The sequence below is a fragment of the Arthrobacter sp. Ld5 genome (assembly GCF_051172775.1).
In the GTDB taxonomy this organism is placed as follows: domain Bacteria; phylum Actinomycetota; class Actinomycetes; order Actinomycetales; family Micrococcaceae; genus Arthrobacter_D.
The window spans coordinates 111,835-167,129 of sequence record NZ_JBPKBO010000005.1 but is presented as its reverse complement, the minus strand read 5'-3'; the positions used below and the strand labels follow the sequence as shown (position 1 = coordinate 167,129).

Here is a 55,295-nt window from a genome sequence, read left to right as displayed (position 1 = left end):
GCCGTTCAAGCGCGGGCTCCTGCGGGTCCGGTCTTCCCGAGCGGCACCGGCGGGAGCCGGACAGGCGGAGCCCCTGATCAGAGGGAGCGCCATGTCCAACGATTGGTCCTTCGAGACACGCCAGATCCACGCCGGCCAGGTGCCGGACCCGACCACGGGGGCGCGCGCGCTCCCCATCTACCAGACGTCGTCGTTCGTCTTCCCGAGCGCGGAGAGCGCCGCGAACCGGTTCTCCCTGACGGAACTCGCGCCCATCTACACCCGGATCGGCAACCCGACCCAGGAGGTCGTCGAGACCCGCATCGCGAGCCTCGAGGGCGGCGTCGGTGCCCTGCTGCTGGCCTCCGGACAGGCCGCGAGCACCTTCGCGGTGCTGAACATCGCGGAGGCCGGGGACCACATCGTGGCCAGCCCCAGTCTCTACGGCGGCACCTACAACCTGTTCAGGCACACGCTGAAGAAGTACGGGATCGAGACCACGTTCGTCGAGGACCCCGACGACCTCGACCAGTGGCGCGCGGCGCTCCGGCCGAACACCAAGCTCTTCTTCGGTGAGGTGGTCTCCAACCCGCGGCAGGACGTCCTCGACATCGAGGGGGTCAGCGCGGTCGCCCACGAGTACGGCATCCCCCTGATCGTCGACAACACGCTGGCCTCGCCGTATCTCATCCGGCCCATCGAATGGGGTGCGGACATCGTGGTGCACTCGGCCACCAAGTACCTCGGCGGGCACGGCAACGCCATCGCCGGGGTGATCGTGGACTCCGGGACCTTCGACTTCGCGCAGCACCCCGAACGGTTCCCGGGCTTCAACACGCCGGACGAGAGCTACCAGGGGCTCGTGTACGCCCGCGACCTCGGGGTGGGCAGCGCGCTCGGCGCCAACCTCGCGTACATCCTCAAGGCCCGCGTCCAGCTGCTCCGCGACCTCGGCTCGGCCGTCTCCCCGTTCAACGCCTTCCTGATCGCCCAGGGACTGGAGACCCTGAGCCTGCGCATGGAGCGCCACGTGCAGAACGCGCAGGCGGTCGCCGAGTGGCTGGAGGGGCACGACGACGTCGAGCGTGTCACCTACGCCGGCCTCCCCTCGAGCCCCTGGTACAACCGCGGGCGGAAGTACGGACCGGACGGCACCGGAGCGATCGTGAGCTTCGACATCGTCGGGGGACTGGAGGCGGGGAAACGCTTCGTCGACGGGCTCGAGCTGCACTCGCACGTCGCGAACGTGGGCGACGTCCGTTCGCTCGTCATCCACCCGGCGTCGACGACGCACAGCCAGCTGGGAGCGGAGGCGCAGCTCGCCGCCGGTGTGCGGCCAGGCCTGGTGCGGCTGTCCGTCGGGCTCGAGAACATCGCCGACATCCTGGCGGACCTCGATGCCGGCTTCCGCGCCGCCAAGGAGGCCTGAGGGTTGGTGACCACGTACCCTCCTGCTCCGCTGCCCGCCCCGACCCACGACGCACTCGCGGACGGGGACGGGCTGCTCCGCACCGCCTCCATCGGGCCGCTGGTCCTCGAGACCGGGGGTGAGCTGCCCGACGTCCAGCTGGCGTTCGAGACGTGGGGCCGGCTCGACCGGGACGGCTCCAACGCGGTCCTGGTGCAGCATGCCCTGACCGGCAGCTCGCACGTCGCCCGGGGCGCGTCGGAGGAGGACGGCTGGTGGGACTCCCTCGTGGGTCCCGGCCGCACGGTGGACACGGACCGCTACTTCGTGGTGTCCGTCAACATGCTGGGCGGCTGCTACGGCTCCACGGGCCCGGCCAGTCCCGCCCCCGACGGGGCGCCCTGGGGTGCACGGTTCCCCTTCGTCACCATCCGGGACGCCGTCCGCGCGGAGAGCCTGCTCGCCGATCAGCTCGGCATCCGGCGCTGGCACTCCGTGCTGGGAGGGTCGATGGGCGGCGCCCGGGCCCTCGAATGGGCCCTGATGTTCCCGCGCCGCGTGGAGCGGTGCGCCGTCATCGCCTGCACCGCCGCCAGTTCGGCCGAACAGATAGCGTTCGCCCAGGCACAGCTGCAGGCCATCCGGCTCGACCCCGCCTACCGCGGCGGCGACTACTACGACGGCCCCCCGCCGGAGGCGGGCCTCGGCGTGGCACGGCGGATCGCGCACATCACCTACCGTGCGGAGCAGGAGCTCGAGGGACGCTTCGGGCGGGCGGAGCAGGACGCGGAGCAGCCCCTCGGGGCCGTCCTGCCCGCCGATCGCGGGCGCTACCGGGTGGAGAGCTACCTCGACCACCAGGCCGACAAACTCGTGGACCGGTTCGACGCGAACAGCTACGTGATCCTCACCGAGGCGCTCATGAGCCACGACGCGGCGCGCGGCCGCGGGAGTCTGGAGGACGTCCTGGGGGAGGCGACGTCCGAATTCTTCATCGCCGCGGTGGACAGCGACCGCCTGTACTTCCCGTGGCAGTCGCACCGGCTGGCAGCCTGCCTGCCCGGCGACGTCCCCGTCCACCTGATCTCCTCGCCGATGGGACACGACGCCTTCCTCACCCAGATCCACCAGCTCGACGACCGGCTCCGGTCGTCCTTCTACGGCCGGTAGCCGGTTCGCCCGCCGAGCGCCTAGGGTGGAAGTAAGCCTGCTTAGGACGTGGTGGCGGGCCCGTCCGGGAGAGCCGGGCGGATCGACGTGGAATGAAGAGGAGCTGTTCATGGAACTGAGCACCATCGGCTGGAACCAGGAAGCCCGCGACAAGATCCTGCTCGACGCGGACCGCGCGTTGCAGGGCGCCGTGAAGGAGGCCGCCGAGACGATGGACGGGAAGTCCCGCGACGAGGTCTACGAGTTCCTGTTCCAGAAGCTGCAGCCGCAGTTCGTCGACTTCAAGCCAGGGCCGGATCTCAGCGCCTGCGCCGACGCCGTGGCCAACGGCGAGATCTCGCTCGACGGCTGAGCCGGGGCGGCGACGCCCGCGCTCGATACGACAGGAATGACCGGTCGGAGACCTTCCGGCCGGTCATTGCCGTCCCTTCACCGGGACTCCCGCTCGACGGGGGGAGCTACTCCGCGGCGCCCGGCGGCATGCCCGGGCCGAAGATGGGACCGGGCTCGAGGCGCTTCGCGGTCACGCCGTCGCCGGAGGACTGGTGCCGGAGGCGCCGCAGGACCCAGGGGACGAGGTGCTGGCGCGCCCACACGAGGTCCTCGGCCCGCGCCGTCCGCCAGCGCCGCACCGGCAGGTCCTTGGGCTGGAGGGGCTGCAGGGTGTGCCGGACGGCGAGGGTGTCGAGCACCATCATCGCGATGGTGTGGTGCCCGAGGGGCGAGAAGTGCAGCCGGTCGGCGTCCCACATCTGCGGATTGGTGAGCTGGCGGAGCGCCCACATGTCGCCGATGACCGCCTCGTGCCGGGCGGCGATGGTGCGGAGGTTCTCGTTGTAGATGGCCGTCCGCGCCCGGACGCCACCGAGGACCGTCTCGCGGACGTCGGGACCCGTGAGCAGGACGACCGTCGCGCCCGACCCGGCGAGCGTGCCGACCACCGGGTCGAGCTTCTCGGCGAGCAGGTCCGGGTCGCCGCCGCGGCGCAGGAGGTCGTTGCCCCCGGCCGAGATGGTCACGAGGTCCGGATGGAGGGCCAGGCAGGCGTCCACCTGCTGGTCGATGATCTGCTGCAGCAGCCGACCGCGCACCGCGAGGTTCGCGTAGGCGAAGTCAGTCTGGCCCCGGGCCAGTTCCTCCGCGGTCCGATCCGCCCAGCCCCGATTGCCCCCGATGCTCTCCGGATTGGGGTCGCCGATGCCTTCCGTGAACGAGTCGCCCAGCGCCACGTAGCGGTGCCAGGGGTGCGGTTCCGGGTTCAGGGTGGGATCCGGTGCGGGAGCGGCCGGAGCGGAACTGTCCGGTTCGGGGGCGGCGGGCAGCGAGGTCTCTGCGTCGGAAGAGGTCACCCGGCCAGCGTACGGCCCCTCGGCGGAGAGATGAAAGGATGGTGGCCATGACTGAACCTGCCGCCGGCACCGCTGCGCCCTCCACCCACCCCCGGACCCCCGAGGTCCTGTGGTCGAAGCCGGAATCCGAGCGCGGGGGCACACCCCTGCTCGTCCTGTTCCACGGCTACATGGCCGACGAGCAGGATCTGATGGGTCTCGCCGACCATCTGCCTGCCGACTTCACCGTCGCCTCCGTCCGGGCACCGCTGGCGGCGGGACCCGGCTACTCCTGGTTCCCGCTGGCCCGGGAGGGCGACTACTCCGTGGAGCGCGTCGTCGAGGGCGTCTCCGCCGTCTCCGACTGGCTCGACACGGTCCGCGGGAGCCACTCCAGCGTCAGCCTGCTCGGCTTCTCCCAGGGCATGGCGGTCGCGACATCGCTCCTGCGCCACCGGCCCACGGACTTCGCGTGCGTCGTCGGGCTCTCCGGGTTCACCGTGCCGTCGGAGGGCCACGCGTTCTTCCGTGACGACGAGGCCGCGGCGGCGCCCGTGCAGTTCTTCTGGGGACGCGACCAGGAGGATCAGGTCATCACGCCCGAGATGATCGAACCCACCCACGCCTGGCTGGTGAAGCACACGAAGCTGACGAAGATCCTCTACCCGAACATGTTCCACAGCATCAACCAGCAGGAACTGGCCCACGTCCGGGAGTTCCTCACCATGACGGTCCTCGGCCGCCGCTGAGCCGGCCGGGCGGCGGGTCACGCCCCGGCGCGGCTGATCCGGATCGTCTCCCCGTTGACGCTGACGGTGTCCCCGGCGTGCAGCTGACGGCCGCGGCGCTCCTCGATCTCGCCGTTCACCTGCACGAGGCCGTTGTCGATCAGCGCCTTGGCCTCGACGCCGTCCTCGGCGAGCGAGGCGAGCTTCAGGGCCTGCCCGAGCCGGATCATGTCGTCGCGGATGGGCAGTTCGGCGGGGCCTGCGTTCTCGGTCATGCATCCCATCATGCCGGATGCGCCGCACTAGGCTGGACGGGTGTCTGACGCCCCCCTGCTGCCCGCAGCCCTCGGCTTCCCGCTCGCCCTCGCCGCCGGGCTCGCGATCCCCGTCCAGGGCAGGATCAACGGCGCGCTCGGCGCGGTGCTCGACGACGGCATCGCCGCCGCGCTGATCAGCTTCGGGACGGGGCTCGTCGTCATGATCGCACTGACGCTGGCGCTGCCCGGCGCGCGGGCGGGCGCCCGGCAGATCATCCCGTCCGTGCGGGAACGGCGGTTCCCGCCCTTCTACATCGGCGCCGGGGCCATCGGGGCGTTCTTCGTGTTCTCCCAGTCGCTGACCATCGGGATCATCGGCGTGGCCCTGTTCACGGTGGCCACCGTCATGGGCCAGTCGCTCAGCGGGCTCCTCGTGGACCGGGCCGGGATCGGTCCCGGCGGCAGGCGCGCCGCGACGCCCATGCGGGTGATCGGCGTGGTCCTGACGGTCCTGTCCGTGATCTGGGCGGTGTCCCCGCGGTTCGGCGCCGCCGGGGACGGCCCGTCCTGGCTGCTCCCGGTCCTGCTGCCCGTCCTGGCCGGTGTGCTCATGAGCTTCCAGCAGGCCATGAACGGGACGGCGGCACTCCACTACGGCACGCCGCTCGCCGCCACGCTCATGAATTTCATCGCCGGCACGGCGGTCCTGCTCTCGGCCTGGCTGATCAAGGTCGCCGTCGCCGGGCCCGGCAACCCGCTGCCGACCGAGTGGTGGTACTACCTCGGCGGGCCGATGGGATGCCTCTTCATCGCGCTCGGGGCGCTGCTGGTGCGCAGCCTCGGCGTCCTGCTGACGGGACTGTGCATGATCGGCGGCCAACTCGTGGGGTCGCTCCTCCTGGACCTCGTGGTCCCCGCACCCGGCACCATCGTGGTGTTCGCCACGGTCGCCGGCACGCTCCTGACCCTGGCGGCGATCGTCCTCACCACCCTGCCCTGGCCGGGCCGCGCCGGGCTCCGACGGGCGCACGGCAGGGGCTGATCCCCGCGGGACCAGCCCCTGCCGTGGTGCACGTCCTCCCTAGCGGTCCGCGACCTCGTGATCATGGTCGTGCTCCGGGTGGAGACCGCCGCCGCTCTCGGTACCGCCGCCGAGGGGGTTGCCCTCGAAGCGGTCCTTCGGGCCCTTGCCCTTCACGGGGGCGCCGGCGCCGTTCACGTCGGCCGTGCTCATCGCGTAGGTCACCGTGAGGTGGGCGATGGCGTCGCTCAGCTGGTCCAGGGCCTGGATGCTGAGGTTGTTGGTGTCGTCGCACGCCGCGTGGTAGCACGCATCGTAGGGCGCGCCCGCGACACCGCCGAAGAGGACCGCCTGCTCGGGGGTCTTGATGCCCTCGGCGCCGGTGAAGAGACCGCCGGCCGGGATCCCCTCGGCGATGAAGGGCCCGTAGTCGCTGCGGCCGCTGAAGGCCGTCTCACCGGAGGCCAGGCCCACCGAGGCGAAGTAGTCGTGGAAGTCCTGTTCGATCTGTCCGGACCCGGCAGGCCCTTCCGCGGCGCCCGGGCCGACGGGGAAGGCCGAGTTGTCGCCGTCGTACACGAACCGGCCGAAGTTCGGCGAACCGATCATGTCGAAGTTGAGGTACAGGCCCACCGAGTCCAGTTCGCCCTTGGCGACGAGATCGCCCACGTAGTGCTCGGCACCGAGCAGGCCTTCCTCCTCCGCCCCCCACCACGCGAAGCGGACCTTGTTCGCGGTCTTGACCTTGCTCATGCCCTCGGCCACGGCGAGGATGCCCGCACTGCCCGTCCCGTTGTCGTTGATGCCAGGACCGGCGAGGACGCTGTCCAGGTGCGCGCCGACCATGACGACGTTGTCGGGATCACCGCCGGCCGTCTCGGCGATCACGTTGTACGTCTCGCGGTTCTCCGAGATGGTGTCCACCACGACCCTGCCGGTCACGTCGTCGCCGATCAGGCCGGTGCCGGCGGCGAAGCTCGCCCCCACCACGGGGATGCCCACCAGGTCCGGGGCTCCGAGCGTGCCCGCGACGGCGCCCGTGTTCGCCCCCACCCCGGTGTTGAAGATGATGACGGCGGACGCGCCGGCTGCCTCGGCGTTGGCGGCCTTGACCGCGAAGGTGCAGCTGCCGCGCTGCACGAGCGCGATCGAGCCGGCGGTGAAGCCGGCGAAGTCGGCCGCCTCGCAGCCGCTGGTGCCGGTGGCACTCGCCGTGCCGGTCGTGTCGACGGCCTCGATGGACCCCACTGCGGTGCCGGCGCCGGAGTAGGTCATCGTGGCCACGTCGTCGGGGCCGTAGGTGACGTCGTCGGGCGTGGTCTGCTCCAGCACGGCTGGGCTGAGTTCCGCGAAGAACGGGAAGGTGAAGGGCTGCACCGTGGGGGAGTAGCCCGCCGCGGTCAGCTTGCCCACGACGTAGTCGACGGAGGCGGAGTAGCCCTCGGTGCCGGAGGCCCGGGTGTTCCCGTTCGCCTCGGCGATGGCGTCCAGGGCGGTGAGGTGGCCCACCACCTTCTCCACCGTGACGGCGGTCCGGAGCTTCTTCGAGGAGTTGTTGGTGCTGCTGTCATAGGTCGGGGCTGCGTTCGCCGCGAAGCTTCCGCTGGCCACGAGGGCAACACTGCCGGCGAGGACCAGCGCCGAGCGACCCAGATGGGCGCGCGGCGGTAGGGATAGGGTCATGGGATTCCTCAGGGTGCGAGCGCCCGGTCGGTCCGGGCTGTAGTGACGTGGATCACGCCGCAATGGGTTCAACCTAGGAACACTTCGGGTCCGCGTCAAGTGGTCGGCGGGGTCCGGGTGCGGGCCGTCGCGACGGGACGGCCGCGGGCACGCGGGGCGGACCCGGTAGGCTGGCGGGTAGCTTCCGCGCCCGTCCATCCGGGCCGGATCGCCCGGATCACGCGACCCCCACCAGCGGACCGCACCCAGCGGCCTGCCCAGAACTGGAGACCCACCATGGCAGCAGCCAAGTCAGCACTCGACCCCATCATCTCGCTCGCCAAGCGGCGCGGATTCGTGTTCCAGTCGGGGGAGATCTACGGCGGGTCACGCTCTGCCTGGGACTACGGGCCCCTCGGCGCCGAGCTGAAGGAGAACATCAAGCGGCAGTGGTGGCAGGCCATGGTGCGCGGCCGCGAGGACGTGGTCGGCCTCGACTCCGCCGTCATCCTCCCCCGCCAGGTCTGGGAGGCCTCCGGGCACGTCGAGGTCTTCAGCGATCCGCTGGTCGAGTGCCTGTCCTGCCACAAGCGGTACCGGGCCGACCACCTCGAGGAGGAGTACGAGGAGAAGAAGGGCCGGGCCGCGGAGAACGGGCTGAAGGACATCTCCTGCGCCAACTGCGGCACCCGGGGCCAGTGGACCGAGCCGCAGGAGTTCTCCGGACTCCTGAAGACCTTCCTCGGGCCGGTGGCGTCCGAGGAGGGCATGCACTACCTCCGCCCGGAGACCGCGCAGGGCATCTTCGTGAACTTCAACAACGTCCTCACCACGGCGCGGAAGAAGCCGCCGTTCGGCATCGGCCAGATCGGCAAGAGCTTCCGGAACGAGATCACCCCCGGCAACTTCATCTTCCGCACCCGGGAGTTCGAGCAGATGGAGATGGAGTTCTTCGTCGAGCCGGGCACCGACGAGGAATGGCACCGGTACTGGATCGACGAGCGGTTGTCCTGGTACACCGACCTCGGCATCGACCCGGACAACCTGCGCCTCTTCGAGCACCCGCTGGAGAAGCTCAGCCACTACTCCAAGGGCACCACGGACATCGAGTACCGCTTCGGGTTCTCCGGCTCCGAGTGGGGTGAGCTCGAGGGCATCGCGAACCGCACCGACTTCGACCTGTCCACGCACTCGAAGCACTCCGGCACCGATCTGGGCTACTTCAACCAGGCCACCAACGAGCGCTACACGCCGTACGTGATCGAGCCCGCCGCCGGCCTCACCCGGTCCTTCATGGCGTTCCTCGTGGACTCCTACACCGAGGACGAGGCCCCCAACGCCAAGGGCGGCGTGGACAAGCGCACCGTGCTGAAGCTGGACCCGCGCCTCGCCCCGGTGAAGGCCGCCGTCCTGCCGCTCAGCCGCAACGAGGACCTCTCCCCGAAGGCCAAGGACCTCGCCGCCCAGCTGCGGAAGTCGTGGAACATCGAGTTCGACGACGCCGGCGCCATCGGCCGCCGCTACCGCCGGCAGGACGAGATCGGCACGCCGTTCTGCATCACGGTCGACTTCGAGACCCTCGAGGACCAGGCCGTGACCATCCGCGAGCGCGACAGCATGGCGCAGGAGCGCGTGTCCCTCGACAACGTGCAGGGCTACCTCGCCGCGCGCCTGATCGGAGCCTGATGGCCCTGGACTACCGCGCCTGGCAGGACGGGGACGACCTCGAGCTGCTCCAGCTCTGGGGAGGGCCCGAATCGGCGGCCGCCGAGCAGTTCCGCGGCTCGTTCCGCCCGCCGTCGGACAGCCCCTGGAACCGCTGCATCACGGTGGTCGACCAGGGCGTCCCCGTGGCCGCCGGCTGCGTGTACGGGGCGGCGCTCCACCCCGACCGGCTCTGGTGCTACATCGAGGTCGCCGAGGACCACCGGCGGTCCGGCATCGGCTCGACCCTCCTGACGATGCTCCAGCACGAGGCCGCGGCGTCGCCGTCCGGCGTCACCCTCCTGCGGTCGAAGGTCTCACCCGGGACCACCGGCGCAGCCTTCGCCGAGGCCACCGGGTTCGGCACGCTACAGCGCTCACGCCTCGTGGTCGTCGCGCCCGGGGCCCTCGCGGCGCCCGCCTTCGACGACGCGGCCGGACCGCAGCTGGAGGAGGCGGCGACCGGGTCCGTGGAGCTCACCCGGGCCCTCGCGTCCTTCTACGAGTCCGTCCACGCGTGGGACCGCGCCGACCTCAGTTTGGGCCGCGCCCAGCAGCTGTTCCTCGGCGACGCCAGCGGCGCCGGGGGAGCGATCGCGCTCAGGGACCGGCCGAAGGCCGACGGCGGGGCCATCGCGGCCTTCGCGGTCAGCTACACGCAGGCCCGGACCGACGACCCGGCCGACGTGCTGCTCGGCTACGACACGACGCTGCCGCCGCAGGAGCAGCAGGCAGCCGTCGCCACCCTCATCGCGATGCTGGTGCACCAGTACCCCATCCAGCTCGAGGTCGACGACGCCATGGAGGCGCTCGCCGCCGTCGTCGACCCGTTGCTGGCCACGGGGGCGGCGCAGCTCGCCGGGCCGGATACGCTGGTCGTCGCGACGGGCTGACGCGCACCGTTCCGGGCACACTGCCCCGATTTCCACGCTGGGACCCGGGACCTTCAGCAAGTGCCCCCTTGGATCGGTTCGTCGCAGCAGCCTCATCCGTCGAGAAGGGTCCACTTCGACCCCGCCGCTGACATGATGACCACGCTTCCGTTCTCACGCCGCGCGAAGCATGCTGGGGTACTGGCAAGAGAAGGAAGCGACATGGAACAGCACGACACTGCAAGCGGGGCAGGCGCGGCAACAGCGGCTGATCGGCTCAGGGCCTATGCCCGAGGCATCTTCGAGGCAACGGCGGCGGCGTACTCGCTCATGGATCCCGAGTACGTGATCCTCGCCGTGAATCCGGCGTTCGTCGATCTCGTGGGGATGTCCGCTGATGATCTCGTTGGGCACCAGGCATTCGAGGTGTTCATCGAGAACCCGTCACAGGCGGAGCAGGAACCGGCAAGGGTCATGCGCGAATCGCTCGAACGTGTGAAGAGAACCGCGCAGAGGGACAGCTTGCTCCTCCACCGGTTCGACATCCCTGATCCAGCCCACCCCGGCGCGTTCCTGGAGCGGTACTGGAATCCGGTCAACAGCCCCGTCCTGGACGACGAGGGTCACGTGGTCGCTCTTCTGCAGGAGGTGCACGATGTCACCGAGTACCGCGAGGATCTCGTCCGTCTTCTGGCCTACCTCAGTGCTGATCCGGACGTGTCCGACGCGGACCGCAAAGTGCGCTTCGCCGAGTACTCGGCGGCGACCATGGCGGCGTCCGGTCTCTATCGCTCCGCGCGCAAGGAGGTGGAGCAACTGCAGGAAGCCATGAGTTCCCGGGCCGGCATCGAGCAGGCCAAGGGCATCCTCATGGCTCAGCACCATTGCACCAGCGGAGACGCTTTTCTCCGGCTGGAGAAGATGTCCAACGAGACCCACGTCAAGTTGAAGGATGTCGCAGCCGCCATCGTCTATCAGGTGACAACATCGCACAGCGGCGAATAGCCACCATGTTTCCTCTGCGACGTGTCCCCTGGAAAGACCCCGCTCCCCTGGAGGCGCGGGCACTCACCCCTGCATGTACCCGACACCGTTCCACCCGCTGTGGGTCCGGGACCGTCCGAACAAGAGTCTCCCCGGGCTCGCTGCATTCGCGGGGTGGTCGGATCGGGCGAGAATTGAGGCAGATCGGAATATCAGGCGATGACGGTGGGAGACCATGCAGCACGACGCCGGGAGCCACGGGCTGTTCATGACGCCGATCCGTCGGGTCCTGCTGCTGGGCGCCATCCTCGTCATCGCGACCGTGGTCGTGCTGATGGTTCCGCTTCCCGACGTCGATGAGCTGCGTACCATGGTCGACCGGGCCGGTTGGTGGGGTCCTGTCGGGTTCGTCCTCGGGTATGCGGCGCTGACCCTGGGCCCTGTGCCCAAGAGCGTCCTGTCGATCGGGGCGGGGGTCCTGTTCGGGTTCCTGCCGGGTCTGCTGCTGGTGTACCTGGCGGCGTTGATCGGCGCGATCGCCGCGTTCTGGCTCGGACGCCTGCTCGGCCGGGACGCGGTCGAGAAGTTCACTGGAGCCCGGGTGGGAAAGGTCGATGCCGTCCTCAGCCGGGGCGGGTTCGTCGCCGTCGTCGGGGTGCGCCTGGTCCCGGTCCTGCCCTTCACCGCAATCAACTACTCGGCCGGACTGACCGCGTTGGGCTGGTGGCCCTACCTGCTGGGCACCATGGTCGGGATCCTGCCCGGCACCGCGAGCTTCCTCGCCCTCGGAGCATACGGCCCGGACTTCGGCTGGCCCGCCGCACTCGCTGCGGCAACCCTCGCCGCCCTCACCCTCGCAAGCCTCGTCTACGCGCTGCGGGTCCGGCGCAGGAACCGGACCCGCGATGCCTGACGGCCGACGACGACCACTGCTCGTGCCGGCCCTGAACCGTACCGCCGCCGTCCCGGACGTGCCGTGGATCATCCCCGACCGGCTCACGGGAGCCAACCTCGTCCTCGGACCGGATCCGATCCGATCGCCCGGTCTCCGAGTCCTCGCGTCGATCGCCGTGTCAGGGCCGTGTTCTACGCTGTGTAGTGGAGTCTTGTCCTCGGGTGTCCGTCGTACCCGACCTACCGCTGGAGCATGATGCCTGATCGTCCGATACCGCGCCCCGCCGAGCTGGCCCACCGGGTCCGCCGCGCCTTCCGCGCCCGGGTGTCCGGCGACCCCACCGGGGCGCCGGACTGGGTGCGCGAGATCGCGCTGGTCGGGGAGGGGTCGGGCTGGTTCGAGCCCGACGGCGTCGTCTGGCGGGTCCACGGCGACCTCTCCACCCTCGTCGGCGGGGTCGCGGCCCTCCTCGGGCAGGGTGCGCACCCGCTGGCGATGGCCGGGGTCGCGCGGCACTCCTCCTACCGCAACGACCCCTGGGCCCGCCTCGCCGGGACTGCCCGCTGGCTCACCGTGAGCACCTTCGGCTCCGCGGAACTCGCCGAGCGGGAGACGGCCCGGGTCCGCGGCATGCACCGGCGGGTCCGCGGCACCACCGACGACGGCCGCGCCTACTCCGCCTCCGACCCCGCCCTGCTGCGCTGGGTGCACCTGGCCTTCACCGACGCCTTCCTCGGCGCCCAGGAGGCCGTCGGGCGTGACCTGGCGCCGCGGTTCGGCCGCGATTGGGCCGACAGTTACATCGCCGACTGGTCCCGCAGCGCCCGGGCGCTCGGGGCCGAGGACCTCCCGGTCAACCGCCGGGAACTCGCCGAGGCCCTGCGCGCGCTGGAACCCGACCTCGAACCCGTCCCCGCCGAGCTCCTGGCCTTCCTCGCCGCCCCGGACGGGCTGAACCGGGCCGAGCGGATCTTCTACAGCGGCCTCGCCGGAGCCGGAGGGCTGGTGCTCTCCCCATCCGTGGCACCCTTCGCCGGGGTACCCGGCCGCGGCGACCGCTCGCCCGCAGCCCGACTCCGCCTGCAGCGCACCCGGTTGCAGCTCCGGGCCTTCCAGCTGGCCCTCGGGCCGCACAGTCCCTCCGAGGACGCGGCGCGCTACCGGATCGGCCTCGCCGGCCCCCCGGACTGGCTCGACTGAGCCTCGACTGAGCGTGCTCGCGGGCGTCACCCCCGAGGCCCCGACCTTCTTCTGACTCGCAGCGCCGTGGCGCCTGCGACGATGCTCCCGTTCACCCCACATCGGGGTCGGGAGGCACGCCCTAGCCGCGGTCGTGGCGTCCGGCCTCCAGATCCGCGACGTCCGCGACCTCCCGCTCGGCCACGGTCATGGCCCCGCCGCCGCGGTGTGCGGGCATCCACCAGGCGCCCGGCTCCGGGGTCACCGGGAAGTCGGCGATGCACGTCTCGATGCCGTCCTGGAGCTCCTGGCGGAGCCTCTCCGTCTCCTCGGCGACGTCGATCCCCGGCTCGTGGCGGATCGGCGGGCCGATGTGGACGCGGACGGGCGACTTCCACGCGCGCCGGACGGAGAAGCCGTGGCCCCGGGTCAGCAGCCGGTGGGACCCCCAGACGGACACGGGGATCACGGGCACGCCGGCCTCCGCGGCGAGCCGGACCGCGCCGGTCTTGAGCGCGCGGACCGTGTAGCTGCGGGACACCCCGGCTTCCGGGAGGATCGCCACGTACTCGCCGGCCCGCAGCTTCACGAGCGCGTCGTCGTACGCGGCCGCGCCGGCCTTGCGGTCCGTGATCACATGGCCCAGCCCGAAGACGAACGGGCTGACGAACCAGTGCTCCGCCGCCCGCTTCGAGATCATGTAGCGCGCCTGGATGCGGGCGTGGTTCCACAGCACGAGCTCCGCGAAGGCGAAGTCCAGGTAGCCGAAGTGCGTGATGACGACGACGGCGCCGTGCCCGGGCACGGCGCGTCGGGAGCGCCCGTTCAGGGGGTCCGAGGCCGGCAGGTTCTCCGTCCCGCTGACCGTGATCGGCAGTCTCAGGGCCGCGAACGCGGTCTTGCCCGCGTAGACGACGAACCGGTACATGCGGTCGTTCTGCCGCGGCTTCCATCCCATGCTCTGATCCCTCTTCCTGCGGTCGCGGGAGGAACCCGCGGATCGTCTGTACTCTTTGTACCCCGGACGGACGGACCCGCGCTGCACTGACGGGGATTCGCGCCGCGATGTCGGGCGGGCCCTACGGCCGCGGGTCCCTGCGTAGAATCGCAGGCGGTGCCCGGCGCACCCGACCGACCGCCCGACCATCGAGGGGACCCGTGGGCCACAGCCACCAGCACACCGGCGGGAGTCCGGCGCCGTCCGCCCCCGCGATCGCCGCGCGGCGCCGGGCGACCCTCCTGCTCTCGGTCGTCCTCGTGCCCCTGGGCGTGCTGACCCTCGTCGCCATGGTGCTCCTGTGGCCCAGCGGGGACCGCAGCACCCTGGACGTCGCCAGTCCATACGCGACGGCGGACGGCGTCGCCTTCGACCGCGGTACCGTCCGCGAGGTGGGCGAGGCGGACTGCCCGTCCTCCCGGCCGACCGTCGACGCGGGCGGCACGGCGCTCACCTGCACCATCGCCTACACGCAGCCGGCGGGCGGGGGCGGCCTCGTCCCCGTCGAGGTGACCCCCGAACTCGCGAAGACCGACGCCGTCGAGCCCGGGGACGAGATCCGCTACCTCGACCTCTCCGAGGTCATGCAGGGCGCCGCGCCCTACGTCTTCGTCGACTTCGTGCGTTCCGTGCCCGTCGTCGCGCTCGCGGTGCTCTACGCCGTCGTCGTCATCGCCGTGGCCCGCTGGCGGGGCCTGCGTGCCCTCCTCGGACTGGCCGGCGCCCTCGTGGTCCTGGCGCAGTTCGTCCTGCCCGGCCTCGTCGAGGGCGCGCCGCCCCTGCTGCTGGGACTCGTCGGCTCGACCGTGATCATGTACGGCGTCCTCTACTTCGCGCACGGGGTCTCCGCCCGCACCTCGACGGCACTGCTCGGGACCGTCGTCGGACTCGGCATCACGGCGCTGCTCGCGGCCTGGGCCACGGATGCGGCGCACCTGACCGGCGTGGGCGACGAGAACGCCTACACGCTGGTGAACGCCTCGGACGAACTGTCCATCTCCTCGATCATCCTGTGCGGCCTGATCATCTCCGGCCTGGGCGTGCTCAACGACGTGACGATCACGCAGTCCTCCGCGGTGTGGGAGCTGTACGAACTCGCGCCGAACACCTCCGGGCGACGGCTCTTCGGCTCCGCCATGCGGATCGGCCGTGACCACATCGCCTCCACCGTCTACACCATCGCGTTCGCGTACGCCGGGGCCGCGCTGCCCGTGCTGATCCTCGTCTCCCTCTACGACCGTGCGCTCCTCGACACCCTCACCAGCGGTGAGCTGGCGGAGGAGGTGGTGCGGACCCTGGTGGGGTCGATCGGCCTCGTCCTGGCCATCCCGGTCACCACCCTCGTCGCGGTGCTGGTGGTCAGGGCGGTGGGTCCGCGGCCCGCGCGCCGCAGTCACGACGACGTCCCGGGCGAGGGAGCGACGCCGGCGGTCCTCGCCGCCGGGGGCGCGGGAACCCTGGCCCCGGGAGAACGGCTCGTGGCGCTCGGCGGACGTCGGGTCCCCGGCGCGGAGCCGGGCGCATGACGAACGCGTGGCGCAGGGCGGCCAGGGAGCGCAGGCGTGCGGGAACCGACGGATTTGCGGGTGCTTGCGACAATGGAGGGGTGACCGCAGTACCGACCCTCCCCGTCCCCTCCGGCGATCCCGGCTACGGCGACCCGCCGGATGCCCTGCCCGACGCGCCCGACGGCGCGCCCCGGCTCGACCTGCCGCCGCTCACCCTCGGCCCCATCACCGTGGACACCCCGGTGATCCTCGCCCCCATGGCCGGCATCACGAACAAGGCCTTCCGCAGGCTCTGCCGCGAGTACGGCGGCGGGCTCTACGTCTCCGAGATGGTCACCTCCCGCGCGCTGGTCGAGCGCAGCCCCGAGTCGATGCGCATCATCTCCCACGACGACGACGAGAAGGTGCGCTCCGTGCAGCTGTACGGCGTGGACCCGAAGACCGTCGGCGCGGCCGTCCGCCTCCTCGTCGAGGAGGACCGCGCCGACCACATCGACCTGAACTTCGGCTGCCCCGTCCCGAAGGTCACCCGCAAGGGAGGGGGAGCGGCCTTGCCCTGGAAGCTCGATCTCTTCACCGGCATCGTGCAGACCGCCGTGCGCGAGGCCTCCCGGGGCGGCGTGCCGCTGACCATCAAGATGCGCAAGGGCATCGACGACGACCACCTCACCTTCCGCGAGGCGGGGAGGATCGCGCGCGACAGCGGGGTGGCCGCCGTCGCCCTCCACGGGCGCACCGCGTCCCAGTTCTACTCCGGCAAGGCCGACTGGAACGCCATCGCGGAACTGCGCGAGGCCCTGCCGGACATCCCGGTGCTCGGCAACGGCGACATCTGGAGCGCCGAGGATGCCGTCCGCATGGTGCGTCAGACCGGGGTCGACGGCGTCGTGATCGGCCGCGGCTGCCAGGGCCGGCCGTGGCTCTTCGGCGACCTGGTGAACGCGTTCGAGGGCAGCGTCTCCCGGCACCGTCCCGGCCTCGGGCAGGTCGCCGACACCGTCTACCGCCACGCCGAACTCCTCGTCGAGACGTTCGGCAGCGAGATGATGGGCCTGCGCGACATCCGCAAGCACATGGCCTGGTACTTCAAGGGCTACGTCGTCGGCGGCGACCTGCGCGCGAAGCTGGCCACCGTCCCCACCCTCGAGGTGCTGCGCGGGCTTCTGGACGAACTCGACAAGGACTCGCCCTACCCTGGCCCGGACGCGGAGGGACCGCGCGGCCGTGCCGGCTCGCCGAAGAGGACCGCCCTGCCCGAGCACTGGCTCGACGCCCGCGTCCTCGACGCGGCGCAGCAGGCGGACATCGCCGCGGCCGAGGTGGACGTCTCCGGCGGATGACGGCGACCCCGCGCTCCACATCGGCACGGACCGGCACGCATCCCCTTCCCCGTTGCGCTAGAAAGGCATCATGAGCTTCCGCGATCCGTCCCTCACCCCCGGCTACAGTGCCGAGGACACCGAGCGGTGGGTGGAGGAGCCGCCGAAGAGCTCCCACCGCACCGACTTCGAGCGGGACCGGGCGCGCGTGCTGCACTCGTCCGCGCTGCGCCGCCTCGGCGCGAAGACGCAGGTCGTCGCCCCCGACACCGACGACTTCGTGCGCACGCGCCTGACCCACTCGCTGGAGGTCGCGCAGATCGGCCGTGAACTGGGCAGGACGCTCGGCTGCGATCCGGACATCGTGGACACCGCGTGCCTGGCGCACGACCTCGGTCACCCGCCCTTCGGGCACAACGGCGAATCCGCGCTCAACGACCTCGCCCACGGGATCGGCGGGTTCGAGGGCAACGCCCAGACCCTGCGCCTGCTCACACGGCTGGAGCCGAAGGTCCTCGCCGCCGACGGCGGGCCCGCGGGACTGAACCTCACGCGCGCCAGCCTCGACGCCGCGTGCAAGTACCCGTGGACGGCCGCCGCGGCCCCCGTCATCAGCGGTCAGCGCACCACGAAGTTCGGTGCGTACGACGACGACCTCCCGGTCTTCGCGTGGCTGCGCGACGGCGCCCCCGACGGCCGTTCCTGCCTGGAGGCGCAGGTGATGGACCTGGCGGACGACATCTCGTACTCCGTGCACGACGTCGAGGACGCCATCGTCGCCGGGCACCTCCAGCTCAAGTGGATGGACAGCGCCGACGCCCGTGCGCGCGTGGTGGGCTACACGCAGCAGTGGTACCTCCCGGGCAGCGACCCGGCCTCCGTCGACGCAGCCCTCTCCCGGCTCGAGCGGACGCCGGTCTGGGTGCGCGAGGCGGACGGCACGCGGCGGTCCATGGCCGCGTTGAAGAACATGACGAGCCAGCTGATCGGCCGTTTCTGCCAGAGCGCGATGCAGTCGACGCGGTCCATCTACGGCCCCGACCCGCTGACCCGCTACAACGCGGAGATGGTGGTGCCCGAGGAGACGGTCATGGAGATCGCCGTGATGAAGGGGCTGGCCACCACGTACGTGATGACAACGGACCACCGCCAGCCCCTCTACGAGCGCCAGCGGGAGATCCTGGCCTCCCTCGTGGCGCAGATCCACGCCGACGGGGACCGGCACCTCGAGCCGATGTTCGCCGCGGACTGGCGGGAGGCGGGCGACGACGACGCCCGCCTGCGCGTCGTCGTCGACCAGGTCGCCTCGCTCACCGATGTCTCCGCCCTCGGACTCCACGAACGCATCGTCGGCCCGGTCCCGGCCCTCTGGTAGGACGACCGGGGTGCCGACCCGCATACGCCGCGGGCACGGTCGGAGTGTCGGTGGGGCAGGCCTAAACTGGGGTCATGGCCGGACTCATCAAACGCGAAGACATCGATGAGGTACGCCAGCGCACGGACATCAAGGAGGTCGTCGAGGCCTACGTCACCCTGAAGTCCGCCGGCATCGGCTCGTGGAAGGGCCTGTGCCCGTTCCACGACGAGCGGTCGCCGTCGTTCCACGTGCGCCCGCAGATGGGCTCCTACCACTGCTTCGGCTGCGGCGAGGGCGGCGACGTCATCAGCTTCGTGCAGAAGCAGGACCACACCTCCTTCAGCGAGACCGTCGAGAAGCTCGCCGCGCGCATCGGCTTCGAACTGCACTACGAGGACGGCGGATCCGGTCCGCGCCGCGAGGACGTCGGCCGGAGGCAGCGGCTCCTCGACGCGCACAAGATCGCCGCGGAGTTCTTCCGCGACCAGCTCCTCACGCCCGGCGCCGGCACCGCCCGCCAGTTCCTGCAGGACCGCGGCTTCGACCGCGAGGCGGCCGCCCACTTCGGCGTCGGCTACGCACCCCAGGGCTGGGACGGCCTGCTGAACCACCTCACGGGCCGCGGCTTCACCCTCGACGAACTCAAGCTGACCGGCATGTTCAGCGCCTCGTCGAGCAACCCCGGGCGCTTCTACGACCGCTTCCGCGGGCGCCTGATCTGGCCCATCCGCGACATCACCGGGGACACCGTGGGCTTCGGCGCCCGCAAGCTCTTCGAGGACGACCAGGGGCCGAAGTACCTCAACACCCCGGAGACCTCCCTCTACAAGAAGTCCCAGGTGCTGTACGGCATCGACCTCGCCAAGCGGGAGATCGCCAGGAACCGGCAGCTCGTCGTCGTGGAGGGCTACACGGATGTCATGGCCTGCCACCTCGCGGGCGTCGGGACCGCCGTCGCCACCTGCGGCACGGCGTTCGGTACGGACCACATCAAGATCGCCCGCAGGCTCCTGTCCGACGACGGCACGGGCGGCGAGGTGATCTTCACGTTCGACGGCGACGCCGCGGGCCAGAAGGCCGCGCTGCGCGCGTTCGAGGAGGACCAGCGGTTCAACTCGCAGACCTACGTGGCCGTCGAGGCGTCCGGGGCGGACCCGTGCGAACTCCGGCAGACACGGGGCGACGACGCCGTGCGCGAGCTCATCGCCGACCGCCGGCCCCTCTTCGAGTTCGCGATCAAGGCGTCCTTCGCGAACTTCGACCTCTCGTCCGGCGAGGGACAGGTCAAGGCGCTGCGCCACGCAGCGCCGATCGTCGCGCAGATCCGCGACGTGTCGTTGCGGTCCACGTACACGCGCGAGCTCTCCCGCTGGCTCGGGATGCAGTACGTGGGGGAGGACCAGGTGGCCCGCGCCGTGTCCGCGGCCGCGCGCCGGGAGAACACGTCCTCGACCGGACGCGGCGGTCCCCAGCAGGGCAAGCACGCGCAGCAGGGCCAGGGGAGTCCGGGCCAGCAGGGCCAGCAGGGGAGCGCGGCTTCCGACGGAGTCGGGGCGGCCCCCTCCTCCGACCCCTTCTTCGAGCGGCCCGACCCGCGGGACCCGATCGCCCGCATGGAGCGGGAGGCCCTCGAGGTGGTGCTGCAGCAGCCCACGCTCCTGACGGCGCCCCAGTGGGAGAGCTTCTCGACGATCCACTTCACCGTCCCCGTCTACGAGGCGCTCCACAACGCCGTCCTCGCGGCGGGTGCGGCCGGCACCGAGCTGTCGCGGTGGGTCGAATCGGTGCGCGACGGCGTGCCGGACGTGCTGCGGCCCCTCGTGAGCGAGCTGGCCGTCCGCCCGCTGCCGGCGAAGGACGCCGAGGCGATGGTGAGCTACTGCCGGGACATCCTGAACCGGCTCACCGAACTGCGGATCACGCAGCAGAAGGCGGAGAAGCTGGGGCAGCTCCAGCGCATGGATCCGGCGGCCGATCCGGCGCTCTACAGCCAGCTGCAGCGGGACCTGATGGAGCTCGAGATGCAGCGGCGGCGGCTCCGCGAGGAGTGAGCCCGGGCCGATTTCACTTCGCTGCCCGGGGTATGTAGAGTAGAGACCGCGCTTTCCTCCGTAGCTCAATTGGCAGAGCATTCGACTGTTAATCGAAGGGTTACTGGTTCAAGTCCAGTCGGAGGAGCCACGAAGGGTCGGTGACCCGGGCGGAAGCCCGGGCCACCGACCCTTTTCCTTTGCCCGGCCGCGCCCGCGCGGGCGTGGCCCAGGAACCTGTCAGAGGGCGGGCGTAGGCTTCGCGCATGAACACGAACGGTACGAACGGCAAGCTCATCCTGGTGACCGGGGCCACCGGCTACATCGGCGGGCGGCTGGTGACCAAGCTGGTGGCCGAGGGCCGCCGGGTCCGCGTCATCGTCCGGTCCCCGCAGAAGCTCAAGGACGTCCCCTGGGCCGGGTCCGTCGAGATCGTGGAGGGGGACCTGCAGGACCGCGAGTCGATGCGCGCGGTCACGCAGGGCGTCGACACCCTCTACTACCTCGTGCACTCCATGGGCTCGGGGCGGAACTTCGACAGGCGCGAGGCGGACATCGCGACCATCGTCTCCGAGGCCGCCGCGGACGCGGGAGTCCGCCGCATCGTGTACCTGGGTGGCCTCCACCCGGAAGGCGTGGAGCTGTCCACCCACATGCGGTCGCGGACGCAGGTCGGCACGATCCTCCTCGAATCCGGCGTGCCGACCGTCGCCTTCCAGGCCGGCGTCGTCATCGGGTCGGGGTCGGCGTCGTTCGAGATGATCCGCCACCTGTCCGACGTCCTCCCGGTCATGCCCGCGCCCAAGTGGGTCCTGAACCACATCGAGCCGATCGCCGTACGCGATGTCATCCACTACCTCATCGGGGCGCTCGACCTGCCCGAGGGCCTGAACCGGACGTTCGACCTCGGGTCCCGCGAGGTCCTCACCTACGCGGAGATGATGAACCAGTACGCCGAGGCGGCGGGGCTGCCGCGCCGCAGGATCCTGGCGCTGCCGGTCCTGACGCCGCGCCTGGCCGGGCACTGGGTCAATCTCGTCACGCCCATCCCGCGGGCGATGGCCATGCCCCTGATCGAGTCCCTCCAGCACGACGCCGTCACCTCCGAGCACGACATCGACCGCTACATCGCGGTCCCCGAGGGCGGCCTCACGGGCTACCGCCGCGCGGTGGATCTGGCGCTCGGCAAGATGCGCGGGGGAGAGGTGGAGACCAGCTGGGCCGGCGCGACGCAGGTGGACGCCGCGGCCGATCCGCTCCCGTCGGACCCGCAGTGGGCCGGCCACACGGTGTTCACCGACGTCCAGACCTACAGCTCCAGCGCGTCCCCGGAGAAGCTGTGGAGCGTCGTCGAGGGGATCGGCGGGGAGAACGGCTGGTACTCCTGGACCGTCGGCTGGGCGGCCCGCGGCTGGATGGACAAGCTCGCCGGGGGCGTGGGCCTCCGGCGCGGCCGGCGGGATGCCAGGGAACTGCTCACGGGCGAGGCCCTGGACTTCTGGAGGGTCGAGGAGATCGTGCGCGGCAGGAGCCTGAGGCTCCGCGCCGAGATGAAGGTGCCGGGCCGGGCGTGGCTGGAGTTCAGGGTGGAGCCGGACGGCTCCGGCAGTTCGTTCTACCAGCGGGCCGTCTTCTTCCCCCACGGGCTCTCCGGGCGCCTGTACTGGCTGGCCGTGCTGCCGTTCCACGGGTTCATCTTCAAGTCCATGGCGCGCAACATCGCCACGGCGGCGGAGGCCCTGCCCTCGGAGCCCGGGTCGGCGCCGGAGCGGACGGCCGCCTGAGCGCCGCGCCTGCAGTAGCGCCCCGGTGCGCTACTGCAGGGCCGGGACGGTCCTCGGCCGGACCACCGTCCAGAGGAAGACCACTCCCAGGGCGATGCACGCCGCCATGACGAGCGCCATGGGCGTCGCTGATTCGATGCCCTCGCCCAGCAGTCCGACGAGCGGCGAGATCAGACCCGCCGTCCCGAACGTCACCGCGCCGAGCAGGGACGCCGCCGTGCCGGCCTGCGCGCCGTTGTTGATGAGGGCCAGCACCTGCACGCAGGGGAACACGAAGCCCGTGGCCATGATGTAGAACCACAGCGGCACCGCGGTGCCCCAGAACCCGAGGCCCAGTTGGTCGAAGGCGATGATGAGCATCGCCATGGTGAGCTGGACGACGGTCGCCATCGCGATGACCCACTGCGGGCCCACGCGCCGGAGGACCCGCGCGCTGATCTGCACGCCGGCGACGATGCCGAGCGAGTTGACGGCGAACAGCAGCCCGTACTGCTGCTCGTTCAGCCCGTAGGGGCCCTGGAACAGGAAGGGCGAGGCGGAGAGGTAGGAGAAGAGCCCGGAGAAGTTCATGCCGCCGACGAGCAGGATGCCGATGAAGATGCGGTCGCTGAGGACCGCCCGGTAGCGCTGGGCGACGGTGAGGCCCGACCGGCGGCGGTTCTCCCGGGGGAGGGTCTCCACGATGAACAGCGACACCGCGGTGATCACCAGCACGCCGTAGCAGGCGAGGAACCAGAAGATGCCGGGCCAGGGGAAGAGCAGCAGCAGCTGGGAGCCGATGACCGGCGCGAAGATGGGCGCCATCCCGTTCACGAGCGCCATGTAGGACAGCATGCGGACGAGGGTGTAGCCACCGAAGAGGTCGCGCACCATCGCCATCGCGACCACGCCGCCACCGGCGGCTCCGATGCCCTGGAGCACGCGGAACACCATGAGCATGGTGATGTCCTCGGAGGACGCCGCGCCGATGGACGCGCCGACGTGCAGCGAGGTGGCGAGGATGAGCGGCAGGCGACGACCGATCTTGTCGCTGAGCGGTCCCACGAGCAGCTGTCCGCCCGCGAAGCCGATGATCGTCCCCGTGAGCGTCAGCTGGACGGCCGCCTCGGACACGCCGAGATCCGACCGCAGGGCCGGGAAGGCGGGCAGGTACAGGTCGATGGTGAACGGCCCGAGGGCGGTCAGGGTGCCGAGGACGAAGACGTAGATGATCTTCTCGCGGCGGGTGAGGGCGTCGCCGGGATGCGTGATGGTGCCCAAGCTGGTGCTCAAGATGCTGCCTAACGGAACGAGGGTGCTGCCGGGTGACGGGTCGGGTGGAGCGGGGATGCATCGATCGCGGTGGCGGCCCGGCGACGACGGCGGAGCGGCTCACGCCTGCAGCGGGTCGTCCACGCAGGGACGAATTGGTTGCTGCGGCGAATCAACGACGTTCCCATCTTACGACCCGTCGTCAAGCCTTCCCCCTCCGGTTCCGCCCGCCGTGTCCGCGCGGCTGCTAAGCATGCTTCGGACTGACGTAGGGTGTTGGGGGGCCGAACGAGCAGGGAGAACCAGGCAATGAGCAAGCACGACGTCGACACCGAGTCCGCGGACCAACCGCGGCACCTTGCGCGGGTCATCGGAATCACGATGGCGGCCGCCGTGGGAGGCCTCCTGTTCGGGTTCGACACCGCCGTCATCAACGGCGCGGTCGATTCGATCCAGGCCGACTTCGGGCTGAGCGCGAGCGTCCTCGGGTTCACCGTCGCCATCACGCTGCTCGGCTGTGCCGCGGGCGCATGGTTCGCCGGCGGGCTCGCCGACCGGTGGGGACGCAAGAAGGTCATGATCGCGGCGGCCTTCCTGTTCGCGGTCAACTCCGTCGGGTCGGCCTTCGCCGTCTCCGAGTGGGACCTCATGGCGTGGCGCCTCGTCGGCGGCCTGGCGATCGGGATCGCCTCCGTCATCGTGCCCGGCTACATCGCCGAGATCGCGCCGACCAAGTGGCGCGGGGGACTCGCGTCGGTCCAGCAGCTCGCCATCACGATCGGCATCTTCGTCGCCCTGCTCTCCGACGCCTCGTTCGCGAGCGCGGCCGGGGGCGCCGCCAACGAGTTCTGGTGGGGCCTGTCCGCATGGCGCTGGATGCTCCTGGTCGGCGTGCTCCCGGCCGTCGTCTACGGTGTCCTCGCGCTCGTCATCCCCGAGTCACCCCAGTTCCTCATCCGCGCCGGCCGAGACAGGGATGCCGCGCGCATCCTGTCCCGCGTCTCCGGCGTCAGGGACACCGAGGGCAAGATCCACCAGATCCGGGAGAGCTTCGAGCGCGAGGACCGCGCCAGCTACCGTGACCTGCGCGGGCCCGCACTGGGCCTGCAGCCCATCCTGTGGGTCGGGATGGCCATCGCTGCCCTCCAGCAGCTCGTCGGCATCAACGCAATCTTCTACTACTCCACGACGCTGTGGAAGTCGGTGGGCTTCAGCGAGAGCGATTCCTTCACGACGTCGGTGATCACCTCGGTCATCAACGTGACCATGACGTTCGTCGCCATCTTCTTCGTGGACCGCATCGGCCGCCGCAAGCTGCTGCTCACCGGGTCCATCGGCATGACGGTCGGGCTGCTCGCGGCGACCCTCGCGTTCCTCCAGGCGGAGGGCACCGGCGAGGACGTCGCCCTGCCGGGGATGTGGGGCCCGATCGCCCTCGTGGGTGCGAACCTCTTCGTCATCTTCTTCGCCGCCACGTGGGGCCCCGTCATGTGGGTCACGCTCGGCGAGATGTTCCCCAACCGCATCCGCTCGATCGCCCTGGGTGTCGCGACCATGGTCAACTGGGTCTTCAACTTCATCGTCACCCTCACCTTCCCGTGGGTCAGTGCGAACCTCGGCCTGTGGGTCATGTACGCGGCCTTCACCGTCTTCGCGGTCGTCTCCTTCGTCTTCGTCCGCACCCGGCTGCCGGAGTTCGCGGGCAGGGAACTCGAGGACAACGCGGCGCTCACGGCAGCACGATGACGTGCCCCGGCGCGATGGTAATTTTGGTTCAGCGAATGTCCGGCAAGACACACACGAATGGAGGCAGGGCCTATGAACAGCTCGGCTAGTACGCGCGGCAAGCGGTCCACAGGCTCACTCTCGATCTTCGGACTCATCAGGCTGCTCGCGCGGCTGACGCCGAGGCAGGCCAGCGACGAGTTCTCGATCGCCGTCGAGCAGCTGAAGCAGAAGGGCACGAAGGCCGGCATCGCCGTCGCCCTCCTCGTCGTCGCCCTGATCTTCGTCCTGTTCTTCGCCGTCGCACTGGTCGTCGCCGCCATCATGGGCCTCGCCGAGATCATGCCCGCATGGCTGGCCGCCCTGCTGGTCGCCCTGCTCTTCATCGTCATCGGCGGCATCCTCGCGCTGATCGGGGTCTCCCGCCTCAAGAAGCAGCTCCCGCTGCTGCCCGAGGATGCGATCCGCGGGATCCGGTACGACCTCGGCGTGCTCAAGGAGGGCCGCAGCTTCGACCCGGCCACGCTGGACGTCAAGAAGCCCAAGGAGGAGAAGAAGCCCAAGGACGCCGGCAAGGACGCCCAGCCGAAGGAGCCGAAGCCTTCCTACGAGGAGCTGCGCGGCCGTACGGGGGAGCGCCGGACACACATCGCCGACGCGCGCGATTCGCTCGGTGCCCGCGTGGACGTCAAGTCACGCCTCGACGGCGCCCGCCACCGTGCACCCCAGGGCGCGCGGACGCCGGCCGGTCCTGCAGGCACCGGACAGACCGCGGCGGTCGCCGTGCGCCGCGACGTGCCCCTCAACACGAGCCTCGCCGACCGCTGGAAGCCACTGAGCGTCCTCGCGGCGTCCGTCGCTGCGATGCTCGTCATGCTGCGCCGCCTCCTCAGCAAGTAGCAGGCAGCCCGGCCGACCGACAGGCGGCCGGTCGCCCGACCCCGTCCCGCCGACCGCGGGTGCGGGACGGGGGACCGGCCGCCTGCCTGCATAATGGGACGGGGAGGCACAGGGAATGAGACTGATCGGGGCCGGAGGACGGCCGGGCGACGACAACGCGGTGCTGACGACGGCCTGGACCCTGCCCAACCTCGTCACCGTGATCCGGTTCCTGGGCGTCCCGCTGTTCGTCTGGTTCATCACCGAGCAACGCTACGGAGCGGCGGTCGTCACGCTCGTGGTGATCGGCTCGACCGACTGGGTCGACGGGTACCTCGCGCGGCGCCTCAACCAGGTGTCGGTCGTCGGGAAGTGGCTCGACCCGGTGGCCGACCGCGTCGCCCTGATCGTGGTCGCCGTGACCTTCGTCGTCGACGGCATCGCCCCCGCCTGGCTCGTCTGGGCCATCGTCATCCCGGACATCATCCTCATCCTCAACGCGCTCGTCCTCTTCCGCGGGCCGCTGCACCTCCCCGTCATCACGGTGGGGAAGATCCGGACCGCGCTGATGCTCGTGGGTGCGCCGCTGCTCCTGCTGGGCCAGGTCGAGGGCTTCCAGCAGGACTGGATCGTCGTTCTCGCCCAGGGCATGCTCGCCGTGGGATGCGTGCTGCACCTCGTCGCCTTCTGGGCCTACCTCATCGCAGCGCACCGCAAGTACCGTCTGGAGCGGGCCGAGCAGCAGTCGTGCCCGCCCTAGCCATCGCGCTGGCGCTGCTCGGCGCTGTCTTCCTCGCGTTCGGAGCGCAGCGCCAGGGAAGCGCGGTGCGTGCGAACACGGGCGGGCTCGCCCTCAGCTCCTCGGGCTTCACCCGCCTCCTCACCAACCCGCGCTGGCTGTTCGGGCTCTTCCTGCTCGTCACGGGCACGGCGCTGAACGTCATCGCCCTGTCGCTCGCCAGCCTGACGGTGGTGCAGCCGATCGGGGCCATCGCGCTCGTCATCACCACGGTCGTCAACGCCCGCGACCAGGGCCTCCGCATCAACCGCCCCACCGTCGCCGCGATCACCGCGTGCGTGACGGGGAGCGCCCTCTTCGTCATCCTCGCGGTCAACGTCACCCGCCCGAACCACGCGATCCGCCCCGCCCAGGAACTGTCCGTGGTGCTGCTGCTGGCGGCCGCGGTCCTGCTGTTCGGCAGCCTGGCGGTGGTGGGCCGGCATCGCCTCAACGCCTTCGCCTACATCCTCGGCGCCGGCGTCCTCTTCGGGTTCGTCGCCGTCCTGACCAAGATCGTCGCAGGCCACCTGCTCGACGCGAACGGCCGCTTCCTGCTCAACGTCCCGGTTCCCACGCTGCTGGCCCTCGCGGCTGCCGTGGCGCTCGGCGTCTGGTTCGTGCAGAGCGCCTACGCGACAGGCCCGCCGGACCTCGTCATTGCGGGCCTCACCGTGATCGACCCGATCGTCGGCATCGCCGTGGGCATCATCATCCTCGACGAGCTCCAGTCGGAGGTCCGAACGGTGGTCGCGCTGGGCATGGGGGCGGCGGCCCTCATTGCTATTGTTGGGGTCGTTGCCCTCGCCCGGCACCACCCCGACGTGGTGAAGCGGCAGCGCTGATCCGGGCCCGCGAAGCACCTGTCCAGCACACCGACGTAGGGATCCCCCGTGAGTTACCCGGCTGATGTCAAGCCCCTGACCATCCTGATCGCCGCAGACACCTACCCGCCCAACGTGAACGGTGCGGCCCAGTTCGGCTACCGGCTGGCGAAGGGGATGTCGGGACGCGGCCACGCGGTCCACGTCCTCGCCCCGCGTCCCTCCAACGGACCCAGCATGACCGAACCCGACGGCGCCTGGTCCGTCCATCGCCTGCGCTCGCACAGCGTCCCCACCCACGACTACTGGCGCATCTGCCTCCCCTGGGAGATCAAGCGCGACATCAGCCTGCTCTTCGACCGGGTCCAGCCCGACGTCGTGCACATCCAGTGCCACTACATGGTGGGGCAGTACGCACTCTACGAAGCCGTGAAGCGGGGAATCCGGGTGGTGGCCACCAACCACTTCATGCCGGAGAACCTCAACCCCTTCCTGCCGTTCCCCGAATGGTTCAAGAGGATCGTGGCGAAGAACTCGTGGCGGGACATGGGCAAGGTCATGGGCAAGGCCGCCGCCGTCACGACGCCGACGCCGCTGGCGGCGAAGGCCATGCACGACCACGCCTTCCTGCGCGAGGTACTCCCCGTCTCCAACGGCATCGATGCCGCCGCCTACGAGGTCCGGCCGGGCGAGGTGATCGACCCCCACGAGCATCCGACCGTCCTCTTCGTGGGCCGGCTGGCCGAGGAGAAGCACATCGACGTGCTGATCGACGCCGTCGCGAAGACCCCCGAAGACCTCGACGTGCACCTCGAGATCGTCGGCGGCGGTGAGGTCAAACCGGCGCTGCAGGCGCAGGCCGCCCGCCTCGGAATCGGCGACCGCGTCCGCTTCCGCGGCCTGATCGACGACGACGAGCTGCGCCTGAGCTACATCCGGGCCGCGCTCTTCTGCCAGCCGGGTACCGCCGAGCTGCAGTCGCTCGTCACCCTCGAGGCGATGTCCGCGTCGACTCCCGTGCTGCTCGCCAACGCCATGGCGCTGCCCCATCTGGTGTCGGACGGCGAGAACGGCTACCTGTTCGAGCCGGGGAACGCCGACGAACTGGGCAAGCGCATCACGGAGATCCTCAGCCTCCCCCGCGAGGACCAGGAGGCCATGGGCGCCGTGAGCCGGGCCATGGTGGGCACGCACGACATCCGGGCGACGCTGGAGACGTTCGAGGGCCTGTACTACGGCACCCTCTCCTCGCAGGGGCCCGCGCCCCGGGAGGCGGACCTCGGCGCCCCCGCACACTGAGATGCCCGTCCCGCTCGTCCGGGATGAGGGCGGCGGGCGCCGGGGGGGGGGGGGTGAGGATCGACCTCCGGCTCGATCCGGTGATCCCGGAAGAGGGGGCCTGAAGTAGGGCGACTCGGACTTGAACCGAGGACCTTAGGATTATGAGTCCTGCGCTCTAACCAGCTGAGCTACCGCCCCCTACGTCGACGCGTAGAAGCCTACCAAGACTCGTGGGGCGCCGCGTGCAGGCCTCGGTGTGCCACTGGCGCCCTAAGTTACCGGCGGGTAACATGGTGGCGTGGGCGCCTGCCCGCACAGGATTCGGTCGAGGAACAGTGCTGGTCGCCGGCGACCAGAGTGAGGGGCATCCCATGAGCAAGACGACGATCGACGTCGACAACCTCCCGTACGCCGACGGCGATTTCTTCGCCTTCGAGGAACTGCTCTCCGACAAGGAGCGCGCCAGGCTGGAGGAGATCCGGAGCTGGCTCACCCGCGAGGTGCGTCCGAACGCCGTCGACTGGTGGACCAAGGGTGCCTTCCCCCAGGAGCTCATCCCGAAGGTCGCCGAACTGGACCCGATGAGCCCGGTCTACCGCCAGGGCTACTCCAACCTCTTCGCCGGCATCACCCACGCCGAGTTCACGCGCGCCGACACCTCCTTCGCCACGTTCATGGGCGTCCACGACGGGCTCTTCACCGGCTCCATCGAGGCCCTGGCCTCGAAGGAGCAGCAGGAGGAGTGGCTGCCGGACATCTACGCGATGAAGAAGATCGGCGCCTTCGGACTCACCGAGCCGCTCGGCGGCTCCGACGTCGCCGGCGGGACCCGGACGACGGCGCGCCGCGACGGCGGTTCATGGGTGCTCAACGGTGCCAAGCGCTGGATCGGCAACGCCACCTTCTCCGACTGGGTGGTCGTCTACGCCCGGGACCTCGAGGACAACCAGGTCAAGGGCTTCCTCGTGGACACCACGCTCCCGGGCTTCTCCTCGTCGAAGATCGAGAACAAGATCGCCCTCCGCACCGTCGAGAACGCGGACATCGTCCTCGACGACGTGGTGGTCTCCGACGACTTCCACCTGAAGGGCGCCAACAGCTTCCGCGACACGAACAAGGTCCTGAAGGTCACGCGCCTGGCCGTCGGCTGGCAGGCCGTCGGCCAGCAGCTCGCCGCCTTCGACGTCGCCCGCCGGTACGCCGTCGAGCGCGAGCAGTTCGGGCGGCCGATCGCCAGCTTCCAGCTCGTCCAGCAGCAGCTGGTGCAGATCCTGGGCAACGCGATGAGCTCGATGGGCATGATGGTGCGCCTCTCCCAGCTCGAGGACGCCGGCAGGGCGAAGGACGAGCAGTCCGCCCTCGCCAAGGCGTTCACCACGGCCCGCATGCGCGAGAGCGTCGCGGCCGGACGGAACATCCTCGGCGGCAACGGGATCGTCGTCGACTACGAGATGGCGAAGATCTTCTCGGACGCCGAGGCGATCTACTCCTACGAGGGCACGCAGGAGATCAACACCCTCGTCGCCGGCCGCTCGATCACGGGTATCGCCGCGTTCGTCTGACCGCCCTCGGCCGTCCGACGGCACACCGGCGGCGCGCCTCACGTGCCGCCGGTCCGCCAATCGTCGAGCGGCAGCAGCACCGACGGCCGCCGGTCCGTCACGAGAGACAGCGGGTCCACGTACTCGCCGTCCTCGCGGACCCCCCAGTGGAGGCATGGGCGACCGCAGTGGGCGCGCGCCGGACCGTCGACGCGGCGGCGGTCCCGGGAGGCGTCGAGCACGGCCACCTCCTGCCCCCTGCCGACGCGGTCGCCCCGCGACAGCCCGGTGGAGACGGGCTCGAAGCTGCTGATCCGGCCATCGCCGTGGTCGATCGACAGGACGCCCCGGTCCACGACCGTCCCGGCGAAGGACACGACGCCGTCCGCAGGACTCAGCACCCGGACCGGCCCGGCTCCTGCGGACAGGTCCACGCCACGATGCCCGCGTTCCCACTTCTGCGGCGGCTTCTCGAACGGGCGGAGGACCTCCGGCGCAGGGGTCAGGGGCCAGGACCACTCGGGCACGAACGGCGCAGCGGCGACCCGCCCCGGGGTCGCAGCAGCGGCAGGGGCTGGGTAGCTGCTCCCGGGCTGCAGGCAGAGGAGCACCGCGAGGACGGCGGCGCCCGCGGCGCGGGCGGCCCTTCCGGGAACGCCGGTGCGGGGGCGCGGACGCCCCGACGGGGGAGCGGGGCGGTCGGGGGAACGAACCATGGACCCAGCCTGACCGCCGCGGCGTCGACGCCGCGCGCGGGGAGGCCGTATGTGGACATCCCGCACAGGAAGGGCCCTCCGCCGGTGCGCGCGGTGCGCCGCCGGGACCGCCGGCCGGCCTCCGTCGCCGGCCCGATCACGGGCCTGCGCTGTAGTACACTGGGACCAGCAGTCTGCTGCTCCCACATCCGTTTGCCTCCGGCGTCGATGGGTCGTGGAATCCTCAGGCTGACTACGCGTACCTGTGATTCGGCGCCTCCGCACGACGCCGAAGTGCCCACCCAGCGGTCCGGATCCATCCGGTTCGGGAGGGCGCGTCCATCCGACGACCGGGTACCAGGACGTACCGGCCACCCCGGCCGGCACCGAGACAACCGTCAACAAGCTTCAGGCGGCGCATCGCGCCCGAGCCGAAGCTGAAGAAAGGCAGATCATGCCAGTCGTAACCATGCGCCAGCTGCTCGACAGCGGCGTCCACTTCGGTCACCAGACCCGCCGTTGGAACCCGAAGATGAAGCGCTTCATCTTCACCGAGCGCAACGGCATCTACATCATCGATCTCCAGCAGTCGCTGGGCTACATCGACCGCGCCTACGAGTTCGTCAAGGCCACCGTCGCCCACGGCGGAACCGTGCTCTTCGTCGGTACCAAGAAGCAGGCCCAGGAAGCGATCGCCGACCAGGCGACGCGCGTCGGCCAGCCCTACGTCAACCAGCGCTGGCTCGGCGGCATGCTCACCAACTTCCAGACGGTCTCCAAGCGCATCCAGCGCATGAAGGAACTCGAAGAGATCGACTTCGACGACGTCGCCGGGTCGGGCCACACCAAGAAGGAGCTCCTGCTCCTCAAGCGTGAGCTCACCAAGCTGCAGAGCAACCTCGGCGGTATCCGCAACCTGACCAAGGCCCCCTCGGTCGTCTGGGTTGTCGACACCAAGAAGGAGCACCTCGCCATCGACGAGGCGAAGAAGCTCAACATCCCCGTGGTCGCGATCCTCGATACGAACTGCGATCCCGACGAGGTCGACTTCCCGATCCCGGGCAACGACGACGCCATCCGCGCCGTCAACCTGCTGACGCGCGTCGTCGCCGACGCCGTTGCCGAGGGCCTCATGGCCCGCCACAACCGCTCGGGCAACAACGACGCCGCTGCCGACGAGCCGATGGCCGAGTGGGAGCGTGAACTGCTCCAGGGCAGCTCGGACGCCGCCGCTGCCGCGCCCGAGGCGACCGAAGCCCCCGCGACCGAGGCACCCGCTGCCGAGGCTCCCGCCGCCGAGGAAGCTCCTGCAGGCCTGCAGGCTCCCATCGCCGAGGAAGTCCCCGAAGCAGTAGCTCCCGCCACGGAAGCCGCCGGCGACACCAAGTAGTCCTCGTTGCGTAAGGGGTGTGGGTCAAACCATGCCCCTTACGCATGTTCCGATCCACTTCAACCTAGGAGTTCATATGGCAAATTTCACTGCCGCTGACATCAAGGCCCTGCGCGAGCGCACGGGCGCAGGCATGATGGACGTCAAGAAGGCCCTCGACGAGGCCAACGGCGACGCCGACAAGGCCCTGGAACTGATCCGTATCAAGGGTCTCAAGGGCGCGACGAAGCGCGAAGGCCGTTCCACCGCCGAGGGCCTCGTCGCCGCTCGCGTCGACGGCAACGTCGGCGTCATGATCGAGGTCAACTGCGAGACGGACTTCGTCGCCAAGGCCGGCCCGTTCATCGAGTTCTCGAACAAGGTGCTCGGCGCCGCCGTCGAGTCCGGCGCCACCGACGTGCCGACCCTCCTGGCCTTCGAGCTGGAGGGCAAGCCCGTCTCCGAGCACGTCATCGAAGCCGGTGCGCTGCTCGGCGAGAAGGTCGACGTGCGCCGCATCGCCCGCATCGAAGGCGCGATCGTCGACGCGTACCTGCACAAGACGTCCAAGGATCTCCCGGCGCAGGTCGGCGTGCTCTTCGCCGTCGAGGGCTCGGGCGACGCCGCGGTCGCGGCGGCACACGACGTGGCCGTCCACATCGCCGCCTACTCGCCGACCTACCTGACGCGCGAGGACGTCCCCGCCGAGCTCGTCGAGTCGGAGCGCCGCATCGCCGACGAGACGGCCCGCGCCGAGGGCAAGCCCGAGCAGGCCCTCGCGAAGATCGTCGAGGGGCGCCTCACTGGCTTCTTCAAGGAGGGTGTCCTCGTGGACCAGGCCTTCGCGAAGGACGCCAAGAAGTCCGTCGCCGCGGTCCTCACCGAGGCCGACGCCAAGGCCACGGCCTTCGCACGGTTCCGCGTCGGAGCCTGAGCCTCCGGGCCGGGTCGACAGCACGACGGTGAAGGGCGGCCACCCCTCGAGGTGGCCGCCCTTTCCTGCGCCCGGGAGGCGCGCCCTATCCTGTAACGGGTCCGGCACCATCCCACTTCCGCTCCACCGGCCGTCCGACCAGGACCGGCCCCAGCACTATGCCCGGGAGGCACTTCATGGACACCACTTCCACTGCTCCGACGGGTGGTCCCGCAGGACGGCGCCGGGTCCTGCTCAAACTCTCCGGTGAGGTCTTCGGCGGCGGCAAGCTCGGCGTCGATCCCGACACCGTCCGGGGCATGGCCGAGCAGATCGCCGCGACCGTCGGCGACGTCGAGGTGGCGATCGTGGTCGGCGGCGGCAACTTCTTCCGCGGCGCCGAGCTGTCGCAGAGCGGCATGGACCGCTCCCGCGCCGACTACATGGGCATGCTCGGCACGGTGATGAACTGCCTGGCCCTGCAGGACTTCCTCGAGCAGGCAGGCGTCGAGACGCGCGTGCAGAGCGCCATCACCATGGGGCAAGTCGCCGAGGCGTACATCCCGCGGCGCGCCATCCGCCACCTGGAGAAGGGCCGCGTGGTCATCTTCGGCGCCGGCGCCGGGCTGCCCTACTTCTCCACCGACACGGTCGCCGCCCAGCGCGCGCTGGAAGTGCACGCGGACGAGGTCCTCATGGCCAAGAGCGGCGTCGACGGCGTCTACACCGCGGACCCGCACAAAGACCCGACGGCGGAGAAGCTGGAGACGCTGTCCTACGACGAGGCCCTGCGCCGGGACATCCGCGTCATGGACCAGACCGCTATGACCATGTGCAAGGACAACAACCTGACCATGGTGGTCTTCGGCATGGAGGGCGAGGGGAACGTCACGCGCGCCATCCGGGGCGAGAAGCTCGGCACCGTCGTCACCGCCTAGCGCCGGGGCCGGGCGGCGCCGCACGGTGCTGCGCCCGGCCCCGGCGTGCCGTTGAACTAGGATTGACCACTGGAACGGTTGCCGTGCAGCCGACTGCGGATCGAAGGAGACACTGTGATCGAAGAGACCCTGCTGGAAGCCACCGACAAGATGGACAAGGCCGTGGAGGTCGCAAAGGAGGACTTCGCGACGGTCCGCACCGGCCGAGCCAACGCCTCCCTGTTCTCCAAGGTCGTCGTCATGTACTACGGCGCGCCCACCCCGCTGCAGCAGCTCGCGTCCTTCCAGAACCCCGAGGCGCGCACCCTGCTCATCACCCCGTTCGACCGCGCCTCGCTCAACGACATCGAGCGCGCGCTGCGCGACTCCGACCTCGGCGCCAACCCGTCCAACGACGGCAACGTGATCCGCGTGGTCCTGCCCGAGCTGACGGAGGAGCGCCGCAAGCAGTACGTGAAGCTGGTGAAGACCAAGGCCGAGGACGCGAAGATCTCCATCCGCAATGTCCGCCGCAAGGCCAAGGACGGCATCGACAAGGCCGTCAAGGACGGCGACGCCGGCGAGGACGAGGGCTCGCGCGCGGAGAAGGAACTCGACGCGATGACGAAGGCGCGCGTGGACCTCATCGACGAGCTCCTGAAGCGCAAGGAAACGGAGCTGCTCGAGGTCTGATGGCAGATTCCCAGCCCCCCGGCGCGGGCCCCCGTGTCCAGAAGTCCGCCGGCGGTCCGTCCGGCGTCGGAGTGCTGAAGCGGCGACGGCCCGCCCGGGAGCCGGGTGCGCCCTCGCGTGCCGGGCGCAACCTCCCCGCCGCGATCGGCGTCGGTGCCGGCCTGCTGGTCCCCGTCCTCGTGGGCCTGCTGTTCTTCCCCGTCGTCTTCGGGGGGATCGTCACCCTCTTCGCCGCCGTGGGCGTGTGGGAGATCTCGCGGGCGCTCGGACTGCGCCGGATCCGCGTCCCCCTCGTGCCGACCATGGCCGGGACGCTCGTGCTCCCGTTCTCCGCCTACTTCGGCGGTCCCCAGGGGCTCGCCGCCGCGACCGTCGCCGCCGTCGTCGGCATCTTCCTCTGGCGCTCGCTCGACCCGACCCCGGACGCCGCGAAGAGCCTCATGGCCGGGACGTTCACCCTGCTCTGGGTGCCGTTCATGATGAGCTTCGCGATGCTCCTGATGCGTGCCGAGGGGGGCTACCTCATCATCGCCACGCTCCTGCTGCTCGTGGTCGCCAACGACACCTTCGGCTACCTGATCGGGGCGTTCTTCGGCAAGCACCCCATGGCGCCGAAGATCAGCCCCAAGAAGTCCTGGGAGGGCTTCGGCGGCTCCATCGGCGGCGCGCTGATCGTCGGCGGACTCTGCGCCGTGCTCCTGCTCGGGCAGCCGCTCTGGATCGGCCTCGCCCTCGCCATCGTCGTCGTGGCCTCGGCCACCGCCGGCGACTTCGCCGAGTCGATGATCAAGCGCGAGCTCGGGGTCAAGGACATGGGGACTATCCTCCCCGGCCACGGCGGGGTGATGGACCGCCTCGACTCGATCGTCCTCGCCTGCCCCGTGGCCTATCTGCTGTCCGCGACGTTGATTCCGGGGCTGCTCTGATCGTAGGCTGGCCGCGGAACCCAGGAGGCGCGGCATCCCGGGGCCAGGGGGCCCTGAACCGCCCCTCGAAGGTTCAGGTGGAAGGATCGGAACAGATGGACCTCATTCGCCCCGCCAGCGCCCCCTTCGCACGTGTCGGACGGCGTGAACTCGGCTACAACACCCGCCAGGTGGACCGCTTCCTGACGAGGGCGCGCGGTTCCTACGACGCCGGGCACCCGGCGACGGACGGCATCACGAGCCGGGAGGTGCGGTCCGTGGCCTTCGACCCGGTCCGCGGCGGCTACGAGCCGCAGGCCGTCGACGCCGCGCTGGACCGCCTCGAGGACGCCATCGCGCAGCGGGAACGCGACCACCTGATCATGACCGAGGGTGAGGACGCGTGGCTGCGGCAGATCGGCAGGACCGCCGCGGTGCTCCGCCGCAGGCTCCACCGCCCGGCCGGCGAGCGCTTCCGCCGGCCGTCGAAGCAGGGCACCCCGAGCTACGACGTCGAGGACGTCGACCGGCTGTGCGACCAGCTCCTGCAGTACCTCGAGAACCAGGCGCCGATGAGCGTCGACGTCGTCCGGCGTGCCGTGTTCCGTGAGGCCCGCGGCGGGGACGGCTACGAGGAGAACCAGGTGGACTCGTTCCTCGACCGGGTGATCGAACTGATGGCCGGGATCGACTGACCTAGCGCGGCTCGGGCGTGTGGAGGCGTGCCAGCACCCGGGACGCCGTCGTCGGGCGCCGTCCCGCCGTCGCGCGGGACACGAGGACCATGGTGAGGAACGCCGCCGGGACCGTCCACAGGGCGGGCTGCGCGAGCCACACCCATCCCTCGCCCGTCCCCCGCCCGAGCAGGGCGGTGGCCGCGATCGCCCCGCCGCACAGGGTCGCGCCGACGAGCATCCCGGCGATCGCGCCGGCGTCCGTGAGGCCTCGCCACCAGATACCCAGCAGCAGCAGCGGGCAGATGGTGGAGGCGGTGAAGGCGAAGACGGACCCCACGCTGCCGGCCAGGGCGAGGGTGTCGGTGAGGAGGGCGATCACCAGGGGGACGATCGTGGACAGCAGGGCGGCCCGCCGGAAGCCGGTCACGCTGCCCTGGAAGAACTCCTGGCTCACCACGCCGGCGAGCGAGACGACGAGGCCGCTCGTCGTGGACAGGAACGCGGCGAAGGCCCCCGCGGTCACCAGGGCGGACAGGAGGTCGCCGGTGGCGCCGTCGAAGATGCGGCCGGGGAGCAGGAGAACCGTCGCGTCCGAGGCGCCGCCCGCCGCGAGTTCCGGCGTGTGGATGCGCCCGAGGATCCCGTACACGGTGGGGAACAGGTAGAAGACCGAGAGCAGGCCGAGCACGAGCACCGTGGTGCGCCGCGCCGACGCCCCGTCCGGGTTCGTGTAGAAGCGCACCAGCACGTGCGGCAGGCCGAGGGTGCCGAACAGGAGTGCGATGACGAGCGAGATGGTGCCGTAGAGGGAGGCGTGCGCCGTCGTGTTCAGGTCCGTCGTGAATGCACCGCCGCCGGCCGTGATCGAGGCGCCGTCGGCGCCCAGCCTGAACAGGATGAAGACCGCCGGGACCGCGAGCGCCGTGAGCTTCAGCCAGTACTGGAAGGCCTGCACGAACGTGATCGAGCGCATGCCGCCCGTGACCACGCTCAGGCACACCACGACGACGACGGCCACCGGCCCCACCCACGACGGCAGGCCCGTGGTGATCTGCACCGTCAGCGCGGCGCCGTGGAGCTGCGGCACGATGTACAGCCAGCCGACGACGACGACGAGCATGCTCGTCACGCGGCGCACCAGCAGCGAGTCCAGCCGTGCCTGCGCGAAGTCGGGGATCGTGTAGGCGCCGGAGCGGCGCAGGGGAGCGGCGACGAACAGCAGGAGCATCAGGTAGCCGGCGGTGTAGCCGATCGGGAACCAGAGGGCGTCCACCCCGGAGATGAGGATGAGCCCGGCGACGCCGAGGAAGCTGGCGGCGGACAGGTACTCGCCCCCGATCGCGGAGGCGTTCCACCACGGGCGCACCGTCCGGGAGGCGACGTAGAAGTCCCCGGTGGTCCTGGAGATCCTCAGGCCGTAGATGCCGATGAGCACCGTGCTGAGGGCCACGAGGAGCAGGGCGGTGTAGCCGACGGCGGGGCTGAGGTGCAGGCTGCCGGCGTCGAGGGCGTCAGTCATCGTCGACGAGGTCCTGGAAGCGGCGCTCGTTGCGGGAGGCGCTGCGCACGTAGAGGACGGCGCAGCCGATGACGAGCGGGTAGATCCCGAGGCCGAGGACGAGCCAGGGGAGAGGGACCGTCAGGACGGTCGTCGACCCGACGTCGGGGAACACGGCGAGCAGCACCGGGATGCTGATCAGGATGATCAGGAAGCCGCCCGCCACCACGAGTGCGAGGCGCAGCTGCGACCGGATCAGGGAGGCGACGAACAGCTGGCCCAGCTCGGACTGCTCGGCCATCTCGCGGGCCACGGGGAACGACGCCCCGGTGGCCCGGGCGGCCGCCCGCGGGGCGGTGACCCTGACGCGGCGGGGAGGCTCGGGCTGCTCCTGCGTCATCGGGGGCGGTCGGGGATCACTGGCCCGGCCGGAGGCGGGTCGCCTCGAGCTTCTCGCGGACGTCCGGGAGGTGCCGCCGGCTGACCGGCAGCTCGGCGTCGCCGACGAACAGGCTCGCCCGGCCCGCGCTGATCCGCACCTTCCGGACCTGGTCCATCGCCACGAGGTAGGAGCGGTGCGTGCGGAGGAAGCCCGCCCCGGCCCACTGGCGTTCGAGGTCGTTGAGCGGGATCCGGATGAGGTAGCTGGCCTCGGTCGTGTGCAGGCGCGCGTAGTCGCCCTGCGCCTGGACGTAGCGCACGTCGTCGCGCCTGATCATGCGGCTGACGCCGCCCTGGTCCACGGTGATGACCTCCGGGGCCGGCGTCGAGCCCTCCATCAGCTCGCACACGCGGCGGACGGATTCCGCGAGGCGCTCGGTGCGCACGGGCTTCAGGAGGTAGTCGACGGCGCGCAGGTCGAAGGCCTCCAGGGCGCGGTCCTCGTCCGCCGTCACGAACACGACGGCGGGCGGACGGCTGTGGCGGGAGATCACCCGGGCGATGTCCAGCCCGGAGAGCGACGGCATGTGGATGTCGAGGAACAGGGCGTCGACGCTGTGCTGCTCCAGGACCTCGAGCGCCTCCGCGCCGCTCGAGGCGCGGTGGATGGTCCCCACCCTGGCGTCCCGGCCGAGCAGGAACGCCAGTTCCTCGACGGCGGGGAGTTCATCGTCGGCGACGACCACAGTGAGCATGGGTCCTAGATTACGCGTCTCACGCCCGGTGGTCCGGCTGGGACTTGGGGACCCGCATCGTGATGAGCGTGCCGGCGCCGGGCGCCGTGTCGATGACGAGACCGTGGTCGTCCCCGTACACCTGGCGGAGCCGGGAGTCGACGTTGCGCAGGCCCACGTGCACGTCCTCCGTGTGCCCGGCCAGCACGGATCGCAGATGCTCGGGATCGATCCCCACGCCGTCGTCCTCGATGGTCACCTCGGCGAAGGGGCCGACGTCGTGGGCGGTGATGGTGATGTTCCCGATGCCGTCCTTCGAATCGAGGCCGTGGCGCACCGCGTTCTCGACGAGCGGCTGGAGGCTGAGGAACGGGATGACGGTGCTGAGCACCTCGGGGCCGATCTCGAGGCTGACCTTCAGCCGGTCCCCGAATCGGGCACGTTCCAGCAGGAGGTAGCGGTCGATGCTGCGCAGTTCCTCCGCCACCGTCGTGAACTCGCCGTGGCGGCGGAACGAGTAGCGCGTGAAGTCCGCGAACTCGACCACGAGGTCCCGGGCGCGCTGCGGGTCGGTGTTGATGAAGGACGCGATCGCGTTGAGGGAGTTGTAGATGAAGTGGGGGCTGATCTGCGCGCGGAGGGCACGCACCTCGGCCTCGGCGAGGAGGCGGCGGGAGTAGTCGAGCTCGGCGAGTTCCACCTGGGTGGACACCCACCCGGCGAGCTCGTTGGTGGCGCGGACGAGGCCGGCGTCGACGTCGTCGGCGAGGGCACCCACCGTGCCGACCACGCGCCCGTCCACGCGGACGGGGGAGAGCACCAGTTCGCCGGGCTCCGCGAGGCCCGCGGCCTCGAGGCGCTGGTGGCGGAAGATCTGGGTGCGGCCCGACTCGAGGACCTGCCGGACCAGCGGCATCATCTCCGGCGGTGTCCCGCGCCCGCCGTCCCAGGCAAGCACCGCGGCGTCGTCGCTGATCATGAGGACGTCGCACCGCAGGAGCCCGTGCAGGTACCGGCTCGCCTTCGACGCCCCCGACGGGGTGAGGCCCTCGCGCAGGTGCTCGGAGGCGAGGGCCGCGGTGTGGAGCGTGGCGTAGGTCGCGCGGTCGGCGTCGGACCCGAGGTCCCGGGACGAGCGCGACAGCCGGAAGCCGAGCGAGGCGACGACGGCGAGGGTGACGACGACGACGGCGCACACCAGGGCGGTGTCGACGGCGGCGCTGAACATTGCTCCAGAGTAGTCGTCCGGGCCCGCCGTCCAGTGCGGCGGCGACCGTTCACCGCACCCACCCGCACGCTCGGCGACGAGTGCCCGCGTCCGGCTGGTGCGGCCCCCGGCCGTCCAGCAGAGTGATGGGAGTCACACCGACGTGCCTTCCTGCGCCGCGACGGTGCCGCCCTCGCGGCTGGAGTGACTCCCGAGAATGAAGGAGGAACCATGGGCTCGCACCCAGGAGAGCCGGCCGCCGGCTCCGGTCCTGCCGTCGACTTCACCGAAGTCCAGCAGACCGAGCAGTTCAGGGAACTGCGCAAGCGCCACCGCAGTTTCGTCTTCCCCATGGCAGTGTTCTTCCTGCTCTGGTACTTCGCCTACGTGCTGCTGGCCGACTACGCGCACGAGTTCATGGCCACGCCGGTGATCGGCAACATCAACATCGGCATCGTCCTCGGGCTGCTGCAGTTCGTCAGCACCTTCGCGATCACCATGTGGTACGTCAGCTACGCCAACCGGCGTCTCGACCCGATCGCCGCGAACCTCCGGCACGAGCTGGAGGCGGCGGCCCCCGAAGTGTTCATCGACCCGTCAGGCGGAAAGAAATGATCCCTCCCGTGAGTGCGGGCGTCCACGTACCGCTCCAGGCCACCGAGACGACGACGGTCGGCTCGCCGCTGCTCAACATCACCATCTTCGGGCTCTTCGTCGCGATCACCCTCGTGATCGTGCTCCGCGCGAGCCGGAACAACAAGACCGCGGCCGACTACTACGCCGCCGGCCGCTCGTTCACCGGCGGCCAGAACGGCACCGCCATCGCGGGGGACTACCTCTCGGCGGCGTCGTTCCTCGGCATCGTCGGCGCGATCGCCATCAACGGCTACGACGGCTTCCTGTACTCCATCGGATTCCTCGTCGCGTGGCTCGTGGCACTGCTGCTCGTCGCGGAACTCCTGCGCAACACCGGCAAGTTCACCATGGCGGACGTGCTGTCCTTCCGCCTGAAGCAGCGTCCAGTCCGCATCGCGGCGGCCATCACCACGCTGGCGGTCTGCTTCTTCTACCTCCTCGCGCAGATGGCCGGCGCCGGCGGGCTCGTCTCGCTCCTGCTCGGCATCGACGACCGCCTCGGCCAGTCCCTGGTCATCACCGTGGTCGGCGTGCTCATGATCATGTACGTGCTCATCGGCGGGATGACGGGCACCACCTGGGTGCAGATCATCAAGGCCTGCCTGCTCATCGCGGGCGCGTTCATCATGACCGTCTGGGTGCTGGCCCTGCACAACTTCAACCTGTCCACGCTGCTCGGCGCGGCGATCGAGACCTCCGGCAACGCGGCGATCACGAGCCCCGGCCTGCAGTACGGCCTGAGCGCCATCACGCGGCTCGACTTCCTCTCGCTGGCCCTCGCGCTCGTGCTCGGCACCGCGGCCCTGCCGCACGTGCTCATGCGCTTCTACACCGTCCCGACGGCCAAGGAGGCCCGCCGGTCCGTGGTCTGGGCCATCTGGCTCATCGGCGCCTTCTACCTGTTCACGCTCGTGCTCGGCTACGGTGCCAGCGCGCTGATCGGGTCGGAGCGCATCCTGGGCGCCCCGGGCGGCGTGAACTCGGCCGCCCCGCTGCTCGCCTACGAGCTCGGTGGGTCCATCCTCCTCGGGCTGATCTCCGCCGTCGCCTTCGCCACGATCCTCGCGGTCGTCGCGGGCCTGACCATCACGGCCGCGGCCTCCTTCGCCCACGACATCTACGCCAGCGTGATCCGCAAGGGCAGGGTCAACCCCGACGGCGAGGTCAAGGTGGCACGCCGCACCGTCGTCGTGATCGGCCTGCTCTCCATCCTCGGCGGCATCGGCGCGCAGGGGCAGAACGTGGCGTTCCTCGTGGCGCTCGCCTTCGCCGTGGCGGCCAGCGCCAACCTGCCGACCATCCTCTACTCGCTGTTCTGGCGGAAGTTCAACACCCAGGGCGCGGTGTGGAGCATGTACGGCGGACTCGGCTCGGCGATCCTGCTGATCGCGCTCTCGCCCGTGGTCTCCGGCGGCGAGAAGTCGATGATCCAGGGCGCCGACTTCGCGGTGTTCCCGCTCAGCAACCCGGGCATCGTCTCGATCCCGCTGGCGTTCTTCCTCGGCTGGTTGGGCACCACGCTCTCCAGGACCGCGGAGGACCCCATGAAGCAGGCGGAGATGGAGGTGCGCTCGCTGACCGGTGTCGGTGCAGAGAAGGCCACCGACCACTGATCCGACGACCCGCGATCGAGGCCGCCCCACCGCACGGTGGGGCGGCCTCGTCCGTTCCGGGCGGGGACCCGTCCGTCCCGGGACGGAGGTCAGGACGCCGGGCGTGGCCCGCGGGCCAGCAGCGGCTCGACCCGGAACGGGACGAGCTCGCCCATGGCCAGGGAGGTGTCGCAGCGTTCCACGCCGTCGACGCCGAGGATCTTGCCGTTGATCCGGAAGAGGTCCTCGGCGTCGACGGCGACCACGCGGACCAGGATGTCGGCCTGCCCGCTCAGGCCGAAGGCCTCGATGACCTCGGGCACCGCGGCGATGCTGCGGGTGATGGCCGCGAGCTTCTGCTGCTGCACATGGACGTGGATGAACGCGGTCAGGGGGTACCCGAGGGCCGCTGTGCTGATGCGCCGTTCGAAGGAGAGGAAGACCCCCTTCTTCTCGAGCTGCGCCATCCTCGCCTGGACCGTGTTCCGGGAGAGGCCGAGCTTCTGGGCGAGGGCGACGACGGTGCGTCGCGGGTCCTTCGCCAGGGCTTGGAGCAGGCGGGTGTCGGTGAGGTCGAGGGGGTGCATAGTGCGCAACGCTAACACGGCTGTCGCCCCCCGGACAGGGCACTTTGCTCAGTCGACGGCGATACAGTTGTGCCGCCTGTCCGGTGTGAGTAGGGTCACAACCACTCCGGGCAACGGCGCCCGGAGCCCTTCCGGCCAGGCGGATCGCCGGCGGAGGGACCCCCTGCGAATGCGAAGGTTGCGTGCAATGGCTCAGGACGGCACCCGGCCGGGACCGGGATCCACCGGCGGGATCGACGACGCCGCACCCGCGACCGGAACGGTGCTCCCAAGCCCCGCCCGCGCCGGAGCGGACGACCTCGTGCAGCTCGTCGACGCCTCCGGCGTCCGCCACCCGCACGCGCACTACGACGGTCTCGTGGCCGACGTCGACGGCCCGGCGCTGCAGAAGCTCTACGAGGACATGGTGGTGGTGCGGCGCATCGACGCCGAGGCCACCGCGCTCCAGCGGCAGGGCGAACTCGCCCTCTGGCCGCCGCTGCTGGGCCAGGAAGCTGCGCAGATCGGATCCGGCCGCGCCCTGCGGTCCGACGACTTCGTGTTCTCCAGCTACCGCGAGAACGCCGTCGCCTACTGCCGTGGCGTGGACCTCTCGGACATCCTGCGGGTCTGGCGGGGCAATGCGTCCTCGGGCTGGGACCCCTACACGGTCAACATGGCCACCCCGCAGGTGATCATCGGGGCGCAGACCCTCCATGCCACCGGGTACGCGATGGGCATCATCAACGACGGCGCCGATGCCGTGGCCGTCGCCTACTTCGGCGACGGCGCCACGAGCCAGGGCGACGTCAACGAGGCCATGGTCTTCGCCGCCAGTTACCAGGCGCCCGTCGTCTTCTTCTGCCAGAACAACCACTGGGCCATCTCCGAGCCCGTGGGGCTGCAGGCCCACGTGCCCATCGCCCGTCGGGCGCCGGGCTTCGGCATCCCGTCGGTGCGCGTGGACGGCAACGACGTCCTCGCCTGCCTCGCCGTGACCCGGGAGGCCCTGGCGCGGGCCCGCTCCGGCGGCGGTCCCACGTTCATCGAGGCCGTCACGTACCGCATGGGCCCGCACACCACGGCGGACGATCCCACCCGCTACCGGGACGCCAACGAGCTCGAGGACTGGGTGGCACGCGACCCGCTGGCCCGCCTGGCCACCCTGCTCGACTCCCTCGGCCTGCTGGAGGCCGACTACACGGATTCCGTGAAGGCCACGGCCGACGCCGTGGCCGCCGCACTGCGGGAGGGCTGCCTGTCGATGCCCGAACCCGCGCCGTCGGACGTGTTCAAGCACGTGTACAGCACGCCGAACTCCTGGCTCGACCGCCAGCAGGACCACTACGAGCGTTACCTCGCCTCCTTCGCGCAGGCACCCCAGGAAGGACCCCGCTGATGTCCACCATGACCTTCGGCCGCGCAATCACCGCCGGTCTGCGCCGCGCCATGGACGACGACCCCAGGGTCATCCTCATGGGCGAGGACATCGGCAAGCTCGGGGGCGTCTTCCGCATCACGGACGGACTGCAGAAGGACTTCGGCCCGCACCGCGTCATGGACAGCCCGCTCGCCGAGGCCGGCATCATGGGCACGGCCGTCGGCATGGCCTACCGCGGCTACCGGCCGGTCGTCGAGATCCAGTTCGACGGCTTCATCTATCCGGCGTTCGACCAGATCGTGTGCCAGGTGGCCAAGCTGCACTATCGCACGCAGGGCGCCGTGAAGATGCCGATCACCATCCGCGTACCCTTCGGCGGCGGTATCGGGTCGCCGGAGCACCACTCCGAGTCCCCGGAGGCCTACTTCACGCACACCTCCGGGCTGCGCGTGGTCAGCGTCTCCAACCCGCAGGACGCGTACACGATGATCCAGCAGGCCATCGCCTGCGACGATCCCGTCCTCTACTTCGAGCCCAAGCGGCGCTACCACGTCAAGGGGGAGGTGGAGGAGGGCGTGGATCCGGCGTCGTCGGACATGGGGGCCGCGCGCGTGGTGACCGAGGGTTCCGACGTCACGCTCGTGACCTACGGACCGCTGGTGCCGACCGCGCGCGACGCCGCCGTCGCGGCGTCCGACGACGGCATCTCCATCGAGGTGATCGACCTGCGCTCGCTCGCCCCCATCGACTTCGCCACGGTCGAGGCGTCGGTGCGGAAGACGGGCCGGCTGGTCGTGACACACGAGGCGGCGCAGTCCGGCGGCCTCGGCGCCGAGATCGCCGCGAGCATCACGGAGCGCTGTTTCGACCACCTGGAGCACGCGCCGGTGCGCGTCACGGGCTTCGACATCCCGTACCCCTACTCGAAACTCGAGTTCCACCACCTTCCGGACCTCGACCGCATCCTCGACGGAGTGGACCGCGCCCTGCGCCGCCCGAACTCCCTCAGCGGCCTCGAGACCGAGGGGGCTGCCCAGTGACCGCGCCCACCAGGCCTGCGACCACCGTCCGGGAATTCCGCCTGCCCGACCTCGGGGAGGGGCTGACGGAATCGGAGATCGTCCAGTGGCACGTCGCCGAGGGTGACACCGTCGTACTCAACCAGATCATCGCCGACGTCGAGACCGCGAAGGCCGTCGTCGAGCTGCCCTCGCCCTATGCGGGCGTGGTGGTACGCCTGCACGAGGCCGCGGGGACCGTCGTCGACGTCGGGGCGCCGATCGTCTCGTTCGAGGTCACCGACTCCTCCGCGCCCGACGCCGCTGTCCCGGCCCCGCCGTCGGCACACCACGGGCCGGCGACCGAGCATCCCGCCGCCGAGGAGCCGGCGCCCGCGCGGCGCGAGCCGAACCTGGTGGGCTACGGCGCCGCGGTCGAGAAGGGCGGACGCCCGCAGCGGCGCAGCCGCACCCTCGCGGTGGCAGCCGCACCGCAGTCCGCCGCACCGCAGCCCTCCGCCGCACCGCAGCCCTCCGCCGCACCGCAGCCCTCCGCCGCACCGCAGTCCGCCACGTCGCAGCCCTCCGGCGCACCGCAGTCCGTCGCGCCGGCACAGCACCGCGAACGGCCGCGATCGACGCCGCCCGTGCGCAAGCTGGCACGGGACCTCGGCATCACCCTCGACAACCTGACGGGCACCGGTCCCGGGGCGCTCATCACGCGCGCCGACGTGCTGGCCGCGCTCGCCGGAGCGCCGATGCCCGCTGCCGCGGCAGCGGTCCCGTCGGCCCGGCCGGACCCCCTGCCGCCGGCGGTCCGCTCCGGTGCGGGGGAGACGCGCACCCCGATCCGCGGCGTCCGCAAGCACACGGCCGCCGCCATGGTGGCCAGTGCCTTCACCGCCCCGCACGCGACCGAGTTCCTGACCATCGACGTCACCCCGACCATGGAGCTGCTCGCGGAGCTGAAGGCGGGTCGCGCCTTCGAGGGCACCCGGGTGACGCCGCTGGCCATCGTGGCGAAGGCGGTGTGCATCGCGATCGCGCGCACTCCGAGCATCAACTCGTCCTGGGACGAGCCGGCGCAGGAGATCGTGCAGTACGCGGACGTGAATCTGGGGATCGCGGCGGCCACGCCGCGGGGCCTCCTCGTGCCGAACATCAAGGCCGCGCAGGCACTGACGCTGAAGGAACTCGCGCAGGCGCTGGGCGCACTGACCGAGACCGCCCGGGCGGGCAGGACGCCTCCGGCCCACCTCACGGGCGGCACGGTCTCCATCACCAACATCGGGGTCTTCGGCATCGACGCCGGCACGCCGATCCTGAACCCGGGGGAGGCGGCGATCCTCGCGATGGGCGCCGTCCGCAGCATGCCCTGGGAGTACCGGGGGGAGATCGCCCTGCGGTCCGTGATGACGCTCAGCCTGTCCTTCGACCACCGCCTGGTGGACGGCGAGCAGGGGTCGCGCTTCCTGGCGGACGTCGGCACCATCCTCCGGAACCCGGCGATGGTCCTGACGATGGTCTGAGGTGCGGGACCGTCCGCGGCGGCGTCAGGAGTAGAGGGCGCCGTAGCCGTCGGAGCGCCCGAGGTAGGGCTCCCACAGGATCCGGTCCGGGTCGGTGCCGCCGATCATGGCGGCGAGGCGGTCGAGGTAGTAGTCCCAGCCCGGTCCCACGCTTGAGGCCATGGCCACGCCGACCGGCCCGGCCGGGACGGCCTGGGTGAACTCCAGCACCGTCGACCCGCCGGCGTCGGTGAGCTGCAGGGTGTGCTGCCAGGCGACGCGCGGACCCGATCCGTCGGCCGAGAAGGGGGCGGCGTCCCGGCTGCGCACTCCGAGGCGGTGCGGCGCCTCGCACACCTCCACGAGGTAGACCTCCTCCGGCGCGTCGTCGCCCTCGGCGGTCATCCGGAAGACGACCTCGCCGGAGGCCGGGTCCCCGGTCCACGTGCCGATCCAGCCCTGCATCCGCTCCGGGTCGGTGCAGGCGGCCCAGACCTCGCCGATCGGGGCGGCGAACGAGCGGGTGAAGACGAGCTGTCCCGTTCCGTCGCGCGTCTCGCGGCGGCCCAGCGGGGTGGTGTCCATACGGTGTCCTCCCGACGAATGCTCCGGCTCTGCGGTTCAGGGATGCTACGTTCCTGCGGTGGGGAACCGCTAGGGCAGTTCGAGGATGAGCTCCCGGACCACGGCGCCGCGGGCCGGGGCGAAGCCCTGCGTCTCGCCGACCTGCCGGAACCCCCAGCGTTCGAGGATGCGGATGGAGTTCACGTTGTCGGCGACCGCGCGGGCGCGGATGGGCCGCTGCGTCACCTCGTCGAGGAACTGGCCGACGGCGGCGGTGGTGATGCCCTGCCCCCAGCGGGACCGGTCGATCCAGTAGCTGATCTCGGGCGTCTCGTCGTCGCGGTAGGCGAGGATGCTGCCCACGACCTCGCCGTCGGAGAGGATGGTCCGCACCGTGATCCGGCTGTCGTTGAGGATGTCCTGCCAGTGGTGGTCGAACACCCCGCGGTCGGACGGGTTCTTGGCCCCGAAGGCGGCCATGTGGTTGGCGCTCGGGTCCAGCTGGTGCGAGAAGAACTCGTCGAGGTCGGTGGCTTCAACGGGACGGAGCGTGATCACGGCGGTACCTTCAATCGGTGGACTGGCCGGGCGGTCGGCGCGGCGGGGGCTTCTCGTGGTTCAGCGTACTAGGCGCGCCGGCCGGCGGGCCGGACCGGGCGCCCGCCTCACACCGTCAGGGCCGCCCACGCCATCTGCTCCAGGAGGTCCCGGAACACGGCGAGGTCGCGCGCGGAACTGGGACGGTGGGTGGTGTGCGGGGTCGAGTTGATCAGTCCGAACACGGCGTGCACCTTGCGCCGCAGCAGCGACGGGTCGGTGTCCGGCCGATAGGCGGCGAACTCGTCCACCCAGACCTGGACGTAGTGGCGCTGCAGGGACCGCACGGCGCGCTGGTCGTCGGTCGCCAGTGCGCCGAGGTCGCGGTCCTGGACGCGGATGACGTCGGCATGGCTCACGGCGAACTCCACCTGGAACGCGATGAGGCCCTTCAGGGCCTCCTCCGGGGACCCCGCCGCGGCGGCGACCTCCCGTCCGCCGTCGAGCAGGTCCTCGCTGACCCCCGTGAGCAGGGCGGAGAGCACGGCGGGCTTGCCGGCGAAGTGCCGGTAGACGGCGGGGCCGCTCACGCCGGCCGCGGCGCCGAGATCCTCGATGGACACACCGTTGTAGCCCCGCTCCGCGAACAGCTGGGCGGCGGCCGCCAGCAGCGCGGCACGCCGCGTGGCCTTGGCGATGCTCCGGCCGGTCACGCGCTCCTGGATGGGCGATGCCTCCATGCGGGGTCCTCGTCGTCTGGGGGTGGTCCTGCCCGGGAAAGAACAGTTCCCTCATTCTGATGGACTTCCCGGTTAATGACCACTAACCTGAAACGAGTTAGCGCGTGCTAACTGAACAGTGCTCGAGGAAGTAGTCGATGGAGACCCTGACGTCGAAGGTGGACCCGCTCTCACCGGCGTTCACCGCGAACCACGCCGCCCAGACCGCGCTGGTGGAGGACCTCCGCGCACGCCTCGCCACCGCCGCCCTCGGCGGGCCCGAACGGTCGCGGGAACGGCACGTCGCACGCGGCAAGCTCCTGCCGCGCGAGCGCATCGACCAGCTCCTCGACGACGGCAGCCCCTTCCTCGAGATCGCCCCGCTGGCGGCCAACGGCATGTACGACGACGAGTGCCCCGGCGCCGGCGTGATCGCCGGGATCGGCCTGGTGCACGGGCGCCACGTCCTCGTGATCTCGAACGACGCCACCGTCAAGGGAGGCACCTACTACCCCATGACCGTGAAGAAGCACCTCCGCGCGCAGGAGATCGCCCTCGAGAACAACCTGCCGTGCGTCTACCTCGTGGACTCCGGGGGAGCGTTCCTTCCCCGCCAGGACGACGTGTTCCCGGACCGCAACCACTTCGGGCGCATCTTCTACAACCAGGCCACCATGTCGGCGCGCAAGATCCCGCAGATCGCCGCGGTGCTGGGCAGCTGCACCGCCGGCGGCGCCTACGTCCCCGCCATGAGCGACGAGACCGTCATCGTCCGGAACCAGGGCACCATCTTCCTGGGCGGACCGCCGCTCGTGAAGGCCGCGATCGGCGAGGTGGTGACCGCGGAGGAGCTCGGCGGCGGCGAGGTGCACTCCCGGATCTCCGGCGTCACGGACCACCTGGCCGACAACGACCAGCACGCCCTCGAGATCGTCCGCGACATCATCGCCACCCTGCCGCCCGCCACGACCGCGCCGGAGGTGCAGGTCCCCGGGCCCGCCGTCGCGGAGGACGAGCTCTACGGGGCCGTGCCGACGGACGTCAACGCCTCCTACGACGCCCGCGAGATCATCGCGCGCATCGTCGACGGGTCGCTCTTCCACGAGTTCAAGCGCGAATACGGCACCACGCTCGTCACCGGCTTCGCCACCATCCACGGCCACCGCGTGGGCATCGTCGCCAACAACGGCGTCCTCTTCGGCGAGTCGGCGCTCAAGGGCGCCCACTTCATCGAACTCTGCGACCAGCGCGGCGTGCCCCTGGTCTTCCTGCAGAACCTCTCGGGCTTCATGGTCGGCAAGGACTACGAGGCCGGCGGCATCGCGAAGAACGGCGCGAAGATGGTCACCGCGGTCGCCACCGCGCGGGTGCCGAAGCTGACCGTCGTCGTCGGCGGCTCCTTCGGCGCCGGCAACTACTCGATGTGCGGCAGGGCCTTCTCGCCGCGGTTCCTGTGGATGTGGCCCGCGAGTCGCATCTCCGTCATGGGCGGCAACCAGGCGTCGTCCGTGCTCGCCACGGTCCGCCGCGACCAGCTCGAGGCCCGCGGTGAGGAGTGGGCGCTCGAGGACGAGGAAGCGTTCCGCGCCCCCATCCGCGACCAGTACGAGGCGCAGGGCAACCCCTACTACTCGACGGCGCGGCTCTGGGACGACGGCGTGATCGATCCGGCCGACACCCGGACCGTCCTCGGCCTCGCCCTCGACGTCTGCGCCAACGCGCCCCTGCCCGATACCTCCTTCGGCCTCTTCCGGATGTGACCAGATGACTCCCAGCCCGACCCCGCGCCCGACGACCGGCCCCACCCCGACGGCCGACTGGCCCTTCGACACCGTCCTCGTGGCCAACCGCGGGGAGATCGCCAGCCGCGTCATCCGCTCCGTCCGCGCCCTCGGCCTGCGCTCGGTCGCCGTGTACAGCGATGCCGACGCCGGCGCCCGGCACGTCCTCGACGCCGACGTCGCCGTCCGGATCGGTGCCGCGGCGCCGTCGGAGAGCTACCTCTCCATCCCCGCCGTCGTCGACGCCTGCCGTCGCACCGGGGCGGGTGCGGTGCACCCCGGGTACGGGTTCCTCAGCGAGAACGCGGCCTTCGCCGACGCACTGCAGGAGGCGGGGATCGTCTTCATCGGCCCGAGCGTCCACTCCCTCGACGTCATGGGGGACAAGATCCGGTCCAAGAACCACGTGGCCGGCTTCGGGGTGCCCGTGGTCCCGGGCATCGCCGAGCCGGGCCTGACCGACGAGGACCTCGTGCGTGCGGCCGCCGACGTCGGCTTCCCCCTGCTCATCAAGCCCTCCGCGGGCGGCGGCGGCAAGGGGATGCACGCCGTGCACCGCGCGGAGGACCTGCCCGGGGTCCTGGCGACCGCCCGCCGCGTCGCCGCCCGCGCCTTCGGCGACGACACCCTGTTCCTCGAGCGCCTCATCGAGCGGCCCCGCCACATCGAGGTGCAGGTCCTCGCCGACACCCACGGCACCGTGATCCACCTCGGCGAGCGCGAGTGCTCGCTGCAGCGCCGGCACCAGAAGGTGATCGAGGAGGCCCCGTCGGCCCTGCTCGACGAGGCCACGCGCCGGCGCATCGGGGAGGCCGCGTGCAACGCCGCCCGCAGCGTTGATTACACGGGCGCCGGGACGGTCGAGTTCCTCGTCTCCGATGCCGCGCCGGACGAGTTCTTCTTCATGGAGATGAACACGCGCCTGCAGGTCGAGCACCCGGTCACGGAGCTCGTCACCGGCGTGGACCTCGTGGAATGGCAGATCCGCGTCGCCGCGGGGGAGCAGCTGCCGCTCGCCCAGGACGACGTCGTCCTCACCGGCCACGCGGTCGAGGCCCGCGTGTACGCCGAGAACCCGGAGGCGGGCTTCCTGCCGTCCACCGGCAGCATTCTGGCGCTCGCCGAACCGGCGGGCGACGGCATCCGCGTGGACAGCTCGCTGCTGCCCGGCGGGACCGTCTCGTCGTCGTACGATCCCATGCTCGCCAAGGTGATCGCGTGGGGGACCGACCGCGCCCAGGCGCTCGACCGCCTCGACGCCGCGCTCGCCGGCACCGTGGTGCTCGGCGTGGACACCAACCTCGAGTACCTGCGCCTGCTGATCGGGGACGACGACGTCCGGGCCGGGCGCCTCGACACCACCCTGATCGAGCGGAAGCTCCCCGGGCTCGCCTTCCGGACCGTCACCGCGCAGGACCTGGCGCTCGCCGCCGTCCTCCTCGTCCAGGCGGAGGCCCCGCACGGGCTGACCGGCCGGTCCCCCTGGAGCCGCGGGGACGGCTTCCGTCTCGGCCCGGCGCGACCGCGCACCGTCCCGCTCGAGTACGACGGCGGGACGGCGACCGTCTCCCTGCTGCGCGACGGCGCGGGATGGACGGCGACGGTCGACGGCGTCGCGGTGGCCGTCACGGTCGAGCCGGGGGTGCCGGGCGCGACCCTCGACGGACTCCGGTCGCACCACCCGTACGCGGTCGACGGGGACACCGTCTGGATCGGTGACGCCGGCTGGTCCTCGCGGATCCGCCGGCCCGGGCGCCGCGAACTCGTCGACGCCGCCCGCTCCCGCATCCTGCGGGAGGAGGGTGCCGCCGACCCCCTGGTCCGCACCCCGATGCCCGGGACGGTCGTGTCCGTCGCCGTCGTCGACGGCGCCCTGGTCGAGGCCGGCGACGTCCTCGTCGCGGTCGAGGCCATGAAGATGGAACACCAGCTCACCGCCGGCCTGTCCGGCGTCGTCCGCCTGTCCCTCAAGCCCGGGGACCTCGTGAAGGCCCAGCAGATCGTCGCGACCATCGAGGCCGCGACCTCAACCTCCAGCACCGCATCCGGTTCCACGGAAGGGAACGCAGCATGAACTTCGAACTGAGCGAGGAATACCAGAGCCTCGTGGACACCGTCCGCGAGTTCGCCGACGAGGTGGTGGCCCCGGTCTCCGCCAAGCACGACGCCGAGCACAGCTTCCCGTACGAGGTCGTCAAGCAGATGGGCGACATGGGTCTGTTCGGGCTCCCGTTCCCCGAGGAGTACGGGGGCATGGGCGGCGACTACTTCGCCCTGTGCCTGGCCCTCGAGCAGCTGGCCCGCGTGGACCAGTCGGTCGCCATCACGCTCGAGGCCGGTGTCTCCCTCGGCGCCATGCCCGTCTACCGGTTCGGCACCGAGGAGCAGAAGCAGCAGTGGCTCCCGTCCCTCGCCTCGGGCTCCGCCCTGGGCGGGTTCGGGCTCACGGAGTCCGAGGCCGGGTCGGACGCCTCCGGCACCAAGACCACCGCGAAGCTCGAGGACGGGGCGGACGGCCCCGAGTGGGTGGTCAACGGGACCAAGGAGTTCATCACCAACTCCGGCACCGACATCACCTCCCTCGTGACCGTCACCGCCGTGACCGGCACCTCCGAGCGGCCCGACGGCACGGTGAAGAAGGAGATCTCCACCATTCTCGTGCCCACGGACACGCCCGGGTTCACGGCGGAGAAGGCCTACAATAAGGTGGGCTGGAACGCCTCCGACACACACCCGCTCACGCTGAAGGACGTCCGCGTCCCCGAGGCGAACCTGCTCGGTACCCGCGGCCGCGGCTACGCCAACTTTCTGCAGATCCTCGACGAGGGCCGCATCGCCATCGCGGCGCTCGCCACCGGCGCAGCCCAGGGCTGCGTGGAGCAGTCCATCCGGTACGCCGGGGAGCGCCGGGCGTTCGGCAACACCATCGGCGCCTACCAGTCCATCCAGTTCAAGATCGCCCGCATGCAGGTCCGCGCCCACACCGCGCGCCTCGCCTACTACGACGCCGCCTCCCGCATGCTCGCCGGCAAGCCGTTCAAGACGCAGGCGTCGATCGCGAAGCTCGTGGCCGGCGAGGCCGCCATGGACAACGCCCGCGACGCGACACAGATCTTCGGCGGCTACGGGTTCATCAACGAGTTCGTCGTGTCCAGGCACTACCGTGATTCGAAGATCCTCGAGATCGGCGAGGGGACCACGGAGGTCCAGCTCATGCTCATCGCGAGGGAACTCGGCCTCTAGGACCATCCGGCCGTAGCCCCATCCAGCAGGCAGCGGCGACACGAAGGAGAAGCAGTGATCAACAAGGTGGTTGGCAGCGCGGCGGAGGCCGTGGCGGACATTCCCGACGGCGCATCGCTCGCGGTCGGCGGGTTCGGCCTCTGCGGCATCCCGGCGACCCTGATCGACGCCCTGCACGCCCAGGGGACCGCGGAGCTCGAGACGGTGAGCAACAACTGCGGGGTGGACGACTGGGGACTCGGCATCCTGCTGGCCGACCACCGCATCCGCCGGACCATCAGCTCCTACGTGGGGGAGAACAAGGAGTTCGCCCGCCAGTACCTCGCCGGCGAGCTCGAGGTGGAGCTCACGCCGCAGGGCACCCTCGCCGAGAAGCTGCGCGCCGGGGGTGCGGGCATCCCGGCGTTCTACACGACCGCGGGCGTCGGTACCCAGGTCAGCGAGGGCGGCCTGCCGCAGCGCTACGACGCTTCAGGCAACGTCGCGGTCGCCTCGAAGCCCAAGGAGGTGCGGTCCTTCGACGGCGTCGACTACGTGCTCGAGGAGTCCGTGCGCCCGGACTACGCGCTCGTGCACGCCTGGAAGGGGGACCGCCACGGCAACCTCGTCTTCCACGCGACCGCCATGAACTTCAACCCGCTGTGCGCCCAGGCCGGCCGCATCACCATCGCGGAGGTCGAGGAACTCGTGGAACCCGGGGAGCTCGACCCCGGGCAGGTCCACACACCCGGCATCTTCGTCCAGCGCGTCGTCGTCGCCCCGAATCCCGAGAAGCGCGTCGAGAAGCGGACCGTCTCGCTGGCCGCACCCGCCTCGTCCTCCGCCTCCGAAGGAGCCTGACCATGGCACTGACACGCAACGAACTCGCCGCCCGGGTGGCCCAGGAGCTCGAGAACGGCCAGTACGTCAACCTGGGCATCGGCATGCCCACCCTGATCCCCAACTACATCCCCGACGGCGTCGAGGTGGTGCTGCACTCGGAGAACGGCATCCTGGGCGTCGGTCCGTACCCGGCGGAGGACGCCGTCGACCCCGACCTCATCAACGCCGGGAAGGAGACCGTGACCGCCAACGCGGGGGCCGCGTTCTTCGACTCGGCGTCCTCCTTCGGCATGATCCGCGGGGGGCACGTCGACGTCGCGGTGCTCGGGGCCATGGAGGTGGCGCGGAACGGCGACCTCGCGAACTGGATGGTGCCCGGCAAGATGGTCAAGGGCATGGGCGGCGCCATGGACCTCGTGTTCGGGGCCAAGCGCGTGATCGTCATGATGGAGCACGTGGACCGTGCCGGGCGGCCGAAGATCGTGGAGTCCTGCTCCC

At 70.7% G+C, this 55,295-nt stretch carries 51 protein-coding genes, 2 tRNA genes and 1 riboswitch (2 of these 54 only partly in view); of the genes, 38 read left to right on the top strand and 15 right to left on the bottom strand.

Translation table 11 applies throughout. The features are described from left to right. Positions 1 to 18, top strand: a riboswitch (SAM riboswitch); it begins 99 nt to the left of the window's first position. 73 nt (positions 19 to 91) lie between these two features. The 3 genes from ACSGDB_RS03335 to ACSGDB_RS03325 all read left to right on the top strand — a co-directional run bounded on the left by ACSGDB_RS03335 (position 92) and on the right by ACSGDB_RS03325 (position 2,909). Continuing rightward, positions 92 to 1,408: a bifunctional o-acetylhomoserine/o-acetylserine sulfhydrylase gene (locus tag ACSGDB_RS03335; protein ID WP_434992831.1), complete on the top strand. Its 1,317-nt coding sequence runs from the start codon at positions 92 to 94 to the stop codon at positions 1,406 to 1,408. A 6-nt stretch (positions 1,409 to 1,414) separates the two neighbouring features. Beyond that, complete coding sequence (gene metX / locus ACSGDB_RS03330; protein WP_434992829.1) at positions 1,415 to 2,557, top strand: homoserine O-acetyltransferase MetX; 1,143 nt, start codon at positions 1,415 to 1,417, stop codon at positions 2,555 to 2,557. A 109-nt stretch (positions 2,558 to 2,666) separates the two neighbouring features. Next, a complete protein-coding gene (locus tag ACSGDB_RS03325; protein ID WP_434992828.1) occupies positions 2,667 to 2,909 on the top strand; it encodes a hypothetical protein in 243 nt (80 codons plus the stop codon). A 106-nt stretch (positions 2,910 to 3,015) separates the two neighbouring features. On the opposite strand, the gene ACSGDB_RS03320 is transcribed toward ACSGDB_RS03325, so the two are convergent. Next, positions 3,016 to 3,819, bottom strand: a complete 804-nt coding sequence (locus ACSGDB_RS03320; RefSeq protein ID WP_434992946.1) for an SGNH/GDSL hydrolase family protein — start codon at positions 3,817 to 3,819, stop codon at positions 3,016 to 3,018. Positions 3,820 to 3,944: 125 nt separating this feature from the next. On the opposite strand from ACSGDB_RS03320, the gene ACSGDB_RS03315 reads away from it, so the two are divergent. After that, positions 3,945 to 4,634: an alpha/beta hydrolase gene (locus ACSGDB_RS03315; RefSeq protein WP_434992825.1), complete on the top strand. Its 690-nt coding sequence runs from the start codon at positions 3,945 to 3,947 to the stop codon at positions 4,632 to 4,634. Positions 4,635 to 4,651: 17 nt separating this feature from the next. Here the strand turns inward: ACSGDB_RS03315 and ACSGDB_RS03310 are convergent, their stop codons facing one another. Continuing rightward, on the bottom strand, positions 4,652 to 4,897 hold the full coding sequence (locus ACSGDB_RS03310) for an RNA-binding S4 domain-containing protein (RefSeq protein ID WP_434992945.1): 246 nt from the start codon (positions 4,895 to 4,897) through the stop codon (positions 4,652 to 4,654). Between the two features lie 31 nt (positions 4,898 to 4,928). Here ACSGDB_RS03310 and ACSGDB_RS03305 point away from each other — a divergent pair, with 31 nt between their 5' ends. Next, positions 4,929 to 5,912, top strand: coding sequence for a DMT family transporter (locus tag ACSGDB_RS03305; protein ID WP_434992824.1), 984 nt, complete (start codon positions 4,929 to 4,931; stop codon positions 5,910 to 5,912). Positions 5,913 to 5,951: 39 nt separating this feature from the next. On the opposite strand, the gene ACSGDB_RS03300 is transcribed toward ACSGDB_RS03305, so the two are convergent. Further along, positions 5,952 to 7,574: a M28 family peptidase gene (locus tag ACSGDB_RS03300; RefSeq protein WP_434992822.1), complete on the bottom strand. Its 1,623-nt coding sequence runs from the start codon at positions 7,572 to 7,574 to the stop codon at positions 5,952 to 5,954. Between the two features lie 276 nt (positions 7,575 to 7,850). On the opposite strand from ACSGDB_RS03300, the gene ACSGDB_RS03295 reads away from it, so the two are divergent. The 5 genes from ACSGDB_RS03295 to ACSGDB_RS03275 all read left to right on the top strand — a co-directional run bounded on the left by ACSGDB_RS03295 (position 7,851) and on the right by ACSGDB_RS03275 (position 13,208). Next, entirely contained in the window at positions 7,851 to 9,239 is a 1,389-nt protein-coding gene (locus tag ACSGDB_RS03295; RefSeq protein ID WP_434992821.1) for a glycine--tRNA ligase, read from the top strand. Next, the gene (locus ACSGDB_RS03290; protein WP_434992820.1) at positions 9,239 to 10,150 is read left to right on the top strand and encodes a GNAT family N-acetyltransferase; all 912 of its coding nucleotides are present in this window, start codon (positions 9,239 to 9,241) and stop codon (positions 10,148 to 10,150) included. The genes ACSGDB_RS03295 and ACSGDB_RS03290 overlap by 1 nt, the downstream gene beginning before the upstream one ends. A gap of 201 nt (positions 10,151 to 10,351) precedes the next feature. Next, entirely contained in the window at positions 10,352 to 11,134 is a 783-nt protein-coding gene (locus ACSGDB_RS03285; protein WP_434992819.1) for an ANTAR domain-containing protein, read from the top strand. A gap of 214 nt (positions 11,135 to 11,348) precedes the next feature. Beyond that, the gene (locus tag ACSGDB_RS03280; RefSeq protein WP_434992818.1) at positions 11,349 to 12,026 is read left to right on the top strand and encodes a TVP38/TMEM64 family protein; all 678 of its coding nucleotides are present in this window, start codon (positions 11,349 to 11,351) and stop codon (positions 12,024 to 12,026) included. A gap of 234 nt (positions 12,027 to 12,260) precedes the next feature. Continuing rightward, complete coding sequence (locus ACSGDB_RS03275; protein ID WP_434992816.1) at positions 12,261 to 13,208, top strand: oxygenase MpaB family protein; 948 nt, start codon at positions 12,261 to 12,263, stop codon at positions 13,206 to 13,208. A 121-nt stretch (positions 13,209 to 13,329) separates the two neighbouring features. Here the strand turns inward: ACSGDB_RS03275 and ACSGDB_RS03270 are convergent, their stop codons facing one another. Next, positions 13,330 to 14,145: a lysophospholipid acyltransferase family protein gene (locus tag ACSGDB_RS03270; protein ID WP_434992815.1), complete on the bottom strand. Its 816-nt coding sequence runs from the start codon at positions 14,143 to 14,145 to the stop codon at positions 13,330 to 13,332. A gap of 200 nt (positions 14,146 to 14,345) precedes the next feature. Here ACSGDB_RS03270 and ACSGDB_RS03265 point away from each other — a divergent pair, with 200 nt between their 5' ends. The 6 genes from ACSGDB_RS03265 to ACSGDB_RS03240 all read left to right on the top strand — a co-directional run bounded on the left by ACSGDB_RS03265 (position 14,346) and on the right by ACSGDB_RS03240 (position 22,182). Beyond that, complete coding sequence (locus ACSGDB_RS03265; RefSeq protein ID WP_434992812.1) at positions 14,346 to 15,710, top strand: YibE/F family protein; 1,365 nt, start codon at positions 14,346 to 14,348, stop codon at positions 15,708 to 15,710. After that, on the top strand, positions 15,707 to 17,032 hold the full coding sequence (gene dusB, locus ACSGDB_RS03260; RefSeq protein ID WP_434992811.1) for a tRNA dihydrouridine synthase DusB: 1,326 nt from the start codon (positions 15,707 to 15,709) through the stop codon (positions 17,030 to 17,032). Before ACSGDB_RS03265 ends, dusB begins: the two co-directional genes overlap by 4 nt. Positions 17,033 to 17,102: 70 nt before the next feature. Next, positions 17,103 to 18,386: a deoxyguanosinetriphosphate triphosphohydrolase gene (locus ACSGDB_RS03255; protein ID WP_434992809.1), complete on the top strand. Its 1,284-nt coding sequence runs from the start codon at positions 17,103 to 17,105 to the stop codon at positions 18,384 to 18,386. Positions 18,387 to 18,460: 74 nt separating this feature from the next. Further along, complete coding sequence (gene dnaG, locus ACSGDB_RS03250) at positions 18,461 to 20,419, top strand: DNA primase (protein ID WP_434992808.1); 1,959 nt, start codon at positions 18,461 to 18,463, stop codon at positions 20,417 to 20,419. 54 nt (positions 20,420 to 20,473) lie between these two features. Further along, a tRNA-Asn gene (locus ACSGDB_RS03245) sits at positions 20,474 to 20,549 on the top strand. 115 nt (positions 20,550 to 20,664) lie between these two features. Next, on the top strand, positions 20,665 to 22,182 hold the full coding sequence (locus ACSGDB_RS03240; RefSeq protein WP_434992807.1) for an SDR family oxidoreductase: 1,518 nt from the start codon (positions 20,665 to 20,667) through the stop codon (positions 22,180 to 22,182). A gap of 30 nt (positions 22,183 to 22,212) precedes the next feature. On the opposite strand, the gene ACSGDB_RS03235 is transcribed toward ACSGDB_RS03240, so the two are convergent. Beyond that, positions 22,213 to 23,454 carry a multidrug effflux MFS transporter gene (locus tag ACSGDB_RS03235; protein ID WP_434992805.1) on the bottom strand — a complete coding sequence of 414 codons (1,242 nt, stop codon included), beginning with the start codon at positions 23,452 to 23,454 and terminating at the stop codon, positions 22,213 to 22,215. Between the two features lie 288 nt (positions 23,455 to 23,742). Between ACSGDB_RS03235 and ACSGDB_RS03230 the strand changes: the two genes are divergently transcribed. From ACSGDB_RS03230 to ACSGDB_RS03210, 5 genes are all read left to right on the top strand, one after another. Continuing rightward, positions 23,743 to 25,179, top strand: coding sequence for a sugar porter family MFS transporter (locus ACSGDB_RS03230; RefSeq protein WP_434992804.1), 1,437 nt, complete (start codon positions 23,743 to 23,745; stop codon positions 25,177 to 25,179). Between the two features lie 72 nt (positions 25,180 to 25,251). Then, entirely contained in the window at positions 25,252 to 26,058 is an 807-nt protein-coding gene (locus ACSGDB_RS03225) for a phage holin family protein (protein ID WP_434992803.1), read from the top strand. Positions 26,059 to 26,173: 115 nt separating this feature from the next. Continuing rightward, positions 26,174 to 26,797: a CDP-alcohol phosphatidyltransferase family protein gene (locus ACSGDB_RS03220; RefSeq protein ID WP_434992802.1), complete on the top strand. Its 624-nt coding sequence runs from the start codon at positions 26,174 to 26,176 to the stop codon at positions 26,795 to 26,797. Beyond that, positions 26,785 to 27,660: a DMT family transporter gene (locus tag ACSGDB_RS03215; RefSeq protein ID WP_434992801.1), complete on the top strand. Its 876-nt coding sequence runs from the start codon at positions 26,785 to 26,787 to the stop codon at positions 27,658 to 27,660. The genes ACSGDB_RS03220 and ACSGDB_RS03215 overlap by 13 nt, the downstream gene beginning before the upstream one ends. A gap of 48 nt (positions 27,661 to 27,708) precedes the next feature. After that, the gene (locus ACSGDB_RS03210) at positions 27,709 to 28,938 is read left to right on the top strand and encodes a glycosyltransferase (protein WP_434992800.1); all 1,230 of its coding nucleotides are present in this window, start codon (positions 27,709 to 27,711) and stop codon (positions 28,936 to 28,938) included. A 106-nt stretch (positions 28,939 to 29,044) separates the two neighbouring features. Here the strand turns inward: ACSGDB_RS03210 and ACSGDB_RS03205 are convergent. Continuing rightward, positions 29,045 to 29,118, bottom strand: a tRNA-Met gene (locus tag ACSGDB_RS03205). Between the two features lie 173 nt (positions 29,119 to 29,291). On the opposite strand from ACSGDB_RS03205, the gene ACSGDB_RS03200 reads away from it, so the two are divergent. Continuing rightward, positions 29,292 to 30,482: an acyl-CoA dehydrogenase family protein gene (locus ACSGDB_RS03200; RefSeq protein ID WP_434992798.1), complete on the top strand. Its 1,191-nt coding sequence runs from the start codon at positions 29,292 to 29,294 to the stop codon at positions 30,480 to 30,482. A gap of 38 nt (positions 30,483 to 30,520) precedes the next feature. Here ACSGDB_RS03200 and ACSGDB_RS03195 read toward each other — a convergent pair whose 3' ends face one another. Beyond that, the gene (locus ACSGDB_RS03195; protein WP_434992796.1) at positions 30,521 to 31,177 is read right to left on the bottom strand and encodes a murein hydrolase activator EnvC family protein; all 657 of its coding nucleotides are present in this window, start codon (positions 31,175 to 31,177) and stop codon (positions 30,521 to 30,523) included. Between the two features lie 433 nt (positions 31,178 to 31,610). Here ACSGDB_RS03195 and rpsB point away from each other — a divergent pair, with 433 nt between their 5' ends. The 6 genes from rpsB (at position 31,611) to ACSGDB_RS03165 (ending at position 36,648) form a co-directional block, all read left to right on the top strand. Next, positions 31,611 to 32,546: a 30S ribosomal protein S2 gene (gene rpsB / locus ACSGDB_RS03190; RefSeq protein ID WP_434992793.1), complete on the top strand. Its 936-nt coding sequence runs from the start codon at positions 31,611 to 31,613 to the stop codon at positions 32,544 to 32,546. A 76-nt stretch (positions 32,547 to 32,622) separates the two neighbouring features. Further along, positions 32,623 to 33,459 carry a translation elongation factor Ts gene (gene tsf, locus ACSGDB_RS03185; protein ID WP_434992791.1) on the top strand — a complete coding sequence of 279 codons (837 nt, stop codon included), beginning with the start codon at positions 32,623 to 32,625 and terminating at the stop codon, positions 33,457 to 33,459. Positions 33,460 to 33,635: 176 nt separating this feature from the next. Next, complete coding sequence (gene pyrH / locus ACSGDB_RS03180; protein WP_434992788.1) at positions 33,636 to 34,376, top strand: UMP kinase; 741 nt, start codon at positions 33,636 to 33,638, stop codon at positions 34,374 to 34,376. Between the two features lie 114 nt (positions 34,377 to 34,490). Next, positions 34,491 to 35,048: a ribosome recycling factor gene (gene frr / locus ACSGDB_RS03175; RefSeq protein WP_434992786.1), complete on the top strand. Its 558-nt coding sequence runs from the start codon at positions 34,491 to 34,493 to the stop codon at positions 35,046 to 35,048. After that, positions 35,048 to 35,974 carry a phosphatidate cytidylyltransferase gene (locus tag ACSGDB_RS03170; protein ID WP_434992784.1) on the top strand — a complete coding sequence of 309 codons (927 nt, stop codon included), beginning with the start codon at positions 35,048 to 35,050 and terminating at the stop codon, positions 35,972 to 35,974. Before frr ends, ACSGDB_RS03170 begins: the two co-directional genes overlap by 1 nt. A 95-nt stretch (positions 35,975 to 36,069) precedes the next feature. After that, positions 36,070 to 36,648: a DivIVA domain-containing protein gene (locus ACSGDB_RS03165; protein WP_434992783.1), complete on the top strand. Its 579-nt coding sequence runs from the start codon at positions 36,070 to 36,072 to the stop codon at positions 36,646 to 36,648. 1 nt (position 36,649) lies between these two features. Here the strand turns inward: ACSGDB_RS03165 and ACSGDB_RS03160 are convergent, their stop codons facing one another. The 4 genes from ACSGDB_RS03160 to ACSGDB_RS03145 are packed head-to-tail and all read right to left on the bottom strand — an operon-like array spanning position 36,650 to position 40,471. Next, complete coding sequence (locus ACSGDB_RS03160; RefSeq protein ID WP_434992782.1) at positions 36,650 to 38,149, bottom strand: cation acetate symporter; 1,500 nt, start codon at positions 38,147 to 38,149, stop codon at positions 36,650 to 36,652. Further along, on the bottom strand, positions 38,142 to 38,528 hold the full coding sequence (locus tag ACSGDB_RS03155) for a hypothetical protein (RefSeq protein WP_434992780.1): 387 nt from the start codon (positions 38,526 to 38,528) through the stop codon (positions 38,142 to 38,144). Before ACSGDB_RS03155 ends, ACSGDB_RS03160 begins: the two co-directional genes overlap by 8 nt. A gap of 16 nt (positions 38,529 to 38,544) precedes the next feature. Then, positions 38,545 to 39,264 (bottom strand): LytR/AlgR family response regulator transcription factor, encoded by a 720-nt coding sequence (locus tag ACSGDB_RS03150; RefSeq protein WP_434992777.1) that lies wholly within the window; start codon positions 39,262 to 39,264, stop codon positions 38,545 to 38,547. 19 nt (positions 39,265 to 39,283) lie between these two features. Next, positions 39,284 to 40,471, bottom strand: a complete 1,188-nt coding sequence (locus tag ACSGDB_RS03145) for a sensor histidine kinase (protein WP_434992774.1) — start codon at positions 40,469 to 40,471, stop codon at positions 39,284 to 39,286. 210 nt (positions 40,472 to 40,681) lie between these two features. On the opposite strand from ACSGDB_RS03145, the gene ACSGDB_RS03140 reads away from it, so the two are divergent. Further along, positions 40,682 to 41,065 carry a DUF485 domain-containing protein gene (locus ACSGDB_RS03140; protein WP_434992772.1) on the top strand — a complete coding sequence of 128 codons (384 nt, stop codon included), beginning with the start codon at positions 40,682 to 40,684 and terminating at the stop codon, positions 41,063 to 41,065. Beyond that, on the top strand, positions 41,062 to 42,699 hold the full coding sequence (locus tag ACSGDB_RS03135) for a solute symporter family protein (protein ID WP_434992771.1): 1,638 nt from the start codon (positions 41,062 to 41,064) through the stop codon (positions 42,697 to 42,699). The genes ACSGDB_RS03140 and ACSGDB_RS03135 overlap by 4 nt, the downstream gene beginning before the upstream one ends. 89 nt (positions 42,700 to 42,788) lie before the next feature. Here ACSGDB_RS03135 and ACSGDB_RS03130 read toward each other — a convergent pair whose 3' ends face one another. Next, positions 42,789 to 43,265 (bottom strand): Lrp/AsnC family transcriptional regulator, encoded by a 477-nt coding sequence (locus ACSGDB_RS03130; RefSeq protein WP_434992770.1) that lies wholly within the window; start codon positions 43,263 to 43,265, stop codon positions 42,789 to 42,791. Between the two features lie 187 nt (positions 43,266 to 43,452). Here ACSGDB_RS03130 and pdhA point away from each other — a divergent pair, with 187 nt between their 5' ends. Genes pdhA through ACSGDB_RS03115 form a run of 3 tightly spaced genes read left to right on the top strand, consistent with a single transcriptional unit; the run spans position 43,453 to position 47,152 of the window. Further along, positions 43,453 to 44,643: a pyruvate dehydrogenase (acetyl-transferring) E1 component subunit alpha gene (pdhA, locus tag ACSGDB_RS03125; protein WP_434992769.1), complete on the top strand. Its 1,191-nt coding sequence runs from the start codon at positions 43,453 to 43,455 to the stop codon at positions 44,641 to 44,643. Continuing rightward, positions 44,643 to 45,665 carry an alpha-ketoacid dehydrogenase subunit beta gene (locus ACSGDB_RS03120; RefSeq protein ID WP_434992768.1) on the top strand — a complete coding sequence of 341 codons (1,023 nt, stop codon included), beginning with the start codon at positions 44,643 to 44,645 and terminating at the stop codon, positions 45,663 to 45,665. The genes pdhA and ACSGDB_RS03120 overlap by 1 nt, the downstream gene beginning before the upstream one ends. Beyond that, positions 45,662 to 47,152: a dihydrolipoamide acetyltransferase family protein gene (locus ACSGDB_RS03115; protein ID WP_434992767.1), complete on the top strand. Its 1,491-nt coding sequence runs from the start codon at positions 45,662 to 45,664 to the stop codon at positions 47,150 to 47,152. The genes ACSGDB_RS03120 and ACSGDB_RS03115 overlap by 4 nt, the downstream gene beginning before the upstream one ends. A gap of 24 nt (positions 47,153 to 47,176) precedes the next feature. Here the strand turns inward: ACSGDB_RS03115 and ACSGDB_RS03110 are convergent, their stop codons facing one another. From ACSGDB_RS03110 to ACSGDB_RS03100, 3 genes are all read right to left on the bottom strand, one after another. Further along, complete coding sequence (locus tag ACSGDB_RS03110) at positions 47,177 to 47,716, bottom strand: SRPBCC domain-containing protein (RefSeq protein WP_434992766.1); 540 nt, start codon at positions 47,714 to 47,716, stop codon at positions 47,177 to 47,179. Between the two features lie 69 nt (positions 47,717 to 47,785). Then, positions 47,786 to 48,253: a GNAT family N-acetyltransferase gene (locus ACSGDB_RS03105; RefSeq protein ID WP_434992765.1), complete on the bottom strand. Its 468-nt coding sequence runs from the start codon at positions 48,251 to 48,253 to the stop codon at positions 47,786 to 47,788. A gap of 107 nt (positions 48,254 to 48,360) precedes the next feature. Further along, positions 48,361 to 48,972: a TetR/AcrR family transcriptional regulator gene (locus ACSGDB_RS03100; protein WP_434992764.1), complete on the bottom strand. Its 612-nt coding sequence runs from the start codon at positions 48,970 to 48,972 to the stop codon at positions 48,361 to 48,363. 137 nt (positions 48,973 to 49,109) lie between these two features. Between ACSGDB_RS03100 and ACSGDB_RS03095 the strand changes: the two genes are divergently transcribed. The 5 genes in view from ACSGDB_RS03095 to ACSGDB_RS03075 are tightly spaced (at most 54 nt apart) and all read left to right on the top strand, a layout consistent with a single transcriptional unit that may run on beyond the window. Further along, positions 49,110 to 50,711: a carboxyl transferase domain-containing protein gene (locus tag ACSGDB_RS03095; protein ID WP_434992763.1), complete on the top strand. Its 1,602-nt coding sequence runs from the start codon at positions 49,110 to 49,112 to the stop codon at positions 50,709 to 50,711. A 4-nt stretch (positions 50,712 to 50,715) separates the two neighbouring features. Then, on the top strand, positions 50,716 to 52,806 hold the full coding sequence (locus ACSGDB_RS03090; protein WP_434992762.1) for an acetyl/propionyl/methylcrotonyl-CoA carboxylase subunit alpha: 2,091 nt from the start codon (positions 50,716 to 50,718) through the stop codon (positions 52,804 to 52,806). After that, positions 52,803 to 53,975, top strand: a complete 1,173-nt coding sequence (locus ACSGDB_RS03085; RefSeq protein WP_434992761.1) for an acyl-CoA dehydrogenase family protein — start codon at positions 52,803 to 52,805, stop codon at positions 53,973 to 53,975. Before ACSGDB_RS03090 ends, ACSGDB_RS03085 begins: the two co-directional genes overlap by 4 nt. Positions 53,976 to 54,029: 54 nt before the next feature. Then, positions 54,030 to 54,815 (top strand): CoA transferase subunit A, encoded by a 786-nt coding sequence (locus tag ACSGDB_RS03080; protein WP_434992759.1) that lies wholly within the window; start codon positions 54,030 to 54,032, stop codon positions 54,813 to 54,815. Positions 54,816 to 54,817: 2 nt separating this feature from the next. Beyond that, positions 54,818 to 55,295 carry the 5' portion of a CoA transferase subunit B gene (locus ACSGDB_RS03075; RefSeq protein WP_434992756.1) on the top strand. The gene runs 173 nt beyond the window's last position, so 478 of the gene's 651 nt are visible here — the first part of the coding sequence; the start codon lies at positions 54,818 to 54,820; its stop codon lies off the right edge, out of view.

Excerpts from the sequence above, each read along its gene's own strand:
- ACSGDB_RS03195 (WP_434992796.1), bottom strand. The coding sequence starts at position 31,177 with ATGGTTCGTTCCCCCGACCGCCCCGCTCCCCCGTCGGGGCGTCCGCGC.
- ACSGDB_RS03280 (WP_434992818.1), top strand. The coding sequence starts at position 11,349 with ATGCAGCACGACGCCGGGAGCCACGGGCTGTTCATGACGCCGATCCGT.
- ACSGDB_RS03095 (WP_434992763.1), top strand. The coding sequence starts at position 49,110 with ATGGAGACCCTGACGTCGAAGGTGGACCCGCTCTCACCGGCGTTCACC.
- tsf (WP_434992791.1), top strand. The coding sequence starts at position 32,623 with ATGGCAAATTTCACTGCCGCTGACATCAAGGCCCTGCGCGAGCGCACG.
- ACSGDB_RS03230 (WP_434992804.1), top strand. The coding sequence starts at position 23,743 with ATGAGCAAGCACGACGTCGACACCGAGTCCGCGGACCAACCGCGGCAC.
- ACSGDB_RS03140 (WP_434992772.1), top strand. The coding sequence starts at position 40,682 with ATGGGCTCGCACCCAGGAGAGCCGGCCGCCGGCTCCGGTCCTGCCGTC.
- ACSGDB_RS03145 (WP_434992774.1), bottom strand. The coding sequence starts at position 40,471 with ATGTTCAGCGCCGCCGTCGACACCGCCCTGGTGTGCGCCGTCGTCGTC.
- ACSGDB_RS03285 (WP_434992819.1), top strand. The coding sequence starts at position 10,352 with ATGGAACAGCACGACACTGCAAGCGGGGCAGGCGCGGCAACAGCGGCT.
- ACSGDB_RS03295 (WP_434992821.1), top strand. The coding sequence starts at position 7,851 with ATGGCAGCAGCCAAGTCAGCACTCGACCCCATCATCTCGCTCGCCAAG.
- ACSGDB_RS03220 (WP_434992802.1), top strand. The coding sequence starts at position 26,174 with ATGAGACTGATCGGGGCCGGAGGACGGCCGGGCGACGACAACGCGGTG.
- ACSGDB_RS03290 (WP_434992820.1), top strand. The coding sequence starts at position 9,239 with ATGGCCCTGGACTACCGCGCCTGGCAGGACGGGGACGACCTCGAGCTG.
- ACSGDB_RS03170 (WP_434992784.1), top strand. The coding sequence starts at position 35,048 with ATGGCAGATTCCCAGCCCCCCGGCGCGGGCCCCCGTGTCCAGAAGTCC.
- rpsB (WP_434992793.1), top strand. The coding sequence starts at position 31,611 with ATGCCAGTCGTAACCATGCGCCAGCTGCTCGACAGCGGCGTCCACTTC.
- ACSGDB_RS03240 (WP_434992807.1), top strand. The coding sequence starts at position 20,665 with ATGAACACGAACGGTACGAACGGCAAGCTCATCCTGGTGACCGGGGCC.
- ACSGDB_RS03335 (WP_434992831.1), top strand. The coding sequence starts at position 92 with ATGTCCAACGATTGGTCCTTCGAGACACGCCAGATCCACGCCGGCCAG.
- ACSGDB_RS03165 (WP_434992783.1), top strand. The coding sequence starts at position 36,070 with ATGGACCTCATTCGCCCCGCCAGCGCCCCCTTCGCACGTGTCGGACGG.
- ACSGDB_RS03255 (WP_434992809.1), top strand. The coding sequence starts at position 17,103 with ATGAGCTTCCGCGATCCGTCCCTCACCCCCGGCTACAGTGCCGAGGAC.
- ACSGDB_RS03300 (WP_434992822.1), bottom strand. The coding sequence starts at position 7,574 with ATGACCCTATCCCTACCGCCGCGCGCCCATCTGGGTCGCTCGGCGCTG.
- ACSGDB_RS03100 (WP_434992764.1), bottom strand. The coding sequence starts at position 48,972 with ATGGAGGCATCGCCCATCCAGGAGCGCGTGACCGGCCGGAGCATCGCC.
- dusB (WP_434992811.1), top strand. The coding sequence starts at position 15,707 with ATGACGAACGCGTGGCGCAGGGCGGCCAGGGAGCGCAGGCGTGCGGGA.
- ACSGDB_RS03090 (WP_434992762.1), top strand. The coding sequence starts at position 50,716 with ATGACTCCCAGCCCGACCCCGCGCCCGACGACCGGCCCCACCCCGACG.
- ACSGDB_RS03325 (WP_434992828.1), top strand. The coding sequence starts at position 2,667 with ATGGAACTGAGCACCATCGGCTGGAACCAGGAAGCCCGCGACAAGATC.
- ACSGDB_RS03225 (WP_434992803.1), top strand. The coding sequence starts at position 25,252 with ATGAACAGCTCGGCTAGTACGCGCGGCAAGCGGTCCACAGGCTCACTC.
- ACSGDB_RS03275 (WP_434992816.1), top strand. The coding sequence starts at position 12,261 with ATGATGCCTGATCGTCCGATACCGCGCCCCGCCGAGCTGGCCCACCGG.
- ACSGDB_RS03150 (WP_434992777.1), bottom strand. The coding sequence starts at position 39,264 with ATGCTCACTGTGGTCGTCGCCGACGATGAACTCCCCGCCGTCGAGGAA.
- ACSGDB_RS03085 (WP_434992761.1), top strand. The coding sequence starts at position 52,803 with ATGAACTTCGAACTGAGCGAGGAATACCAGAGCCTCGTGGACACCGTC.
- pdhA (WP_434992769.1), top strand. The coding sequence starts at position 43,453 with ATGGCTCAGGACGGCACCCGGCCGGGACCGGGATCCACCGGCGGGATC.
- ACSGDB_RS03135 (WP_434992771.1), top strand. The coding sequence starts at position 41,062 with ATGATCCCTCCCGTGAGTGCGGGCGTCCACGTACCGCTCCAGGCCACC.
- ACSGDB_RS03120 (WP_434992768.1), top strand. The coding sequence starts at position 44,643 with ATGTCCACCATGACCTTCGGCCGCGCAATCACCGCCGGTCTGCGCCGC.
- pyrH (WP_434992788.1), top strand. The coding sequence starts at position 33,636 with ATGGACACCACTTCCACTGCTCCGACGGGTGGTCCCGCAGGACGGCGC.
- ACSGDB_RS03315 (WP_434992825.1), top strand. The coding sequence starts at position 3,945 with ATGGTGGCCATGACTGAACCTGCCGCCGGCACCGCTGCGCCCTCCACC.
- ACSGDB_RS03270 (WP_434992815.1), bottom strand. The coding sequence starts at position 14,145 with ATGGGATGGAAGCCGCGGCAGAACGACCGCATGTACCGGTTCGTCGTC.
- ACSGDB_RS03310 (WP_434992945.1), bottom strand. The coding sequence starts at position 4,897 with ATGGGATGCATGACCGAGAACGCAGGCCCCGCCGAACTGCCCATCCGC.
- ACSGDB_RS03110 (WP_434992766.1), bottom strand. The coding sequence starts at position 47,716 with ATGGACACCACCCCGCTGGGCCGCCGCGAGACGCGCGACGGAACGGGA.
- ACSGDB_RS03130 (WP_434992770.1), bottom strand. The coding sequence starts at position 43,265 with ATGCACCCCCTCGACCTCACCGACACCCGCCTGCTCCAAGCCCTGGCG.
- ACSGDB_RS03155 (WP_434992780.1), bottom strand. The coding sequence starts at position 38,528 with ATGACGCAGGAGCAGCCCGAGCCTCCCCGCCGCGTCAGGGTCACCGCC.
- ACSGDB_RS03200 (WP_434992798.1), top strand. The coding sequence starts at position 29,292 with ATGAGCAAGACGACGATCGACGTCGACAACCTCCCGTACGCCGACGGC.
- dnaG (WP_434992808.1), top strand. The coding sequence starts at position 18,461 with ATGGCCGGACTCATCAAACGCGAAGACATCGATGAGGTACGCCAGCGC.
- ACSGDB_RS03160 (WP_434992782.1), bottom strand. The coding sequence starts at position 38,149 with ATGACTGACGCCCTCGACGCCGGCAGCCTGCACCTCAGCCCCGCCGTC.